45 protein-coding genes (2 of these 45 running past the window's edge) are annotated in these 56,907 nt (G+C 70.8%); 22 read left to right on the top strand and 23 right to left on the bottom strand.

All coding sequences use genetic code 11. The annotated features are described in order from the left end of the window. A protein-coding gene (locus tag ACZ4AA_RS00760; RefSeq protein WP_467593136.1) for a PDR/VanB family oxidoreductase crosses the window boundary here: on the top strand, positions 1-708 show its 3' portion. It extends 345 nt beyond the left edge of the window; only the last 708 of its 1,053 coding nucleotides appear in the window; its start codon lies beyond the left edge, outside the window; the stop codon is at positions 706-708. Between the two features lie 57 nt (positions 709-765). Then, positions 766-1,467 carry a TetR/AcrR family transcriptional regulator gene (locus tag ACZ4AA_RS00765; protein ID WP_467593139.1) on the top strand — a complete coding sequence of 234 codons (702 nt, stop codon included), beginning with the start codon at positions 766-768 and terminating at the stop codon, positions 1,465-1,467. Positions 1,468-1,523: 56 nt separating this feature from the next. On the opposite strand, the gene ACZ4AA_RS00770 is transcribed toward ACZ4AA_RS00765, so the two are convergent. The 3 genes from ACZ4AA_RS00770 to ACZ4AA_RS00780 all read right to left on the bottom strand — a co-directional run bounded on the left by ACZ4AA_RS00770 (position 1,524) and on the right by ACZ4AA_RS00780 (position 8,970). After that, a complete protein-coding gene (locus ACZ4AA_RS00770) occupies positions 1,524-1,886 on the bottom strand; it encodes a 5-carboxymethyl-2-hydroxymuconate Delta-isomerase (RefSeq protein WP_467593141.1) in 363 nt (120 codons plus the stop codon). Between the two features lie 157 nt (positions 1,887-2,043). Beyond that, positions 2,044-7,443: a pullulanase-type alpha-1,6-glucosidase gene (gene pulA, locus ACZ4AA_RS00775; protein WP_467595056.1), complete on the bottom strand. Its 5,400-nt coding sequence runs from the start codon at positions 7,441-7,443 to the stop codon at positions 2,044-2,046. A 144-nt stretch (positions 7,444-7,587) separates the two neighbouring features. Beyond that, entirely contained in the window at positions 7,588-8,970 is a 1,383-nt protein-coding gene (locus ACZ4AA_RS00780) for an alpha-amylase (RefSeq protein ID WP_467593144.1), read from the bottom strand. A gap of 195 nt (positions 8,971-9,165) precedes the next feature. Between ACZ4AA_RS00780 and ACZ4AA_RS00785 the strand changes: the two genes are divergently transcribed. After that, a complete protein-coding gene (locus ACZ4AA_RS00785; RefSeq protein WP_467593147.1) occupies positions 9,166-11,214 on the top strand; it encodes a carbohydrate-binding module family 20 domain-containing protein in 2,049 nt (682 codons plus the stop codon). 106 nt (positions 11,215-11,320) lie between these two features. Here the strand turns inward: ACZ4AA_RS00785 and ACZ4AA_RS00790 are convergent, their stop codons facing one another. The 4 genes from ACZ4AA_RS00790 to ACZ4AA_RS00805 form a co-directional block, all read right to left on the bottom strand. Further along, positions 11,321-13,000, bottom strand: coding sequence for a glycoside hydrolase family 13 protein (locus ACZ4AA_RS00790; protein ID WP_467593149.1), 1,680 nt, complete (start codon positions 12,998-13,000; stop codon positions 11,321-11,323). Positions 13,001-13,236: 236 nt separating this feature from the next. Beyond that, a complete protein-coding gene (locus ACZ4AA_RS00795; RefSeq protein ID WP_467593151.1) occupies positions 13,237-14,157 on the bottom strand; it encodes a sugar ABC transporter permease in 921 nt (306 codons plus the stop codon). A 13-nt stretch (positions 14,158-14,170) separates the two neighbouring features. Then, positions 14,171-15,175 (bottom strand): carbohydrate ABC transporter permease, encoded by a 1,005-nt coding sequence (locus ACZ4AA_RS00800; protein ID WP_467593154.1) that lies wholly within the window; start codon positions 15,173-15,175, stop codon positions 14,171-14,173. A gap of 134 nt (positions 15,176-15,309) precedes the next feature. Next, complete coding sequence (locus tag ACZ4AA_RS00805; protein WP_467593157.1) at positions 15,310-16,587, bottom strand: extracellular solute-binding protein; 1,278 nt, start codon at positions 16,585-16,587, stop codon at positions 15,310-15,312. A gap of 470 nt (positions 16,588-17,057) precedes the next feature. On the opposite strand from ACZ4AA_RS00805, the gene ACZ4AA_RS00810 reads away from it, so the two are divergent. Together ACZ4AA_RS00810 and ACZ4AA_RS00815 are read left to right on the top strand one after the other, a co-directional pair. Further along, positions 17,058-18,092 (top strand): LacI family DNA-binding transcriptional regulator, encoded by a 1,035-nt coding sequence (locus ACZ4AA_RS00810; protein WP_467593159.1) that lies wholly within the window; start codon positions 17,058-17,060, stop codon positions 18,090-18,092. Positions 18,093-18,200: 108 nt separating this feature from the next. Beyond that, the gene (locus ACZ4AA_RS00815; RefSeq protein ID WP_467593162.1) at positions 18,201-19,058 is read left to right on the top strand and encodes a phosphatase PAP2 family protein; all 858 of its coding nucleotides are present in this window, start codon (positions 18,201-18,203) and stop codon (positions 19,056-19,058) included. Positions 19,059-19,077: 19 nt separating this feature from the next. Here the strand turns inward: ACZ4AA_RS00815 and ACZ4AA_RS00820 are convergent, their stop codons facing one another. Further along, complete coding sequence (locus tag ACZ4AA_RS00820; protein WP_467593164.1) at positions 19,078-22,086, bottom strand: bifunctional [glutamine synthetase] adenylyltransferase/[glutamine synthetase]-adenylyl-L-tyrosine phosphorylase; 3,009 nt, start codon at positions 22,084-22,086, stop codon at positions 19,078-19,080. Positions 22,087-22,355: 269 nt separating this feature from the next. Here ACZ4AA_RS00820 and ACZ4AA_RS00825 point away from each other — a divergent pair, with 269 nt between their 5' ends. From ACZ4AA_RS00825 to ACZ4AA_RS00845, 5 genes are all read left to right on the top strand, one after another. Continuing rightward, positions 22,356-23,246 (top strand): alkaline phosphatase family protein, encoded by an 891-nt coding sequence (locus ACZ4AA_RS00825; RefSeq protein WP_467593167.1) that lies wholly within the window; start codon positions 22,356-22,358, stop codon positions 23,244-23,246. A 1-nt stretch (position 23,247) separates the two neighbouring features. Beyond that, entirely contained in the window at positions 23,248-24,903 is a 1,656-nt protein-coding gene (locus ACZ4AA_RS00830; RefSeq protein WP_467593170.1) for an MFS transporter, read from the top strand. Then, positions 24,900-25,943 (top strand): TolB family protein, encoded by a 1,044-nt coding sequence (locus ACZ4AA_RS00835; protein WP_467593173.1) that lies wholly within the window; start codon positions 24,900-24,902, stop codon positions 25,941-25,943. The genes ACZ4AA_RS00830 and ACZ4AA_RS00835 overlap by 4 nt, the downstream gene beginning before the upstream one ends. Positions 25,944-26,316: 373 nt before the next feature. After that, on the top strand, positions 26,317-26,589 hold the full coding sequence (locus ACZ4AA_RS00840) for a hypothetical protein (RefSeq protein WP_467593175.1): 273 nt from the start codon (positions 26,317-26,319) through the stop codon (positions 26,587-26,589). Next, positions 26,496-26,870, top strand: a complete 375-nt coding sequence (locus ACZ4AA_RS00845) for a DUF6251 family protein (RefSeq protein ID WP_467593177.1) — start codon at positions 26,496-26,498, stop codon at positions 26,868-26,870. The genes ACZ4AA_RS00840 and ACZ4AA_RS00845 overlap by 94 nt, the downstream gene beginning before the upstream one ends. Positions 26,871-26,893: 23 nt before the next feature. Here ACZ4AA_RS00845 and ACZ4AA_RS00850 read toward each other — a convergent pair whose 3' ends face one another. Together ACZ4AA_RS00850 and glnA are read right to left on the bottom strand one after the other, a co-directional pair. Then, positions 26,894-27,118 (bottom strand): hypothetical protein, encoded by a 225-nt coding sequence (locus ACZ4AA_RS00850; RefSeq protein ID WP_467593179.1) that lies wholly within the window; start codon positions 27,116-27,118, stop codon positions 26,894-26,896. Positions 27,119-27,475: 357 nt separating this feature from the next. Further along, positions 27,476-28,837 (bottom strand): type I glutamate--ammonia ligase, encoded by a 1,362-nt coding sequence (gene glnA / locus ACZ4AA_RS00855; RefSeq protein WP_392968117.1) that lies wholly within the window; start codon positions 28,835-28,837, stop codon positions 27,476-27,478. Positions 28,838-29,163: 326 nt separating this feature from the next. On the opposite strand from glnA, the gene ACZ4AA_RS00860 reads away from it, so the two are divergent. Beyond that, the gene (locus tag ACZ4AA_RS00860) at positions 29,164-30,378 is read left to right on the top strand and encodes a globin domain-containing protein (protein ID WP_467593182.1); all 1,215 of its coding nucleotides are present in this window, start codon (positions 29,164-29,166) and stop codon (positions 30,376-30,378) included. Between the two features lie 40 nt (positions 30,379-30,418). Here ACZ4AA_RS00860 and ACZ4AA_RS00865 read toward each other — a convergent pair whose 3' ends face one another. Further along, positions 30,419-30,853: an RrF2 family transcriptional regulator gene (locus tag ACZ4AA_RS00865; RefSeq protein ID WP_467593185.1), complete on the bottom strand. Its 435-nt coding sequence runs from the start codon at positions 30,851-30,853 to the stop codon at positions 30,419-30,421. 247 nt (positions 30,854-31,100) lie between these two features. Here ACZ4AA_RS00865 and ACZ4AA_RS00870 point away from each other — a divergent pair, with 247 nt between their 5' ends. Beyond that, positions 31,101-31,772 (top strand): DUF3105 domain-containing protein, encoded by a 672-nt coding sequence (locus ACZ4AA_RS00870; RefSeq protein ID WP_467593188.1) that lies wholly within the window; start codon positions 31,101-31,103, stop codon positions 31,770-31,772. After that, on the top strand, positions 31,769-32,404 hold the full coding sequence (locus tag ACZ4AA_RS00875; RefSeq protein ID WP_467593191.1) for a DUF305 domain-containing protein: 636 nt from the start codon (positions 31,769-31,771) through the stop codon (positions 32,402-32,404). The genes ACZ4AA_RS00870 and ACZ4AA_RS00875 overlap by 4 nt, the downstream gene beginning before the upstream one ends. A 143-nt stretch (positions 32,405-32,547) precedes the next feature. Here the strand turns inward: ACZ4AA_RS00875 and ACZ4AA_RS00880 are convergent, their stop codons facing one another. Then, positions 32,548-33,186: a hypothetical protein gene (locus ACZ4AA_RS00880; RefSeq protein WP_467593194.1), complete on the bottom strand. Its 639-nt coding sequence runs from the start codon at positions 33,184-33,186 to the stop codon at positions 32,548-32,550. Next, positions 33,183-33,683 (bottom strand): sigma-70 family RNA polymerase sigma factor, encoded by a 501-nt coding sequence (locus tag ACZ4AA_RS00885; RefSeq protein WP_467593197.1) that lies wholly within the window; start codon positions 33,681-33,683, stop codon positions 33,183-33,185. Before ACZ4AA_RS00885 ends, ACZ4AA_RS00880 begins: the two co-directional genes overlap by 4 nt. A gap of 302 nt (positions 33,684-33,985) precedes the next feature. Between ACZ4AA_RS00885 and ACZ4AA_RS00890 the strand changes: the two genes are divergently transcribed. Then, positions 33,986-35,938: a S53 family peptidase gene (locus ACZ4AA_RS00890; RefSeq protein WP_467593200.1), complete on the top strand. Its 1,953-nt coding sequence runs from the start codon at positions 33,986-33,988 to the stop codon at positions 35,936-35,938. 254 nt (positions 35,939-36,192) lie between these two features. Next, a complete protein-coding gene (locus tag ACZ4AA_RS00895; protein WP_467595058.1) occupies positions 36,193-38,268 on the top strand; it encodes an NAD(+) synthase in 2,076 nt (691 codons plus the stop codon). Between the two features lie 89 nt (positions 38,269-38,357). Here ACZ4AA_RS00895 and ACZ4AA_RS00900 read toward each other — a convergent pair whose 3' ends face one another. The 4 genes from ACZ4AA_RS00900 to ACZ4AA_RS00915 all read right to left on the bottom strand — a co-directional run bounded on the left by ACZ4AA_RS00900 (position 38,358) and on the right by ACZ4AA_RS00915 (position 43,365). Further along, positions 38,358-39,578: an MFS transporter gene (locus ACZ4AA_RS00900; RefSeq protein ID WP_467593203.1), complete on the bottom strand. Its 1,221-nt coding sequence runs from the start codon at positions 39,576-39,578 to the stop codon at positions 38,358-38,360. A 200-nt stretch (positions 39,579-39,778) separates the two neighbouring features. Further along, positions 39,779-40,816 carry an endonuclease/exonuclease/phosphatase family protein gene (locus ACZ4AA_RS00905; protein ID WP_467593206.1) on the bottom strand — a complete coding sequence of 346 codons (1,038 nt, stop codon included), beginning with the start codon at positions 40,814-40,816 and terminating at the stop codon, positions 39,779-39,781. A gap of 200 nt (positions 40,817-41,016) precedes the next feature. Then, on the bottom strand, positions 41,017-41,637 hold the full coding sequence (locus tag ACZ4AA_RS00910; RefSeq protein ID WP_467593209.1) for a TetR/AcrR family transcriptional regulator: 621 nt from the start codon (positions 41,635-41,637) through the stop codon (positions 41,017-41,019). A 126-nt stretch (positions 41,638-41,763) separates the two neighbouring features. Continuing rightward, complete coding sequence (locus tag ACZ4AA_RS00915; RefSeq protein WP_467593211.1) at positions 41,764-43,365, bottom strand: MFS transporter; 1,602 nt, start codon at positions 43,363-43,365, stop codon at positions 41,764-41,766. Positions 43,366-43,602: 237 nt separating this feature from the next. On the opposite strand from ACZ4AA_RS00915, the gene panB reads away from it, so the two are divergent. The 3 genes from panB (at position 43,603) to ACZ4AA_RS00930 (ending at position 46,704) form a co-directional block, all read left to right on the top strand. Continuing rightward, a complete protein-coding gene (panB, locus tag ACZ4AA_RS00920) occupies positions 43,603-44,490 on the top strand; it encodes a 3-methyl-2-oxobutanoate hydroxymethyltransferase (RefSeq protein WP_467593213.1) in 888 nt (295 codons plus the stop codon). A 358-nt stretch (positions 44,491-44,848) separates the two neighbouring features. Next, positions 44,849-45,883, top strand: coding sequence for an ATP-binding cassette domain-containing protein (locus ACZ4AA_RS00925; protein WP_467593215.1), 1,035 nt, complete (start codon positions 44,849-44,851; stop codon positions 45,881-45,883). Then, entirely contained in the window at positions 45,880-46,704 is an 825-nt protein-coding gene (locus ACZ4AA_RS00930) for an ABC transporter permease (protein ID WP_467593217.1), read from the top strand. Before ACZ4AA_RS00925 ends, ACZ4AA_RS00930 begins: the two co-directional genes overlap by 4 nt. A gap of 63 nt (positions 46,705-46,767) precedes the next feature. Here ACZ4AA_RS00930 and ACZ4AA_RS00935 read toward each other — a convergent pair whose 3' ends face one another. Next, the gene (locus tag ACZ4AA_RS00935; RefSeq protein ID WP_467593220.1) at positions 46,768-50,100 is read right to left on the bottom strand and encodes an AfsR/SARP family transcriptional regulator; all 3,333 of its coding nucleotides are present in this window, start codon (positions 50,098-50,100) and stop codon (positions 46,768-46,770) included. A 180-nt stretch (positions 50,101-50,280) separates the two neighbouring features. Here ACZ4AA_RS00935 and ACZ4AA_RS00940 point away from each other — a divergent pair, with 180 nt between their 5' ends. Then, on the top strand, positions 50,281-51,078 hold the full coding sequence (locus ACZ4AA_RS00940) for a site-2 protease family protein (RefSeq protein WP_467593223.1): 798 nt from the start codon (positions 50,281-50,283) through the stop codon (positions 51,076-51,078). A gap of 22 nt (positions 51,079-51,100) precedes the next feature. Here the strand turns inward: ACZ4AA_RS00940 and ACZ4AA_RS00945 are convergent, their stop codons facing one another. The 3 genes from ACZ4AA_RS00945 to ACZ4AA_RS00955 all read right to left on the bottom strand — a co-directional run bounded on the left by ACZ4AA_RS00945 (position 51,101) and on the right by ACZ4AA_RS00955 (position 53,256). Further along, positions 51,101-51,262, bottom strand: coding sequence for a hypothetical protein (locus ACZ4AA_RS00945; RefSeq protein WP_328668736.1), 162 nt, complete (start codon positions 51,260-51,262; stop codon positions 51,101-51,103). A gap of 96 nt (positions 51,263-51,358) precedes the next feature. After that, on the bottom strand, positions 51,359-52,063 hold the full coding sequence (gene npdG / locus ACZ4AA_RS00950) for an NADPH-dependent F420 reductase (RefSeq protein WP_467593225.1): 705 nt from the start codon (positions 52,061-52,063) through the stop codon (positions 51,359-51,361). Between the two features lie 68 nt (positions 52,064-52,131). After that, a complete protein-coding gene (locus ACZ4AA_RS00955; protein ID WP_467595061.1) occupies positions 52,132-53,256 on the bottom strand; it encodes a sialidase family protein in 1,125 nt (374 codons plus the stop codon). A 154-nt stretch (positions 53,257-53,410) separates the two neighbouring features. On the opposite strand from ACZ4AA_RS00955, the gene ACZ4AA_RS00960 reads away from it, so the two are divergent. Beyond that, entirely contained in the window at positions 53,411-54,013 is a 603-nt protein-coding gene (locus tag ACZ4AA_RS00960) for a hypothetical protein (protein WP_467593227.1), read from the top strand. 214 nt (positions 54,014-54,227) lie between these two features. Here the strand turns inward: ACZ4AA_RS00960 and ACZ4AA_RS00965 are convergent, their stop codons facing one another. Then, a complete protein-coding gene (locus ACZ4AA_RS00965; RefSeq protein ID WP_467593230.1) occupies positions 54,228-54,464 on the bottom strand; it encodes a hypothetical protein in 237 nt (78 codons plus the stop codon). A 58-nt stretch (positions 54,465-54,522) separates the two neighbouring features. Here ACZ4AA_RS00965 and map point away from each other — a divergent pair, with 58 nt between their 5' ends. After that, positions 54,523-55,380, top strand: a complete 858-nt coding sequence (map, locus tag ACZ4AA_RS00970) for a type I methionyl aminopeptidase (RefSeq protein ID WP_467593233.1) — start codon at positions 54,523-54,525, stop codon at positions 55,378-55,380. A 186-nt stretch (positions 55,381-55,566) separates the two neighbouring features. Beyond that, on the top strand, positions 55,567-56,262 hold the full coding sequence (locus tag ACZ4AA_RS00975; protein ID WP_467593235.1) for a biliverdin-producing heme oxygenase: 696 nt from the start codon (positions 55,567-55,569) through the stop codon (positions 56,260-56,262). 234 nt (positions 56,263-56,496) lie between these two features. Here the strand turns inward: ACZ4AA_RS00975 and ACZ4AA_RS00980 are convergent, their stop codons facing one another. Continuing rightward, a protein-coding gene (locus ACZ4AA_RS00980) for a PhzF family phenazine biosynthesis protein (protein WP_467593236.1) crosses the window boundary here: on the bottom strand, positions 56,497-56,907 show its 3' portion. Its footprint extends 234 nt past the window's final position; only the last 411 of its 645 coding nucleotides appear in the window; its start codon lies beyond the right edge, outside the window; its stop codon occupies positions 56,497-56,499.

Below are 56,907 nucleotides of genomic sequence, written 5' to 3' on the forward strand. Positions count from 1 at the left end.
GACGGGCGGGGCGGATCGCGCGAGGTGCACGAGCGGCTCCGCGAGGGGACGCGGGTCGAGGTGCGCGGACCGCGCAACCGCTTCCCGCTCGTGGAGGCGCCCGCCTACGTCTTCGTGGTGGGCGGTATCGGGATCACCCCGGTGCTGCCGATGCTGCGGGCCCTGCCGGAGGGCGCCGACCGGCGGCTGCTGTACGGCGGCCGGACGCGCGCCTCGATGCCGTTCCTCGAGGAGATCGAGAAGCAGGACGGCGCGCAGGTCACCGTCGTCGCCGAGGACGAGGACGGACTGCCGAACCTGGACGCGCTGTTCGCGGACCTCGCCCCGGGGACGGCGGTCTACTGCTGCGGTCCGCAAGGACTCATGGCGGCCGTCGAGGAGCGGATCCCGGCCGGGGTGAGCCTGCACCTGGAGCGGTTCACCGCCTCCGCTCCCGGCGCGGGCGACACCGCCTTCGAGGTCGAACTCCGGCGCAGCGGACGCACGGTGACCGTGCCCGCCGGTTCGACGGTCCTCGCGGCGGTCCGCGAGGCGCTGCCCGGCACGCTCTACTCCTGCGAGCAGGGATTCTGCGGAACCTGCCGGCAGCGCGTCCTGGAGGGGGAGGTCGAGCACCGCGACGAACTGCTCACGGACGCGGAGCGTGACGACTCGATGCTGATCTGCGTCTCGCGCACACGCGGCGAGCGCATCGTGCTGGACATGTGAACGCCCCCCGCCCGGACCGGCCCGTTCCGGGCCGGAGCCGATCGGTAAAGTGTCCGCATGACAACCGGGGTACGCCGCAGGATGGGTGTCGAGGAGCGACGGCAGCAGCTGATCGGCGTCGCCCTCGACCTGTTCAGCCGACGCTCGCCCGACGAGGTCTCCATCGACGAGATAGCCTCGGCCGCGGGCATCTCCCGGCCGCTGGTGTACCACTACTTCCCGGGCAAACTCAGCCTGTACGAAGCGGCGTTGCAGCGGGCCTCCGACGATCTCGCGGGCCGTTTCGTGGAGCCCCCGGACGGGCCGCTGGGCGCGCGGCTGCTGCGGGTGATGCGCCGCTTCTTCGACTTCGTGGACGATCACGGGCCCGGTTTCGCCGCGTTGATGCGGGGTGGTCCGGCCGTGGGCTCGTCGACCACCAACGCGCTCGTGGACGGCGTACGGCAGGCGGCCTACCTCCAGATCCTGTCGCATCTGGACGTCCAGGACCCGCCCGCCCGGCTGGAGCTGGTGATCCGCTCATGGATCTCGCTCGTCGAGTCGACGGCACTGATCTGGCTGGACGGGCGGCGGATCGAGCGCGGTGAGCTGGAGGTGCAGCTCGTGCACGACTTCGCGGCCCTGGCCGCGGTCAGCGCCGCCTACGACCCGGAGGTCGCCGCGCTGCTGCGCAAGGGGCTGCGGAACGAACCGGGCGACGGGCCGTTCACCGACCTCGCCGTCCGGCTCCTCGCCCTCGCCGCGCCACCGGAGGCCTGAGGCGCCGGAAGCTTGAGGCGCCGGAGCCTTGAGGCGCCGATCTCACCGGGCGGGGGTCACTCCTCGAACTTGCGGTAGGACGGGTCGAGGTCGCGCACCTCGGTGGAGACGTGGAGCGTGACCCCGTCGGCGGGCTCGATGTGCTTGCGCAGCAGCTCCAGCGTGGCCTCGGAGAGCTTCGCCTTGGTCGCGTCGCTGCGGCCCGCGAGCAGCGCGAGCGTGACGTGCACGATGGCCGGGCCCGTGCCGCCGCCCACCACGTCGCCCACGATCTCGTCCTCGGTCCGCAGCGTGCGGGTCTTGCACGCCTCCAGCCGTGCGGCGGCCGTCTCGACGACCACGGGGTGCAGCGCGAGCGCGAACGCGGGCCAGTCGACGTGGTCGAGTGCCGGGGAGAACTCGACGGTGATCTGCGGCATGGGTACTCCTGTTCCGGGGGCTCTCAGGGGGTCTCCGGCTCACCCTAGCCGCCCCGCCCGGTCGAGGACGGACGGCGGGAGACGGTGGACGGGGGCGGCCCCGGACACCCGTCGTGCTCAGGGTGTCCGGGGCCGCCCCCGTCGGGTCGGGCCGTGGTCACGGGGTCCGGGTGAACACCGCCACCGTGCGGGCGGGAACGGTGAAGGAGCCCGTTCCCTTCGTGTAGGACGAGGACTTGACGACGGAGTCCGAGCCCTTCGCCTGCACCGGGTGCAGCGTGTACGCGGTCCCGGCCAGGGAGCCGACGGTCTGCTTCTGCTGCTCCGGGGTCGCGTTGAAGACGATCACCAGGTCGCCGAGGCGCGCGGTGATCACTCCGGGGGTCTCGTCCTTGCCCGACAGCGGGAAGGAGAGCCGCGACTGCACCTGGGCGGCCGTGGCGAGCGAGAAGGCCTTCTCGGTCGAACGGATCCGCTGGAGGTCCTGGAAGGCGGCCGAGGTGCCGTCGATCTGGTCGCAGCCCACCTTCACGGAGGTCAGCAGCGGCTTGGCGAAAGGCCACTTCGAGGAGTTGTCCGCGGCCGTCGGCAGGCCGCGCCCGAATCCGTTGCCGTCCTGGCAGTTCCAGTGGATGGCGTTGAACCAGTCGCCGCTGTCGAAGGAGTTGCGGTCGAGGGACTTGGAGCGCAGCAGGTCGGAGCCGGCCTGGGAGAGGGACGGACCCTGCGAGAGGGTGGCCGTCGCCATCGCCAGGACCTGCATGCGGGCCCGGTCGGCGGCGCTCGTCGTCGCGGGCAGCTTGTACGTCAGCGCGTCGTACAGCGACTCGTTGTCGTGCGCGTCGGCGTAGGACAGCGCGTCACCGGGCGCGGCCGCGTAGCCGGCGGGCTGGCCGTTGTAGTCGATCTCGGAGCCCTTGACCTCCTTGCCGTCGGAGTCGGTGAAGTGGAACGAGGCCAGGTTGCCGGTCAGGCCGACCTTGATGAGGTCCTGGTAGTGCAGCAGGCGGGCCTTCTGCTCGGCCGGGGTGCCGTTGGCGGTCGAGGAGTTGGGGTCGGTGTAGAGGCCCGAGGCGAAGCCCTGGACGCCGGGGTCGGAGTCGAAGGGGCTGCCGCCGCGGACGGCGTCACGGGCACGGTCGGAGAAGGTCGCGATGCCCGTACCGGCCATGTTCTTCTGGGTGGCCTGGACGAAGCGGGCGTCGTCGGCGACCTCGCCGAAGTTCCAGCCCTCGCCGTACAGGATGATCTTCTTGCCGTCGACGCCGTCCTTGGCGAGGGTCAGCCCGTCCAGGGCCTTCCTGACCGCGAGGATGTTGGCCTTGGGCTGGTGGCCCATGAGGTCGAAGCGGAAGCCGTCGACCTTGTACTCCTTGGCCCAGGTGACGATCGAGTCGACGACCAGCTTGCCCATCATGGCGTTCTCGGTCGCCGTGTTGGAGCAGCAGGTGGAGTTGGCGACGCTGCCGTCGGCGAGGAGCCGCTGGTAGTAGCCGGGGACGATTCTGTCGAGGACGCTGGTGTCGGCCTGGCCGCTGGCGGCGGTGTGGTTGTAGACCACGTCCATGACGACCCTGAGGCCGTCCTCGTTCAGCGACTTGACCATCTTGCGGAACTCGACCGTGCGGCCGGTGCCGTCGGGGTCGGTGGCGTAGGAGCCCTCGGGGACCGTGTAGTGGTACGGGTCGTAGCCCCAGTTGTAGGCGTCCTTGGCGGCGGTCTTCGCCACGCACTCCTGCTGCTTCTCGGAGTCGGCGGCGTAGGAGGCGAGGTCGCAGTCGGTGCTCTGCTGGTCCGCCTTCTTCTCGGGGATGGTGGCGATGTCGAACGTGGGCAGCAGGTGCACGTACGAAGTGCCGGACTTCGCCAGCTTCTTCAGGTGCTTGGAGCCGTCGCTGTTCTTGTCGGTGAACGCGAGGTAGGTGCCCTGGTCCTTCGCGGGGACGGTCTTGTCCGCCACCGAGAAGTCACGGACGTGCAGTTCCTGGATCTGCGCGTCCCGCAGCGGTACGGCCTTGGGCTTCTTGAGCGCCGACCAGCCGGACGGGGCCGTGGACTTGGCGTCGAGGTCGACGACCAGGCTGCGCTCCGAGTCCGCGGTCAGGGCCACCGAGTAGGGGTCGGTCACCTTGTTGGTGACGATCTTGCGGACGCTCGGCGCCCACACCTTGACGACGTAGCGGTAGGGCTTGTCCGTCCAGGACTTCCTGCCGGTGACGGACCAGACGCCGGTGGCGCCGTCACGCTTCATGGCGACGGTGGAGCCGGCGAGGTCGAGGCTCACCGACTGGGCGGTCGGGGCCCACACCGAGAGGGTGGGGACACCGTGGTGGAAGACCGGTCCGAGGTGCGCCTTCGTCGCGGGGTACAGGTCGTCGAGGACTCCGGCGGTCTGCACGCCGGTCGCCGCGAGCACGGCGCCGTTCGCGGCCCGCTGCGAGGCGACCAGCTGACCGCCGAGCGCGGAGCGCACCCGGGCGCGGTCGCGCGGGTCGACCGACCAGGCGGTGTACGCCTTGAGGTAGGGGAACTTGGCCTTCTGGGCGTCGGTGAGGGTGGTCTTCTCCAGTCGCAGCCAGCGCTCGTCGTCGCTGGTCAGCCCGCCGTCCTTGACGGCGATGGAGCCGTCGTGGGAGGCAAGGAGCTGGGTGGAGACGGCGGCGTCGGAGCCGTTCCAGGCGACCGTGTCGCGGTCGATCCAGACCGCCTTGGAGGTGGTCAGGTCGAGCGCGGCCGCGCTGCCCTTGGGCTGCGGCAGCAGGTACTTCTCCTGGCCGCCGAGCAGCCACACCTCGTGGCCGTTCGCCGTGAGGTCCAGCGACTGGTCGGTGGGCAGGTCCTTGTCGTCGCCCTTGTGCAGGATGTAGCTGAGGCTGGTCGCGCCCTCGGCGAGCGGCACCTCGAAGACGGCTCCGTAGGCGTCGGTGCGCACCGGCTCCAGGGGCTTCGTCCAGTCCGTGGGCGTCGCGGCCCCGGTCCACACGTGCAGGCCCCAGCCGGCGTAGTCGCCGTCGGCGCGGTGGTAGTGGACGACGGCCTTGGTCTTGTCCTGGGCGGGCAGGTCGGGCTGTTCGGTGAGGACGGTGTCCTTGCCCTGCTCGACCCAGACCTCGCCGGTCTTGGTGACGTCGATCGTGCGGTCGCTCGCGACGTCCTTGTTGCCGTCCTTGTCGATGACCAGGAAGCCCACGCTGGAGGCGCCGGGCTTCAGCTTGACGTAGGCGAAGGCGCCGTAGGCGTCGCGGCCGACGAAGTCGTGGCCGGCCGGCCATGTGGTGGCCTCGCCGTCGGCGATGTCGCCCCAGGCGTACAGGCGCCAGTCGGTGTAGTCGCCGTCGGTGCGCTTGTAGTGGACGACCGCGTAGTCGCGCGAGGAGGCCGCCGGGATCTCGGGGGCGGGCGCGGTGCCGGTGGTGGACTCGGCCGTCGCGCCCGCGGTGCGTCCGGCGGAGTCGACGACGACGGCCTTGTAGCGCAGGGCCGTTCCGGCCGGTACGTCCTTGCCGATGGCCTGGGTGACCTTGTACGGGGCGTGGTCGGCGGAGCCGAGGGTGTGCCAGGCGCCGTTGCCGGTCTGGGCGGCGAAGACGACCCGGTCGAGCTGTCCGCCGGTGACGTCCGCCGAGAGTTCGACGGTGCCGGTGGCGCCCGCGGCGGGGGCCTTCAGCGTCAGGGTGGGCTCGGAGGCGGGGGCGGCGAGCCGGCCGGCGGCCTTGAGGACGATCGCCGATCCGGCCGGGACCGTGACGGTGACCTTCTTGTCCGCGTCGCTGGCCGCCGAGGCGGACGTCCCGTACAGGGCACGGAAGGTCATGTTCGCCGAACCGGTCGCGAACGTGGCCGACTTCGCCTCGTCGGCGTTGTTCACGGCGACGACGTACTCGGTGCCGGTCTTCGCGTCGGTGCGGGAGAAGGCGTACACGCCGGCGCCGTCGGCGGCGTAGCGCTCCGTCTGGACGCCGTCGGTGAGGGCCGGGTTGTTCTTGCGCAGCTCGGACAGGGCGCTGATCGTCCTGTAGAGCGGCGCGTTCGTGTCGTAGGCGTCGCTCGCGGCCGTGCGGTCGGTGCCGATCTCGTCGTCGTCGAGGTAGTCGGCGATCTTGGAGGCGAACATCGGCTGGCGGGCGTCCTTGTCACCGCCCGAGCCGGTGAAGCCCTGCTCGTCGCCGTAGTAGACGACGGGGTTGCCGCGGCTGAGGAACATCAGCTCGTTGGCGAGCTTGTCCTTCTTCAGCAGTTCGGCGTCGGTCGCCTTGGGGTTGTCCTGGTCCAGGAAGTACCCGATGCGGCCCATGTCGTGGTTGCCGAGGAAGGTGACCTGCTCGTAGGCGTTGGCCTTGTCGGTCGTGTACTTGTAGTCGTCCGCGAACAGGGACGAGAGCTTCTGCGCGCTGCCGCCCTGCGAGGCGTAGGAGCGGGCCGCGTCCTGGAACGGGAAGTCGAGGGTGGCGTCGAGCCGGCCCTGCGTGACGTACGGCGAGGTGATCGAGGTGTCGGCGGAGTAGACCTCGCCGAACATGAAGAAGTTCTTGCGCCCGTGCTTGGCCGCGTACGCGTCGAGGGCGGTCGCCCACTGCGTCCAGAACTCCATGTCCACGTGCTTGACGGTGTCGATCCGGAAGCCGTCGATGCCGAAGTCCCGGACCCACTTCTCGTAGATCTTCTCCATGCCGCTGACGACCTCGGGACGCTCGGTCCACAGGTCGTCGAGGCCGGAGAAGTCGCCGTAGGTGGTGGACTCGCCCGCGTAGGTGGAGTCACCGCGGTTGGAGTACATCGTCGTGTCGTTGAGCCACGACGGGACCTTCACGTTCTTCTTCGCGGCGGGGACCGTGGGCGTCCGGGGGAAGGAGCCGTTGTCCACCGGGGGGAAGCCCTTGGCGCCGTCCGCGTAGTCCGCGTCGTCGAAGGGCCTGCCGTCCTTGGTCAGGTACGGGAAGGCGCCCTTGGAGAGGTAGTCGTAGGACTTCTCCTTGTAGTCGACGACATCGGCGGTGTGGTTGGTGATGACGTCGAAGAAGACCTTCATGCCCTTGGCGTGGGCCTTGGAGATCAGCGTCTCCAGGTCCTTGTTGGTGCCGAAGTGCGGGTCGACCTTGGTGAAGTCGGTGATCCAGTAGCCGTGGTAGCCGGCCGACGCGTCCTTGCCGGTGCCCTGGACGGGCTGGTTCTTGAAGATCGGCGCCATCCAGATGGCGGTGGTGCCGAGGCCCTTGATGTAGTCGAGCCGCTTGGTCAGACCCTTGAGGTCGCCACCCTGGTAGAAGCCCTTGTCGGTGGGGTCGTAACCGGTCGAGAGCCTCGAACCGGTCAGTCCGCCCTGGTCGTTGGACGTGTCGCCGTTGGCGAAGCGGTCCGGCATCACGAAGTAGAACTGGTCACGGGTGGAGTCGTGCCGGGACGGCTCGGCGGCGAGCTTCGCGTCCGACGGCGGTGCGGGCGGGGTCTGGGCCCGCGCCACAAGGGGTTGCGCAAGCGATACGGCCAGTGCGGCGGCGAGGACGGCTGCACGCAGCCTGGGGCGGCTGAAGCGGCTCGCCAGCCCTCTCGGTATCAGGTCCACAGTCGTGAACTCCTAGCGATTACGGCGTACTCGGGTCCGACCCCGCGCAGCGTTTCGGCCACGATGCCGAACGCCCGCGTGACCGTATCGCTCACGCAAGGTTTACAGCAAGAGTCTTGCAACATGCGGAAAGGGATTTCAGCAGGTGGACTTGCCCGCGTAGATCGCGAGTGCCGTGTTGGCGCCCAGCGTCGCCGTGAACTGGCCCGAACTGTTCACCGTGATGCTCGTGTTGTTCTGGACGTCGCAGTACGTTCCCGCCGCGAGGGAGGTGCTGTAGGTCCGGCTCAGCGACGAGGTCTCGTGGTTGATGGCCACGAAGCCCTTGCTGCCCCGGCCGAAAGCGATGGCGTCGTTGCCGTCGTCCCACCAGTTGGAAAGCGCTTGTCCACGGGTGGCGTTGCGGAAGGCGACCATCGACTTGATCTCCGGCCAGGCGTGCTGGCACTTCCAGCCGTCCTGCCAACAGGCGTTGACAGTACCGCCGTTGGGGGGCCCTGCATCCGCGTCCGACCACTCGTAGCCGGAGTTGATGTCGGGGGCGCCGTAGGGGTAGGCGAGCATGAAGACGTTGGCGAGGGTGTAGTTCGCCCCGTCCTTGTAGTTGAGCGTCGAGCCGTTGCGCTCGGTGTCGTGGTTGTCGACGAAGACGGCCGCGACGGAGCTGCTCATGTAGCCCCAGCCCTCGCCGTAGTTCTTCAGGTAGGCGAGGTTCTCGTTGTTGAAGACCCGCTTGAGGTCGTAGGCGTAGCGGAACTCCTGGACGTCTCCGTTGCCGGTGTACTCGGTGGGCTGGACGGCCTCGCCCGAGCCGTAGATGGCCTCCTGCTTCCAGTAGACGGACGGATTGCTCAGCCGGGACTTGATGTTGGCGAGGTCGGCCGCCGGGATGTGCTTGGCCGCGTCGATGCGGAACCCGTCGACGCCGTAGCCGAGCAGGCTGTTCATGTAGCCGGCGATGGTCGCCCGGACGTACTCCTCGCCGGTGTCCAGGTCGGCGAGCCCGACGAGTTCGCAGTTCTGGACGTTGGCGCGGTTGGTGTAGTCGCTGATGGTGGCCGTGCAGTCGTCCATGTCGGCGGACGAGTAGAGGCCCGGATAGTTGTACTTCGTGTACGAGGAGCCGCCCGTGCCGGTGCCGGAGCCGGCCGCCATGTGGTTGACGACCGTGTCCGCCACGACCTTCACGCCGGCCGCGTGGCAGGTGCTGATCATGTTCTTGAAGGCGGTGGCGTCGCCGAGCCGTCCGGCGATCCTGTAGCTCACGGGCTGGTACGAGGTCCACCACTGCGAGCCCTGTATGTGCTCGGCGGGCGGGGACACCTGGACGTAGCCGTACCCGGCCGGGCCCAGCGTGTTGGTGCATTCCTTGGCGACCGAGTCGAATTTCCACTCGAACAGGACGGCGGTGACGTCCTTGGTTCCGGGCGGCGAGGCCGCGGCCGTACCGGGGGGAACGGTCACCGAGACCGCCAGGCCAGCCACGAGGGCGAACGAGGCGGCGAGCGTCTTCCTTGCCATGTCGTCTACTCCTGCACTACGTCGTGCGGGTGGGGGGATCGGAACGTACCGCTTGCAATCATGTTTCAGCAAGATGTCGAAATAACTTTCAACTTCCTTATTGACGCGCCCCCTTGGGCGGTCCCACGCTCCACACGGGTCAGCTCCGCGTCCCCGCGGCCGCGCTGACCGAACCGGAGAGGAGCCGCATCCCCGATGGCCTTACGACGAAGAAGGGTCTCCCGGCTGCTGGTGACCGTGGCGCTGACGCTCGGCGGCCTGGCCGCGGTGCCGGCCGAGCAGGCAGCGGCGGCGGACACCGGCGTCCCCAACGGCGACGTGATCGCCAACCTGTGGGAGTGGAACTGGAAGTCCGTGGCGTCCGAGTGTACGAACGTGCTCGACCCGGCCGGCTACGGGGCGGTCCAAGTGGCCCCGCCCGCGGAGTCGTTGAAGCAGGCCAACTACTACTGGTGGGACGTCTACCAGCCGTACTCCTACAACCTGAACAGCCGTTTCGGCACGGCGGCGGGCTTCAAGGCCATGGTCGACACGTGTCACGCGGCCGGCATCAAGGTCTACACCGACGCGGTGATCAACCACACCGCCGCCCAGACCGGCACCGGCTACAACGGCACGGTCGTCACCAACAAGTACGACACCCCGGACTACGACCCGGCCGACAGCGACGACTGCACCACGACCATCACCGACTGGACCAACCGCTACCAGGTGCAGCACTGCGAACTGCTCGGCCTGCCCGATCTGGACACCGCCGAGAGCAACGTCCGTTCGAAGATCACCGGCTTTCTCAACGCGCAGATCGACCTGGGCGTCGACGGCTTCCGCGTCGACGCGGCCAAACACATCGACGCGGCCGACATGAGCGCCATCGTCGGCGCACTGCACACCACGACCTCGGGCTCGGCGCCGTTCATCACCCAGGAGGTCTATCCCGGCACCCCGCCCTCCGTCGACGAGTACTACGGCACCGGTGACGTCCTCGACTTCGCCTTCGCCTCCCAGATCAAGGCGCAGTTCCAGGGCGACATCGCCAACCTGTCCAGTTTCGGAAGCAGTTGGGGACTGGTCGCCGAGGCGCACTCCAACACCATGGTCACCAACCACGACACCGAGCGCAACGGCTACTCGCTCGGCTACAAGGACGGCGCCACCGCGGTCCTCGCCAACGTCTACCAGCTGGCGCGTGGTTACGGCCGGCCGTCGGTGTACTCCGGCTGGACCTTCAGCCAGAGCGACCAGGCACCGCCGAACTCGGGCGGCGGATTCGTCACCGACACGGACTGCTCCTCGGGCTGGTACTGCCTGGACCGTGACCCCGCGGTCTCCGGCATGATCGGCTGGCACAACGCGGCCGCCGGGTACGCCGTCTCCAACTGGCAGTCCCCCGCGTCCAACGTGATCGGCTTCGGCCGGGGCGGCGCCGGCTTCGTCGCCCTCAACAACACCTCGGGCGCCACCACGTACACGTATACGACCGGCCTCGCGGACGGCACCTATCCGAACGTCATCGACAGCGGCGCCACCTCGGTCGCCGTCACCGGTGGCAGGGCCTCACTGACCGTGCCCGCCAAGGGCGCCGTCGCGTTCTACGACCCCCACTACGTCTGCACCGTCAACTGCGGCGGCGGGGGCGGCGGCACCGATCCGGGCACCGTCACGGCGACCTTCGACGAGTACGCGTCGACCACCTCCGGCACGGACGTGTACGTGGTGGGTTCGGCCGCCGCGCTCGGCGGCTGGAACACGGCGAACGCGGTCAAGCTGTCCTCCTCCGGCTACCCGGTCTGGAAGGCGGACGTCTCCGTCCCGGCGAACAGCGCGATCACGTACAAGTACATCAAGAAGGACGCCTCGGGGAACGTCACCTGGGAGTCCAACGCCAACCGGACCCTGACCACCGGCACGGCGGCCGTGACGGCCCAGAACTCCTGGAACGTGGCCGACGCCGACGCCACCGACCTGACCTTCGGGGTGACCGCGACGACCGTCTACGGCACCGACGTGTACGTCGTCGGCTCGGTCCCGGCGCTCGGCTCGTGGAACACCGCCGACGCGATCCCGCTGTCCTCGGCCTCGTACCCGTACTGGGGCCGGCTCGCGATCGTGCCCAGGTCGACGGCCTTCACGTACAAGTACATCAAGAAGGACGCCTCGGGCACGGTGACCTGGGAGTCCGGGAGCAACCGCTCCTACACGACGGGCTCGGGCGCCGGGTACACCGTGAGCGACACCTGGCAGTAGCGGCCGCGGAAAGGAGAGACCCGCACGGAAGCGGTGCCCCGGTGGTCAGGACCGGGGTACCGCTTCCGCGCGGGTCGGATCACGCGCGGGTCAGGTCACGCGTGGGTCAGAGGGCCCACCAGACGGTGGTGTCGGCGGGCAGCTGCGCCGTGCCGTCCTGCGAGACGGTCACCTCGCCGCTGGCGACGATCACCCGGCCGTGGGCGGGGACGGTCACGGCCGCGCTCCCCGTGTTGGCGGTGCAGACGAAGTCGCCGCGGCGGAAGGCGAGTACGCCCTCGGGAGCGGTCAGCCAGGTGACGGTGTCGCCCGCGCCGAGGTCGGCCCGCTCCCGCCGGACCGCGAGCGCGTCGCGGTACAGCTCCAGGGTGGAACCGGCCACGCCGGACTGCGCCTCGACGCTCAGCTCGGCCCACTCCGCCGGCTGCGGCAGCCAGCTGCCGCCGTCACCGAAGCCGTACGAGGAGCCGGTGCGGGTCCACGGGATCGGCACCCGGCAGCCGTCGCGGAAGCCGTCCTGGCCCGCGCCCCGGAAGAAGGCCGGGTCCTGGCGCGCCTCGTCCGGCAGGTCGACGACGTCGGGCAGGCCGAGCTCCTCGCCCTGGTAGACGTAGGCCGAGCCGGGCAGCGCCAGCATCAGCAGGCTCGCCGCGCGGGCCCGGCGCAGACCGAGCTCGCGGTCGCCCGCGGTGCGGATCTGGGTGCCGAGGCCGGCCTCGTTGGCGAAGCGGGTGGCGTGCCGGGTCACGTCGTGGTTGGACAGCACCCAGGTGGAGGGCGCGCCGACCGGGCGCATCGCGTCGAGCGTGCGGTCGATCACCGCGCGCAGCTCCTCCGCGTCCCAGTGGGAGCCCAGGTACTGGAAGTTGAAGGCCTGGTGCAGCTCGTCGGGGCGCACGTAGTTCGCGGTGCGCTCGACGGTGGGCGTCCACGCCTCGGCGACGAAGATGCGCTCGCCCGAGTACTCGTCGAGGATCGTGCGCCACTGGCGGTAGATGTCGTGCACGCCGTCCTGGTCGAAGAACGGCATGACATCGTTGCCCAGCAGTTTCAGCTGGTCGTGGTCGCCGAGGTCGGGCAGGCCCTCCTCCTTGACCATGCCGTGCGCGACGTCGATACGGAAGCCGTCGACGCCCATGTCCAGCCAGAACCGCAGGATCGAGCGGAACTCGTCGCCCACGGCCGGGTGTTCCCAGTTGAAGTCGGGCTGCTCGGGCGCGAAGAGGTGCAGGTACCACTCTCCGGCGGTGCCGTCCGGCTCGGTGACCCGGGTCCAGGCCGGGCCGCCGAAGATGGACTCCCAGTCGTTGGGCGGCAGTTCGCCGTTCTCGCCCTTGCCCGGCTTGAAGTGGTAGCGGTCGCGCAGCGAGGAGCCGGGGCCCTCACGCAGCGCGCGCTTGAACCACTCGTGCTGGTCCGAGGAGTGGTTGGGCACGAGGTCGACGATGATCCGCAGGCCAAGACCGTGGGCGTCGCGGATCAGGGCGTCGGCGTCCAGCAGGTTGCCGAACATCGGGTCGACGGCACGGTAGTCCGCCACGTCGTAGCCGGCGTCGGCCTGCGGCGAGGCGTAGAAGGGGCTGAGCCACACGGCGTCCACGCCGAGGTCGCGCAGGTACGGGAGTCGGGAACGTACGCCCTCCAGGTCGCCCATGCCGTCGCCGTTGCTGTCGGCGAAACTGCGCGGATAGACCTGGTAGATCACCGCGTCGCGCCACCAGTCGCGATGCGCGGCGACGGTGGCGAGAACGGAGTTCGGGGCCTGGTCGGCGGGGTGCTGGCTCATGGCGTCCTTGATGCGATGAGGGTCCCCGCGTCCGGGCGCGGCCGGGCAGGGGGAGGAAATCGGCTGTGGGGGCAGACCCCTGCTCGCACGAGGCCGGGAGCACGGGGCGGAAGGCTTCGGGGCGGGGGGAGAGATGAGGCGGCCGCGGTACTGGCGGGGTCGGATGGGCACCGCGGCCGCCACCCGCGCGCGCGAGCGCGCGGGAGACTGGGGGGTCGTGGGGGCGTCCTCGCGGATCAGCCCTTGGTACCGCCCGCGGTGAGACCTGTCACCAGGTTCTTCTGCACGAGGTAGAAGAAGGCGGAGACGGGTATCGCGACCAGGACGGCGGTGGCCGCCATCAGGTTGCGCTGCGCGTCGTGCTCGCTGACGAAGCTCTGGAGGCCGACCGCGAAGGTGTACTTCGAGTCGTCCAGCATGAACGTCGAGGCGAAGGCGACCTCACCGAACGCGGTGATGAAGTTGTAGAACGCCGCCACCGCGAGACCCGGCTTGGCGAGCGGCAGGATCAGCCGGAAGAAGGTGCCGAAGGGGCTCAGTCCGTCGACCCGGCCGGCCTCGTCGATCTCGAACGGGATGGTGTCGAAGTAGCCCTTGAGCAGCCAGGCGCTGTAGGGCACCGCCGTCGAGCAGTAGACGAGGATCAGGCCGAAGTAGTTGTCGATGAGCTGGAGGTCCGAGAGGATCTGGTACATCGGCACGATCAGCACGGCGATCGGGAACATCTGGGTGACCAGCAGGACCCACATGAACTTCTTGTAGCCGGGGAAGCGCATGCGCGAGACCGCGTAGCCGGTGGTGGCCGCGACCATCACGCCGATGACCGTGGTGCCGAGCGACACGATGAGCGAACTCTTCATCCACTCGAAGAAGTTCGTGTGCTGGAGCACGAAGGAGTAGTTGCCGAACGTCATCGTGTGCCAGATGCGTCCGGGGTGCAGGTAGTCGTCCTGCTCCGGGCCGAGGGACAGGAAGACGAGCCACGCGATCGGGAACAGCGCGACCAGGCTCGCGACGGTCAGGATGCCGTGGGAGGCGAGCGAGCCGAGGAGGCTGCGCCGGCCGCGCTCACGCGCCGGGCCGCGAGACAAAGACGCAAATGCAGTCCACGCGACCGGCCGCTTGAGCTTGGAGTCGGGGGGTGTGGTGGCAGTCATGGGGGCTCCCGCCTCAGATCGCGAGCTGCTGGTCATTGCGGTTCAGCCAGCGGCGGTAGAAGGAGGTGAAGACGATCAGGATGGCCAGCAGCAGCATGCCGTAGGCCGCCGACTGAGCGAAGTCACGCGGCTGCTGCCCGAAGCCGAGGTAGTAGGCCCAGGTGACGAGGATCTGCGCGTCCGGCGCGGTGTTGCCGAACAGCAGGAAGATCACGGCGAACTGGTTGAAGGTCCAGATGATGCCGAGGAGCACCACGGTGGAGCTGACCGACCTGAGGCCCGGCAGCGTCACGAACCGGAACTGCTGCCACTTGTTCGCGCCGTCCATCTCGGCGGCCTCGTACAGCGTGGTGTCGATGGACTGGAGTCCGCCGAGCAGCGACACCATCATGAACGGCACACCGCACCAGGTGTTGACCATGATCGCGGCGAACCGCTGCCAGAAGGTGTCCTCCAGCCACGAGGGCGCCGGCAGGTGCACCGCGTGGAGCATGGAGTTGATGATCCCGCCGTCGGCGAGCATGAAGCGCCAGCCGAAGACGGTGACGAAGGTCGGCACGGCCCAGGGAAGCACCAGGATCAGCCGGTAGAGCGTGCGGCCGCGCAGCTTCTGGTTGAGCAGCAGCGCGAGGCCGAGGCCGACGCAGTAGTGCAGCGCGACGCAGATGACGGTCCAGGCGATGGTCCAGATGAAGTGCGACCAGAAGCGGTCGTACGACGTCGGACCCCACAGGATGTCCTTGTAGTTGTCCAGGCCGATGAACTTGTAGGTGGCGTCGATGTGGTTGACGCCGATCGTGCGGGCCGAATTGAGGCTGTTGGCGTCCGTGAGCGTCAGATAGAGGCCCCGAACCAGCGGATAGAGCACCAATCCGCCGAGTACGACGACGACCGGGGCGATCATCGCGTACGCGTACCAGTACTTCTGGTACGAGTGCTTGAGACGCTGCATCCGGCCGGGACGCGGTGCTCGGTCACCGCGGCGCTTGCCGGTCGCGCGGTCGATGGCGACTGTCATGGTTCGACACCTTCTGCAAGATCAGGAGTTGGGCGCACACAGCCGGTGGCCGCCGAGTCCGTGTCCCCGGTCTTCGGGGGTCCCCCCGGCCCGACCGAAGTCGGGCCGGGGAGGGATCCGGCGGCCGCACGGGCCTACTTGCTGAAGTCCGGCACCAGCTTGGCGATGGCCAGCTCGACGTTGCTCAGACCCTTGTCCAGGGACTCCTTGCCACCCGCGATCTTGGGGAGCTCGGTGTCCAGCGGGCCCCACAGGGAGCTGTACTCCGGCAGCGCCGGGCGCGGCTGGGCGGCGGCGAGAACCGTGCCGTAGCCGGCGATGCCCGGGTCGGCCTTGACGGCGTCGGTGTAGGCGTCGTCACGCGTGGGCAGCGTGGAGTTCTTCAGCGCGATGGTGGCCTGGGACTTCGCCGAGGTCATGAAGTTGACGAACTTCAGCGAGGCGGCCTGGTGGGCCTTGTCCGAGCCGGCGTAGACCGAGAGGTTGTGGCCGCCGGTCGGGGCGCCCGCCTTGCCGGTGGAGCCGGCCGGGACGGTGGCGATACCGAGGTTCGTCTTGTCGGAGAACGCCGAACCCTTGTAGAAGTTCGTGATCTCCCACGGGCCCTGGACGATCGCGGCGACCTTGCCGTTGACGAACGCGTCCTGGATGTGGGCGTAGGCGTCGGCGGTGGTGTCCGCCTTGTGCAGGCCCTTGCCGGAGAAGAGGCCCAGCCAGGTGCCGTACGCCTTCTTCGCGGCGGGAGAGGCGACCGTGATCTTCTTCGCGGAGGCGTCGACGGTGTCGGTGCCCTCGCCGTAGAGGAAGTTCATCGCGTAGTAGGCCTGGGTCGAGCCCCAGTAGCCGTCGACGCCGGTCTTGCCCTTGATGGTGGCCGCGTCCTTCTTCAGGTCGCTCCACGTCTTGGGCGCCTCGGTGATGCCGGCCTTCTGGAACAGCGCCTTGTTGTAGACGAGCGCCAGGGTGTCCGTGACGAGCGGCACACCGTAGGTCTTGCCGTCGAACTTGGCCTGCTCGATCAGGTTGGGCTTGAACTTGGCCTGGTCCGCGAGGGCGGCGGTGCCGTCCAGCGGCAGGAAGTAGCCCTTCTTGGCGAAGGCGGGGGTCCAGCCGACCTCGGAGCGCAGGACGTCCGGGGCGCCGGAGGCACCGGCGGCCGTGTCGAACTTGTTCTGCGCCTGGTCGAAGGGCACGTTGACGTACTTGACCTTGACGTTCTTGTTGGCGGCCTCGAACTCCTTGACCAAGGCCTTGTACGTCGGCGCCTCATTGGTGGCGTTGGACGTGTCCCACCACGTGATGGTGACCGGGCCGCTGGCCTTGTCGCTGCTGTCACTGCCGCTGCCGCCGCAGGCCGTCGCCGCGAGGGCGAAAGACGCCACCAGCGCACTGGCCGCTATGCCACGCCGCATGAGTTCTCCTTGAGGGTGAAAGCCCGAGTGGGTGAGGAACCGGTCCCGCCCGGTTCCCCTGCCGACTTGCCGACTGCGCCGTTGCGTCCGCCGGGCGACGTGAACGTAACAGCGATGTAAGCGGCGCGAAAGACCTTGCAGCAAAAAAGTGCAAGAGCTGACGACAGTTATGCCGCCGTGACCTCCCGGCAGCCTTCCCGAAACCCTGCTGCGGCACCGCTCAGCACACATCCCGCGCCCTGTGCAAGACTCTGCAAGCTCTTGCCACGGGTGGCACATACGGGGATCATCGGCCCGTCAGCGTCTTGCAGGAGCCACCCCTTTCCGCGCGACGCACGCACGGGACACCGAGCCGACCAGAATCACGAGGGAGCGCGATGACGCAGCAGCCCGGAGCGGGCCGAGCAACCGCCCGCACACGGCGTCTGGTTGGTGGGCAGGGTGAGATGCGACCGGTACAGTCCAATCCTGTGACCACACGGCTTGCCGACATCGCAGCCCAGGCGGGGGTCAGTGAGGCGACGGTCAGTCGCGTCCTGAACGGGAAGCCGGGCGTCGCCGCGACCACACGTCAGTCCGTCCTCGCGGCGCTCGACGTCCTGGGCTACGAACGCCCGGTACGGCTGCGCCAGCGCAGCGAGGGCCTGGTGGGCCTCATAACCCCCGAGCTGGAGAACCCGATATTCCCTGCCCTCGCGCAGGTGATCGGGCAGGCCCTGACACGCCAGGGCTACACCCCCGTGCTCGCCACCCAGACCCCGGGCGGTTCCACCGAGGACGAGCTGACCGAGATGCTGGTCGACCGCGGGGTCGCCGGCATCATCTTCGTCTCCGGACTGCACGCCGACACCTCGGCGGACATGCAGCGCTACGAGCAACTGCGCGGACGCGGCGTCCCCTTCGTCCTGGTCGACGGCTTCTCGCCGAAGGTGCAGGCGCCGTTCATCTCGCCGGACGACCGCGCGGCGATGGCCCTCGCGGTCACCCACCTCGCCTCGCTCGGGCACACGAGCATCGGACTCGCGCTCGGCCCCAAGCGGTTCGTGCCGGTGCAGCGCAAGATCGAGGGCTTCGTGCGCACCATGCAGGACCAGCTGGGCCTGAACCCCGCGGACATCGAGGAGCGACTGGTCCAGCACTCGCTGTACACGCTGGAGGGCGGGCAGGCCGCCGCGAGCGCCCTGATGGACCGCGGCTGCACGGCGATCGTGTGCGCCAGCGACATGATGGCGCTGGGCGCGATACGGGCGGCACGCCAGCGCGGCCTGGAGGTCCCCACGGACATCTCGGTCGTGGGATTCGACGACTCGCCGCTGATCGCCTTCACCGACCCGCCGCTCACGACGGTCCGCAAGCCGGTCCCCGCGATGGGCCAGGCCGCGGTGCGCACGCTGCTGGAGGAGATCGGCGGGACGCCCGCACCGCACAGCGAGTTCGTGTTCATGCCGGAACTCGTGGTGCGCGGTTCGACCGCTTCCGCCCCTGGTGACCGAAATCGTCCCTGAGCAGGACGACAAAAGGAGCGAAGCACTCCCACAGGTGTAGAAAGTGCGGCCGGGACCCGACCCGGGGATCATCGGTGAGGGAAGCCTTTTCTGGCAGACTCTGTGCCTATGGGTGATTCGACCGTGACGTCACTGGACGGCCGTCAGGCCACTCCACAGCCCGTCGCGGAGGAGAAGGCGGGGAACGCGCTCCTGCGTCGTATGCGTACCCCGCGTCGCCCCCGCCTCTGGTTCGAAGTCCTGCTCATCGCCGTGAGTTACTGGACGTACTCACTGATCCGCAACGCCGTGCCGGAGCAGAGACGCGAAGCGCTCCGCAACGCCGACTGGATCTGGCGGCTGGAGCACCACCTCGGCGTCGCCGTCGAGGAGTCGGTCAACCACGCGGTGAACTCGGTCGAATGGCTGATCATCGGGATGAACTACTACTACGCGACCCTGCACTTCGTGGTGACGCTGAGTGTCCTGGTCTGGCTGTACCGCTGTCATCCCGGCCGCTACGCGGCGGCCCGTCTCGCACTGTTCGCCACCACGGCGGTGGCCCTTCTCGGCTACTACTTCTTCCCGCTCGCGCCACCCCGTCTGATGACCGGCAGCACCTTCGTGGACACGGTCATGGTCCACGAGACCTGGGGGTCCATGGCCTCCGGCGATCTCAAGCACATGTCCAACCAGTACGCCGCGATGCCGTCCATGCACATCGGCTGGTCCGTGTGGTGCGGACTGACCCTGTTCGCGCTGGCCAGGACCCCCTGGGCGCGGATCCTCGGCGTCCTGTACCCGGCGGCCACCCTCGTGGTCATCGTCGCCACCGCCAACCACTTCTGGCTGGACGCGGTGGGCGGCCTGCTCTGCCTCGCCTTCGGCTTCACGGTGACGCGGCTGTGGTACGGCGCGCTGCCCTACGCGCTGCCGCAGTGGGTGCCGGGGACGCGCGGGACACCGGTCCTGCCCGAGAAGACGTGAACGGCGTTCTCCGTCACGTTCAGTGATCGCCCGGTGCTCCGTAGAACAGTTCGTCCACCACGGCGCGGGCCCGCCGGGTGGTGCGCCGGTAGTCGTCGAGCATGTCTCCGACGTGCCCCGGGTCGTAGCCCAGATAGCGGCCGACGGCGGCCAGCTCGCGCCCGTCCGAGGGGAAGGTGTCGCCGGCCCTGCCCCGCACGAGCATCACGGCGTTGCGCACCCGGGTGGCCAGCACCCAGGCCTCGTCCAGCGTCGCCGCGTCCTCCGTCGACAGCAGCTCCGCCGCGCGCGCCGCGGCCAGCGCCTCCCGGGTCCTGGTCGTCCTGAGGCCCGGCTCGGCCCAGCCGTGCCGCAGTTGCATCAGCTGGACCGTCCACTCCACGTCGGAGAGGCCGCCGCGCCCGAGCTTGGTGTGCAGGGTCGGGTCGGCGCCGCGCGGCATCCGCTCCGACTCCATCCGGGCCTTGAGCCGCCGGATCTCGCGTACGGCATCCTCGCCCAGACCCTCCGCGGGGTATCGGAGCGGAGCGACCAGCTCGACGAACCGGCTCCCGAGGTCGGCGTCCCCGGCCACGACCTCCGCCCGCAGCAGCGCCTGCGACTCCCACACCAGCGACCAGCGGCGGTAGTACGCCTCGTACGACTTCAGTGTCCGTACCAGCGGCCCGGACTTCCCCTCGGGCCGCAGGTCCGCGTCGATCAGGAGCGGCGGGTCCGCGCTGGGGAGCTGGAGCAGCCGCCGCATCTCGGACACCACGGAGTTCGCGGCCTGTGCCGCCTCCTGATCGGCCACGCCCTCGCGGGGCTCGTGCACGAACAGCACGTCCGCGTCGGAGCCGTACCCGAGCTCATGGCCGCCGAAGCGGCCCATCCCGATCACCGTGAAGCGGGTGGGCAGGGTGTCGCCCCAGCCGTCGCGCACCACGGCCCGCAGGGTGCCCGCGAGCGTCGCCGCCGTCAGGTCCGAGACCGCTCCGCCGACGAGGTCGACCAGCGCCCCCTGATCGGCGACGGCCGGTGTCTCCTCGGTCCCGTAGCTGGCGACGATGTCCGTCGCGGTGATACGGAACAGCTCGCGCCGCCGGACCCCGCGCGCGACGGTCACGGCCTGCTCGCCGCCGTCGGCCCGGCGCACCGCGGCGAGGATCTCCTGCTCCAGCTGGGCCCGGCCGCGCGGTTCGAGGCCGCCGCCCTCCCCGTCGCCCAGCAGGGCCACCGCCTCGGGGGCGCGCATCAGCAGGTCCGGGGCGAGCCGGCCCGCGGAGAGCACCCGCGCGAGGTTCTCGGCGGCGGCGCCCTCGTCCCTGAGCAGCCGCAGATACCAGGGGGTCTTGCCCAGCGCGTCCGAGACCTTGCGGAAGTTGAGCAGTCCGGCGTCGGGGTCGGCGGAGTCCGCGAACCAGCCGAGCAGCACGGGAAGCAGGGTCCGCTGGATGGCGGCCTTGCGGCTGACCCCGGAGGCCAGCGCCTCCAGATGGCGCCGGGCTCCGGCCGGATCGGCGTACCCGAGCGCGACGAGCCGCTCGCGAGCCGCGTCGGCGCTCAACCGGGTCTCGCCGGGCGCCAGTTGGGCGACGGCGTCGAGGAGCGGTCGGTAGAACAGCTTCTCGTGCAGCCGCCGGACCATGGCCGCGTGCCGCTTCCACTCCCGGTTCAGTTCGCCGGCCGGGTCGGCGCGCAGCCCCAGTGACCGGCCGATCCGGCGCAGATCGGCCTCGTCCTGCGGCACAAGATGGGTGCGCCGCAGTCTGAAGAGCTGGATGCGGTGCTCCATCGAGCGCAGGAAGCGGTAGGCGTCGTCGAGCTGTACGGCGTCGGCGCGGCCGACGTAGCCGCCCGCCGCGAGTGCCTTCAGGGCGTCCAGGGTGGTGCCGCTGCGCAGGGAGGTGTCGGCCCGGCCGTGCACCAGCTGAAGGAGCTGTACGGCGAACTCGACGTCCCTGAGGCCGCCGGGGCCGAGCTTCAGCTCGCGTTCGATCTCGGCGGCCGGGATGTTCTCCACCACCCGGCGCCGCATCTTCTGCACGTCGGCGACGAAGTTCTCGCGCTCGGCGGCGTGCCAGACGAGCGGGGCCAGGGTGGCGACGTACTCCTCGCCGAGCTCCAGGTCCCCGGCCACCGGGCGGGCCTTGAGCAGGGCCTGGAACTCCCAGGTCTTGGCCCACCGCTGGTAGTAGGCGAGATGGCTGCTGAGCGTGCGCACCAGGGGGCCGTTGCGTCCCTCGGGGCGCAGATTGGCGTCGACCGGCCAGATACTGCCCTCGACGGTGGTCTCCGAGCAGATCCGCATCATGTGCGAGGCGAGCCGGGTGGCCGCCTGGAGGGCCTTGCCCTCGTCGGCTCCCTCGACGCTCTCCCCTACGAAGATCACGTCGACGTCGGAGACGTAGTTGAGCTCGTGTCCCCCGCACTTGCCCATCGCGATCACCGCGAGCCGGCACAGGGCGGTGTCGTCGGGCGCGGCGGCCCGGGCGATGGCGAGCGCGGTGCGCAGGGTCGCGGTGGCGAGGTCGGCGAGCTCGGCGGCGGTCTGGGCGAGGTCGGTGGTGCCGCACACGTCGCGCGCGGCGATGGAGAGCAGACAGCGGCGGTAGGCGACGCGCAGCGAGACGGGGTCCGTGGCGCCGGCCAGCCCCCGTTCGAACTCCTCGACGCCGGGATGCAGGTCCCGCGCCTCATAGGTGACGAGGACCTGCCAGTCGTGCGGGTGCCGGGCGAGATGGTCACCGAGCGCGGCGGAGGCTCCGAGGACCCCGAGCAGCCGGTCCCGCAGCGGTTTGGCGGCGATCAGGGTGTCGAGGAGTTCCCGCTGGGCGGAGTGCCCGTCCTGGGCCTCGACGAGCCGGACGAGTCCGAGCAGGGCGAGGTCGGGGTCGGCCGTGGCGCCCAACGCGTCCAGGAGGACCGGGTCGGTCCGTACGGGTGCCAGCTCGGGCCCCTCCAGGAGCCGCTCGGCCGCCGAGGGATCGGTGAAGCCGTGCCGCAGCAGCCGCGTGAAGGTACTGCTTCTGCGCCCCGGCGCCGTCATCCCGGCCTCCTGTCGATCGATGCCGTAGGCCCGGTCCCGTCCCGCACACCGCACCGGTCCGATCAAGGCCGTACGGGCCCGAGCCTAACCCCCGTTCGCACGGTTGCGCCCCGCGCCGACGGCCGTGCGAGGCGGTACAAAGGAGAGAGAGGCAGCAGTTCATCCGATCTTCATCCCGCGGGTTGAGGGATGTGGACCCGGGGAATATTGGCGTGCGCATGCTCTGTCCGCACCGCCACCGTCGCCTCTCCCCCCACCGGAGGTCAGAAGTGTCCGGCAGAAACGTGTACACCCGCAGCCGTGCCGTCGCGGCATCCGCCCTCGCCTTCACCGCGGCCGCGGTGGGACTGTGGGGCGGGCTCTCGGGCTCGGCCCCCGCGCACGCCGCGGCCACGGTCCCGACCCCGGACCACGTCGTCGTCGTGGTCTTCGAGAACCACGCATACAGCCAGGTGATCGGCTCCTCCAGCGCCCCGTACATCAACTCGCTCAAGACCGGCGGGGCCAACCTCACCCAGTCGTACGCCGAGACGCACCCGAGCCAGCCCAACTACTTCGCCCTGTTCTCGGGCTCCACCCAGGGCATCACGGACGACAGCTGCTACACCCCCGGCTTCTCCTCCGCCCCGAACCTCGCCTCCGAGCTGATCGCGGCGGGCAGGAGCTGGGGCAGCTACAACGAGACGCTGCCCAGCCAGGGTTCGACCACGTGCAGCAGCGGCAACTACGCGCGCAAGCACAACCCCTGGTTCGGCTTCAGCAATGTGCCGACGTCCGGCGCGAAGACGTTCGCCCAGTTCCCGACGGACTACACGACGCTCCCCCAGGTCTCCTTCGTGGTCCCGAACCTGTGCAGCGACATGCACGACTGCTCGGTGTCCACCGGTGACACCTGGCTCAAGACCAACCTGAGCGCGTACGCCACCTGGGCCAAGACCCACAACAGCCTGCTCGTCGTCACCTTCGACGAGGACAACCGGCTGGCCGGCAACAAGATCCCGACCGTCCTCTACGGCCAGCAGGTGACCCCGGGGTCGTCGTCCGCCACCACCTACAACCACTACGACCTGCTGCGCACCCTGGAGGACTCGCAGGGCCTCACGTCGCACGCGGGCAACGCGGCATCCGGCAAGGACATCACGGGCATCTGGACGTCCTGACATGTATCTGGCGGACAGCCGCGCCGGGGCACCGAAGGCCGCGGCGGCGTCCGCGGAGAGCGCCGCCCAGCCCCGCGCCGGGCGGCGCCTCACCGCGGTCGGGCCAACCGTGCTGGCCCTCGGCACGGTCAGCCTGATCACCGACGTCTCCTCGGAGATGGTGACGGCCGTCCTGCCCCTGTACCTGGTGGCGGGCCTCGGCCTGTCCCCCCTCGGCTTCGGTCTCCTCGACGGGATCTACAACGGCTTCTCGGCCCTGGTACGCCTGGCCGGAGGGCATCTCGCCGACCGGGGCGGCGGGCGCCACAAGTGGGTGGCGGGTGCCGGATACGCCCTCTCGGCCCTCTGCAAACCGCTGCTCCTGATGGCCAGGACCCTCACCCCCATCGGTCTGGTCCTCGCCGTCGACCGCACCGGCAAGGGCCTGCGCACCGCCCCGCGCGACGCCCTGATCTCCCTGTCGAGCAGCCCCGCGACCCGCGGCCGCGCCTTCGGCGTGCACCGCGCGATGGACACGGCGGGCGCCCTGCTGGGCCCGCTCGTCGCCTTCCTGATCCTCCGCGAGACCGTCGACGGCTACGACGCGGTGTTCACGGTGAGCTTCTGCGTGGCCGTGGTGGGCGTGCTGGTCCTGGTGCTGTTCGTACCGGGGAACGCGGTGACGCGGTCCGTGTCCGAGGCCGGAGCAGGAGCTTTGGCCGAGGCGGGAGTTGGGGCCGGAACCGGGACCGGAGTTGGGCCCGTGGCCGAGTCCGGAGTCGGGGCCGGGGGCGAAGCCCGATCCGTGGCGGGAGTTGAGGCCGTAACCGAAGCCGGAGCCGTGAACGGGACCGGAGTTGAGGCCGCAACCGAAGCTAGGGCCGCGAACGGGACCGGAGTTGAGGCCGGGGGCGAAGCCAGATCCGCGGCGGGAGGTGGGGCCGCAACCGAAGCTAGGGCCGCGAACCGGACCGGAGTTGGGGCCGGGGGCGGAGCCCGAGGCGGGACCGGGGTCCGGGCCGGGGGCGGGGAGGCCGCCGTCCGTGGGGTGGGCGCCGCCGGCTCCCCGCCCCGCCCCACCCTGCGTGCCGCTCTCGCCCTGCTGCGCCGCCGGGAGTTGCGCGGCATCACGCTCTGCGCGCTCCTGCTCGGCCTCGCCACCGTCAGCGACTCCTTCGTGTTCCTGCTGCTCCAGCACAGGCTCGGCGTGCCGGACCGCTGGTTCGCGCTGCTGCCCGTCGGCACCGCCGCCGCGTTCCTGCTGCTGGCCGTCCCGCTCGGCCGGCTCGCGGACCGGGCCGGCCGCTGGCGGGTGTTCCTGGCCGGCCACGCCGCCCTGCTCCTCGCGTACGGCCTGCTGCTGACGTCCTGGCACGGTACGGCGCTGCCGTTCGCCGTCCTCCTCCTGCACGGCGGTTTCTACGCGGCGACGGACGGCGTGCTCATGGCCGCGGCCTCGGACAGCGTGCCCGAGGAACTGCGGTCGTCCGGACTCGCCCTGGTGCAGACGGGTCAGGCACTGGCCCGCTTCGCCTGCTCGCTCGCCTTCGGCGCGGCCTGGACGGCGTGGGGCGACCGTACGGCGCTCATGGCGTCGGCCGTGGCGCTCGCCCTGTGCGCGCTCTTCTCGACGATCCTGCGCCCTGTCCGCCGCACTCCCTCAGAAGGCCTCGCATGACGCTGCGCACCCGCATCCTGGTCCTGGTCTCGGCGCTGGTCGTCCTCGCGGGCGTCGCGACGGCCTCCGTGCTGCACGCCTCGGCGCGCGCGGAGCGCCGGAACCAGGCGCGGCCCGGCGGTCCCCGGATCACCGCGGGGACGGTCTCCCTGACCGACTCCCGGCGGCTGGTGTTCAGGAACATGGCATGGGGCCCGCACCGCGACGAGCTGACGTCCGTGCCGGCCTCCGACCCGTCGGGGCCGCGCACCGCGTCCAAGGTCAAGTGCCTGCGGTTCTCCGCCGCTTCGGGCACCGGGGTGTGCCTCCAGGCGGTGCACGGCACGGTCCAGGACACCTACCGGGCGGTGATCCTCGACTCCGCCCTGCGCGTCAGGGCCCGCTACGACGTGCCCGGCATCCCGTCCCGCGCCCGCGTCTCGCCGAGCGGCCGGTACGCCGCCTGGACGGCGTTCGTGGGCGGCGACTCGTACGCGGGCACGAACTTCTCCACCCGCGCGGCGATCGTCGACACCCGCACGGGGAAGCTGACGCCCTCCCTGGAGGAGTACCGCGTGGTGAAGGACGGCAGGACCTACCGGTCGGCCGACGTCAACTTCTGGGGCGTCACCTTCACGGGCGACGACCGCGGTTTCTACGCCACCATGGCGACGCACGGCACGACCTATCTGATCCACGGCGACCTCGCCGCCCGCACCGTCACCACCGTGCACACCAACGTCGAGTGCCCGTCCCTCTCCCCCGACGGCACCCGCGTCGCCTTCAAGAAGCGCGTCAAGGGCCTTCCCCAGGACGCCCCCTGGCATCTGTACGTCCTCGACCTGCGCACCGGGCACGAGACCGCGCTCGCCGAGCCGCGCAGCGTCGACGACCAGGTGGTCTGGCGCGACGACCACACCCTCGTCTACGCGCTCCCCGGCGACTACGGGGCCGACCTGTGGACCCTCCCGTCCGACGGCACGGGAAAACCGCGACGCCTCAGCACCGCGGCCGTGTCACCCGCCTACCTGGACCGCACAGGCACCTCCGGCACGTCGTAGCGCGGCCACCACCCGCCGACACCGGCCCCGCGTGCGCCGAGGTTCGCACGGGCACACGCCGCCCTGGCCGGAGGCCGGCCTTCCGAACATCCGGGGGCCGTCACCGCTCGGACCCGGGGGCACGCGCCTGACCTCGGCATAGCCAGGTGACGATCAAGGCCGCTTGCCCTATGCTGCGCTCATCCCGGGGGGCGGCTGGCCGGCATGACGACCAGCACCGTGACACGTGTACATCACCCACGCCATCTCAACTCGAGCTTCGGCATGCCTCGAAGCAGCCACGCCCGTGCGCGGCTGCCGCCCAAGGCTGCCCGCGCGGGGCCGGATCGGCGCGCTCCCCGGATTCCACGGTCATCGGAAGGCAGAAAGCGTCATGGCAGAACGGCAGTACCTCGGTCAGGGCTCCACCACCTCGGCGGAGAAGTTCTGGTACATCCTGGGTTGCATCTACTTCGGTGCCGCCTACCTCCAGAAGGTCCCGGTCAAGAAGGCTCTGAGCGAGTACGGGCTGGTCGAGATGACCGGGGCCGAGAAGTTCTGGTACGTCGTCCAGTGCATATTCTTCGGCGCCGGCTACTTCGCGAAGGTCACCATCAAGAAGGCCCTGTCCGAGGTGCGGAACGCCGGCGGATTCCCCACCGTCTGACGGTCCCCGGAACAGACGCACCACCCGCGGGCCCGAACCGCACAAAGCGGTCCGGGCCCGCGGCCGTTCCCCCGCCCGAGAGCGACCGGAACAACCACAGGGCCCCGGTCACGGTTGTCGTCTGTTTCGGCCCGCGGCTCGTCGCCGCCCTGACCTCGATCGCCGCCCACCCGGCCATGCTCGCGTTCATCGTCCTCGGCCGGGCCGCGGTCACCGTCGTCCGCTCAGTAGGTGGCAGCGACGGCAAGGCCACTGCCGAACGCCCGCGCCGCGAACGCTGAGACCGGGTGGCGCCGATGCAGCGTCAACGGCCCTTGCGGATCTCCTCGTACCGCCGCTGAACGTCCGGCCGGAACCAATCGGGCACTTGAGCGGCTGTCCGCAAATGCCGGCGCTCGTCCGGGGAAAGTTTCTCTGCGGAGGCGTCGACAGCGATCGAGTAGTAGGTCATCTTCTCCGACAGCCGTTCGCGTCTCTCGTCCGCGCCGATATCGGCGCCCGCGGCCTGGCGGGTCCAGGTGGCGGGCATCTGATCCACCAAAGGCAGGAGCACATGTCGAGGGCCCGCTGGACGGCTTGGCGATTAGTCGGCGCAGTAGTGCCCGCTCCACGGAGGATCGGCGCCCGGCGTCCCGGCTCGACCCGTCGTTCCGGGTGCAGCACGCTGACGCCTGCGGCTCCGCCAAGCCCTTCCGCCCGCGTACACGGAGTGGACCGGCGCCATCCGGTTCACCGCGCCCAGCGCCGTGGACAGCATGCACGAGGGCGGCGTTTCCGGGCCGGACGGCCCACAGACGGCCCAGGGGCTGTGAGGACGGCCGCGGGGCCCACGGTCACCGACCGAGGGCCCCGCGCACCCCACGCAAAAGGCGCCCCTGACCTGCCCCTACAGCACCGGCAGATTCTTCCGCAGCTCGAAGGCCGTGACCTCGCTGCGGTACTCCTCCCATTCCGCCTTCTTGTTGCGCAGGAAGAAGTCGAAGACGTGTTCGCCGAGGGTCTCGGCCACGAGTTCGCTGCGTTGCATCAGGGCCAGGGCCTCGCCGAGGTTCTGCGGGAGGGGCTCGATGCCCATCGCGCGGCGCTCGCCGTCGGAGAGGGCCCAGACGTCGTCGTCGGCGCCCGGCGGAAGCTCGTAGCCCTCCTCGATGCCCTTCAGGCCCGCGGCCAGCAGCAGCGCGTAGGCGAGGTACGGGTTCGCGCCCGAGTCGATCGAGCGGACCTCGACCCGCGCCGAGCCGGTCTTGCCGGGCTTGTACATCGGCACGCGGACGAGCGCGGAGCGGTTGTTGTGGCCCCAGCAGATGTACGAGGGGGCCTCGCCACCGGCGCCCGCTGTGCGCTCCGAGCCGCCCCAGATGCGCTTGTAGGAGTTGACCCACTGGTTGGTGACGGCGGAGATCTCCGCGGCGTGCTTGAGCAGGCCGGCGATGAACGAGCGGCCCACCTTGGAGAGCTGGTACTCCGAGCCGGACTCGTAGAACGCGTTCCGGTCGCCCTCGAAGAGGGAGAGGTGGGTGTGCATACCGCTGCCCGGGTACTCCGAGAACGGCTTCGGCATGAAGGTGGCCTGCACCCCCTGCTCCAGCGCGACCTGCTTCATGATCAGCCGGAAGGTCATGATGTTGTCGGCCGTGGAGAGCGCGTCGGCGTAGCGCAGGTCGATCTCCTGCTGGCCGGGGGCGCCCTCGTGGTGGCTGAACTCGACCGAGATGCCCATCGACTCCAGCATCGTGATGGCCTGGCGCCTGAAGTCCTGGCCGACGTTCTGCGGGGTGTGGTCGAAGTAGCCGGAATTGTCGGCCGGGGTGGGACGCGAGCCGTCGAGCGGGCGGTCCTTGAGCAGGAAGAACTCGATCTCGGGGTGGGTGTAGAAGGTGAAGCCCAGGTCCGAGGTCTTGGCGAGGGCGCGCTTGAGGACGTAGCGCGGGTCCGCGAAGGACGGGGAGCCGTCCGGCATGAGGATGTCGCAGAACATGCGGGCGGTACCGGGGGCCTCGGCGCGCCAGGGCAGCACCTGGAAGGTGGACGGGTCCGGCTTGGCGATCATGTCGGACTCGTATACGCGGGCGAAGCCCTCGATGGCCGAGCCGTCGAAGCCGATGCCCTCGTCGAAGGCCTGTTCCAGCTCGGCCGGGGCCACGGCCACCGACTTGAGGAAGCCGAGCACGTCCGTGAACCACAGACGTACGAACCGGATGTCACGCTCCTCCAGTGTCCGGAGCACGAACTCCTGCTGCTTGTCCATCTTCCGCTTCCACCCATCCTTGCTGGTCAGGCCGCCTGCTCCCACGCCTCGAAGACGATCGGCGCACCTGAGCATCCCACCACAACACCATTTCGTGCGCGTTGCCGACCATGATCGGCCCGGCGACCACGGCCTGAACGCCTCGCGTACGGCAGGTGTCCTGCTCTGCCGCCCATACTGCCTGCTCACCGACCCACCCGTAAGGGGCGTCCGGTCCTCATCTGCCCCCTCGGTTTTAATTTGCATCTTAGATGCAAGTTTTATTACTGTGCGGCCCGGCAGAAGAGCGCAACCCAGCCCTCCCGCCGCGGCCTTGAGGAGTCCCGATGCTGTCCGAACCATCCGCCGCCACCGTCCGCGCGACTCTCCCCGTCGTCGGCGCCGCCATCGGCGAGATCACCGAGCGCTTCTACGCCGGGCTGTTCACCGCCCACCCCGAACTGCTCCGTGACCTGTTCAACCGCGGCAACCAGGCCGCCGGGACCCAGCGTCAGGCCCTGGCGGGCTCCATCGCCGCCTTCGCCGGCCACCTGGTCGAACGCCCCGGGGAACGGCCCGACGCGATGCTCGGCCGCATCGCCCACAAGCACGCCTCCCTCGGCGTGGCGCCCGAGCAGTACGAGGTCGTGCACGAGCACCTCTTCGCCGCCATCGTCGAGGTGCTCGGCGACGCGGTCACCGCCGAGGTCGCCGCCGCCTGGGACGAGGTGTACTGGCTCATGGCGAACGCCCTGATCGCCATCGAGAAGCGGCTGTACGAGGAGAACGCGGACGACGGGTCCCTGCGCCCCTGGGTCGTCACCGGGCGCGTCGAGGAGACCGAGGACGTCGCCAGCTTCCTCATCCGCCCGGCCGACGGCACCCCCCTGCCCGACTTCCGCGCGGGCCAGTACGTCTCCGTCGGCGTCGAACTCCCGGACGGCGCCCGCCAGATACGCCAGTACAGCCTCTCCGGCGCGCCCGGCTCCCCGGTGCGCCGGATCAGCGTCAAGCGGGTGCGCGCGGACGAGAACGCCGGGGCGCCGGGGCCCGAGGGCGAGGTCTCCAGCCATCTGCACGCGCATGTCCGCGAGGGCAGCGTCCTCGCGGTCTCGGCGCCGTACGGCGATCTGGTCCTCGACGACACGGACGCCCCCCTCCTGCTCGCCTCGGCGGGCATCGGGGTCACGCCGATGATCGCCATGCTGGAGCAGCTGACGCTCTCGGGCCACAAGGCCCCCGTCACCGTGGTGCACGCCGACCGCTCCCCCGCCGGGCACGCGTTGCGCGCCGAGCACACGAGGTTCGCGGACGAACTCCCGGACGCGGAGACCCACTTCTGGTACGAGCGGCCCGAGCCGGGCCACCCCGCCGGGCGGACCGGTCTGGTCGACCTCTCCGGAGTGACGGTACGACCGGGCACGCACGCGTACCTGTGCGGTCCGCTGCCCTTCATGCGGGCGGTACGGACCCAACTCCTCGCCCAGGGCGTACCCGCCCGCGACATCCACTACGAGGTGTTCGGCCCGGACCTGTGGCTGGCCCAGGGCCAGGGCCTGTGACGAGAGGCGTCCCGCTGCCCGCGGGACCGGCGCGGGGCCGCTACGGCCTGCGGGTGATGCCCAGCAGTACGGGCCCGGTCGGGTCGGCGACGACATCGGCGACGGTCAGCGGGTCCAGGGAGGCGTAGAAGGCCTCCTGGGCCCGCCGCAGGGCGCCCCGCAGCCGGCACGCGGAGACGAGCGGGCACGGGGTGTCGCCCTCGCACTCGACGACGTCGCCCTCTCCCTCGAAGGAGCGCACGATCGCGCCGACGGACTCCCCGCGCCCCTTCTCCGTGAGCGTGAGACCGCCTCCCCTGCCGCGCCGGGCGTCGAGCAGGCCGAGGTGCTGGAGCTCGGCGACGACCTTGGCGGCGTGCGTGTACGGGACCCGCATGTCGGCCGCGACCTCGCGCGTGGTGGGCGTCGAGTCGCCGGCGACGGCCAGTCGCATCAGGACGCGAAGGGCCAGGTCGGTGGAGCGCAGCAACCGCATAGCCGCCAGGGTAGGTAATGCGCATCTCCGGTTCAAATTTTCTTCCGGATCCCGTCCGCCCCTGTCCCGGCACCGCCTCCGGAACCGTCTCCGGCACCGCCTCCGGAGCCTTCTTCAGAGTCTTCTTCGGAGCCTTCTTCGGCCGATGTCGCGCACTCCGGGCCAATCACGTGCCCTCCCTGCCGACGCCACTCCCTTTCCGTCTACGATCGGCGGACTCGACCGTCCCGTCCTCATAAGGATCACCATGGGTTCCGCCAAGAACACCAGCACCGGATCGCGCAAGGAGCGCATCGAGGAGCTGCGCCGTGCCGAGCGTGCCCGCGAGCGGCGCAACCGGTTCCTCGTGATCGCGGCCAGTACGGTCGTCGTCGCCGGTCTCGTCGTCGGTGGTGTCGTGCTCGTCCGGTCGCAGTCGGACGACGCGAAGAAGACCACGCCGAGCGACGCCAAGCAGGCGTCGGGGCATTTCGTCACGGGCGCGGACGGGGTGAAGACCTGGAAGGGCACGCTGACGCGCAACCACGTCACGAAGACCGTCACGTACGCGATGGAGCCGCCGGTCGGCGGTGACCACCTCCAGGTCTGGATGAACTGCAACGGTGACGTCTACACCAAGGCCGTGAACAACATGAACGCCGTGCACTCCCTGGAGCACGGCGCGGTCTGGGTGACGTACAACAGCAAGGCGTCCCAGACCGATGTGAAGGCGCTCGCGGCCAAGGTCAGGAAGACCCCGTACACGCTGATGAGCCCGGTCGAGGACCAGAAGGACCCGATCATGATGAGCGCCTGGGGCAAGCAGCGCACGGTGACCGGCGCGAACGACAAGAACGTCGACGCGTTCCTCGCGGAGTTCGTGCAGGGCAAGCAGACCCCCGAGCCGGGCGCCGCGTGCACCAACGGCCTCTCCCAGTGAGGCGCGCCGGGTGGATCGCGGGCGCGGCGGCGGCCGCGCTCGTCGCGGCCGGCGCGATCACCTACGCGGTCGCCGACGGAGACGGGTCCGCTTCCCGGTCCGGGACGCCGGTGCCCGCCGCCGACTCCGCGGACGCGGGCTTCGCCCGGGACATGGCCGTCCACCATCAGCAGGCCGTCGAGATGTCGTACATCGTGCGGGACCGCACCAAGGACGTGGAGGTACGGCGTCTCGCGTACGACATCGCGCAGACGCAGGCCAATCAGCGGGGCATGCTGCTCGGCTGGCTCGATCTGTGGGACCTTCCCAAGGTGTCCTCGGACCCGCCGATGACCTGGATGGGCATGGGTGACATGGCGTCCGGCAAGGACGGCTCGCTGATGCCGGGCATGGCCACGAACGCCGAGATGAAGCGGCTCGGCACGCTCGACGGCAAGCAGGCCGAGGTCTTCTACCTCCAGCTGATGACCGACCACCACAAGGGCGGTATCCACATGGCCGAGGGCTGTGTCGCCAAGTGCACGGTCGGCGTGGAGAAGCGACTGGCGCAGGGCATGGTCGACGCCCAGCAGTCGGAGATCACGATGATGGCCGACCTGCTGAAGGCACGCGGCGCGAAGGCACGCGACTAGGGCCTGTCGTTTGGATCAGTTCGCAGACGCGGCGCAGGACAGCCCCGTGGATGCCCTGCGACCTGATCCAAACGACAGGCCCTAGGTCACCGAACGGGTCCGGGGCGGCCGCCCCGGACCCGTTCGGCCTCGCCGAGGCGTGGTCAGCCGCGCCAGTTGGTGCCGCAGGTGAGGGTGACCCCGGTGGGGACGAGTCGCTCGAGGGAGCCGGGCCGGCCGTGGGTGACGGCGAGCTGGGCCTTGTCCAGGTAGCCGATGAAGAGCTGGGTGCGGGCGGGCATGGCCGCCGGGTCGTACACGAAGACGACGGTGCCGTCGGCGCGCCGTTCCCGCTCGACGACCCGCTCGACCCCCGGTCCCGAGCCGTGCCGGTCGACCTGTGTGCGGTCGTCCGGGCCCTTGCAGAACACCCCGGTCTTCACCAGGACGGGGAATCCGGCCTCGCGCAACGCCTTCTGGAGACCGGCGGGGTCCTTGAAGTACTGCTCCTTGGTCCAGGTCACCGCGACCTTGCCGTCCGCGCGCTTGGCGACGGTGAACGCGACGGCCTCGGTACCGCCTCCCGTGGGCGGCGCGGTGGGCGGGTTGCCGTAGCCGGGCGCGCCGAGCGCGAGGCCCGCGGCCGCGGTGACGCCGACGGCGGCGACGGCCAGGCGCCTGCGCCGCCGGCGGACCGCGCGGCCCTCGGCCACGATCCGTTCGAAGGGCACCGCCATCGTGATGTCGTCGAGGGAGCCCCTGAGGACGTCCAGGACGTCCTGGTCGTCGTGGGTGGCGTTCATGATCCTGCCTCCGGTGTGTCGAGGGTGACGAGGTGGCCGCGGAGTGTCCCGACGGCCCGTGCCAGATGGGCGGTCACGGTCCCGGGAGCGATCCCGAGCGTCCGCGCCGTGGTCGCCGTGTCGAGGTCGAGGAAGACCCGCAGGGCCACGACCTCCCGCTGTCTGCGCGGCAGTTCGCGCAGCAGGGCCAGCAGCCCGGGGTCGATTCCGGTGCTCCCGGACTCCACGGCCGCGGCCTCCCGCCCGTCGTGGTCGCCGTACGCGACCTCGCGGCGGCGCCGACGCCACCACGAGACACGGGTGTTGAGCGCGGTCCGCACGATCCACGCGCGGGGCGCGGGATGGCCGCGGACCCGGGGCCAGGCGGCCCAGGCCCGGGCGAACGCCTCCGCGACGAGGTCCTCGGCCAGCTGACGGTCGCTCACCGCGGCGAGGACCGCCCGCAGGCAGACGTCCCGTCCGCTCCGGTAGAACTCTTCGAACTCCAGCTGCTTCACACCGACTACACGCCCCGGGGACTCGATCCGCTTACAGAAACGGGGGGCCTCTTTACAGGGCCGGTACAGGGATAGAGGGAAAACCCTTGACTATGTGCGAGGGTGCACGTCAAACCGCCCCAAATGATCGCCAATTGCTGCCACTTGGTCTTTCCTTGGGTTTTTCATGCCCCTGGCATGAACGGTTCACCGTAAGAGTTGCCCCCATCTGTGATCCATTCCTCACGCTCCGACAGGATGCGGAGGTTTCGCATGGATCACCGCAACCACTACATGCGGCGAATCGCATCGCAGGGGGTTCTATGAGATCCAACCGCGCCACCGCGCGCGCCGGAGTGAGTCTGGCGGCGACGCTGCCTCTGCTCGCCGGCGCGCTGGCGCTCGGCATACCCGCGGCCCACGCCGCGGACGGCCCGAGCCGGGTCACGCTCGCGGGCACCAAGCCCGCGTGGGCGACCGCCCACGCTGACAAGGGAGCGGCTTCCGACAGCTCCCAGCTCGCGGCCCGGGTGTACTTCGCCGGACGGGACGCCAAGGGCCTGGCGGCGTACGCCAGGGCCGTGTCCGACCCGAACTCGGCCTCGTACGGCAAGTACCTCAGCGCCAAGAAGGCGCAGGCGCGTTTCGGTGCCACCAAGGCCCAGGTCACCGCGGTCACCCAGTGGCTGAGGTCGGCGGGCCTGAAGGTCACCGGAACGACGCGGCACTACGTCACCGTCACCGGTGACGTGGCCGCCGCCGAGAAGGCGTTCAACACGCAGCTGCACAACTACGCCAAGGGCGGCAAGACGTTCCGGGCGCCGTCGAAGACGGCTTCCGCGCCCGCCTCCCTGAACGGCGCCGTCCTGACCGTCACCGGTCTGGACAACGCTCCGCACAAGGCGCAGCACGCCGATCAACTGCCGCCTCCGGACGCGGTGTTCAAGAACTCCGGGCCGTTCTCCTCGTACTACGGCTCGAACACCGCGAGCACCCTGCCGTCCGCGTACGGGACGAAGATCCCGTACGCCGTCCAGGGCTACACCGGCAAGCAGCTGCGTGCGGCCTACGGTGCGGGCAAGCGCACCGGCAAGAACGTGCGCGTCGCCATCACCGACGCGTACGCCTCGCCGACCATCGCCTTCGACGCGGCCACCTACGCCGGCAAGCACGGCGACGCCGCGTACTCCAGCGGTCAGCTCCGTCAGGTGCTGCCCGCCGCGTACACGAAGACCGAGGAGTGCGGGGCGGCCGGCTGGTACGGCGAGGAGACCCTCGACGTCGAGGCCGTGCACGCCGTCGCGCCGGGCGCGAGCATCACGTACGTGGGTGCCGCGTCCTGCTACGACGACGATCTGCTCGCCTCGCTCAACAAGGTCGTCGACGGGCACCTGGCCGACATCGTCTCCAACTCGTGGGGCGACATCGAGGCCAACCAGACCCCGGACCTGGCCGCGGCCTACGACCAGACGTTCCAGTTCGGAGCGGTCGAGGGCATCGGCTTCTACTTCTCCTCCGGTGACAACGGCGACGAGGTCGCCAACACCGGTACGAAGCAGGTCGACACCCCGGCCAACTCGGCCTGGGTGACGGCGGTCGGCGGTACCTCGCTGGCGGTCGGCAAGGGTGACAAGTACCTGTTCGAGACCGGCTGGGGCACCGAGAAGGCCACGCTGTCCACGGACGGCAAGAGCTGGACCGGGTTCCCGGGCGCGTTCACCTCGGGTGCCGGCGGTGGTACCAGCAAGACCGTGGCGGAGCCCTACTACCAGAAGGGCGTCGTCCCGAACGCGCTGGCCAAGGCCAACAACGCGGCGGGCAACCGGGTCGTCCCGGACATCTCGGCGATCGCCGACCCCAACACCGGATTCAAGGTCGGCCAGACGCAGACCTTCCCGGACGGGACCGAGCAGTACAGCGAGTACCGCATCGGCGGCACCTCGCTCGCCGCTCCGGTGATCGCGGCCGTCCAGGCCCTGGCCCAGGAGGCGAAGGGCGGCAAGGCGATCGGTTTCGCCAACCCGTCGATCTACGCCAAGGCCGGTTCGAAGGCGTACCACGACGTCACCGACACGCCGGGCGGCAAGCAGTACGCCGTGGCCCGTATCGACTTCCTCAACGGCTTCGACGCCACGGGCGGCCTGGCCACTTCGGTCCGCAGCCTCGGCCAGGACAGCTCGCTGAAGGCGGTCAAGGGCTACGACGACGTCACCGGTGTGGGTTCGCCCGCCCCGGGTTACGTCGAGTCGTACGTCACCACCAAGCACCACCACTGACGTCCGCTCCACGGCCGTCTGTCGAGCGCGTCCGCTCCTTCGGGAGCGGGCGCGTTCGTGCGTGCGGCTGCGGGTGTGCGGAGGCGGGCGGGCGCGGACGTGCGGAGGCGGAGGCGGGCGCGTGCGGGCGACCGCGGACGACCACGGGCGGGTACGAGGGCACTGCGCACGGGGACGTACGGCGGCCGGGGTGTCCCGCATGGGCCGCCACCCCATCGCGTCGCTCTGACGATTACACTGGCCCGGTGCCTCCTCTGAACTTCCGGTCGCTCTATCAGCACGGCTTCGCACGCGTCGCCGCCTGCACGGGCCACACCGTCATCGCGGACCCGCCCGCCAACGCCGAGGCGGTCCTGCGCCAGGCGCGCAGCTGCGCCGAGGAGGGTGTCGCCGTCGCCGTCTTCCCGGAGATGGGCCTGTGCGGCTACTCGATCGAGGACCTCCTCCTCCAGGACGTGCTGCTCGACCAGGTCGACGAGGCGCTCCGTACGGTGGTGGCGGGGTCGGCGGAACTCCTGCCGGTCCTCGTCGTGGGCGCCCCGCTGCGGCACCGCAACCGGGTCTACAACTGCGCGGTGATCGTGCACCGCGGCCGGATCCTCGGTGTCGTGCCCAAGTCGTACCCGCCGAACTACCGCGAGTTCTACGAGCGCCGGCAGATCGCCGCGGGCGACGACGAGCGCGGCGGCACGATCCTGGCCGGCGGTGAGTCCGTGCCGTTCGGGGTGGACCTGCTGTTCGCCGCCGAGGACGTGCCGGGTCTGGTGCTGCACACGGAGATCTGCGAGGACATGTGGGTGCCGGTGCCGCCGAGCGCCGAGGCGGCCCTGGCGGGTGCCACCGTCCTCGCCAACCTCTCCGGCAGCCCGATCACCGTGGGCCGGGCCGAGGACCGCAAGCTGATGTGCCGTTCGGCGTCCTCACGCGGGATCGCCGCCTACGTCTACGCGGCGGCCGGGCTGGGCGAGTCGACCACGGACCTGTCGTGGGACGGCCAGACCATGATCTACGAGAACGGGACGCTGCTGGCCGAGTCCGGCCGCTTCCCGCTCGACGACCAGTTCGCCGTGGCGGACGTCGACCTCGACCTGCTGCGCCAGGAGCGGCTGCGGACCGGCAGCTTCGACGACAACCGGCGCACCCACGCGGCCCGCACCGCCGACTTCAGGACGGTGGCGTTCCGGCTCGACCCGCCGACCGGCGACCTGGGCCTGCGGCGCCGCGTCGAGCGTTTCCCGTTCGTGCCCGCGGACCCCGACCGGCTGGCCCAGGACTGCTACGAGGCCTACAACATCCAGGTCGCGGGGCTCCAGCAGCGGCTCGCGGCGATCGGCGGCCCCAAGGTGGTCATCGGGGTGTCGGGCGGCCTCGACTCCACGCACGCGCTGATCGTCGCCGCCCGTGCGATGGACCGGGCGGGCCGTCCCCGTAGCGACATCCTCGCCTTCACCCTGCCCGGCTTCGCCACCAGCGACCACACCAAGGGCAACGCGCACGCGCTGATGCGCTCCCTCGGCGTCACCGCGGCCGAGCTGGACATCACGCCGACCGCGCGGCTGATGCTGAAGGAGATGGGCCACCCCTTCGCCTCCGGCGAGCCGGTCTACGACGTCACCTTCGAGAACGTGCAGGCCGGCCTGCGCACCGACTACCTGTTCCGGCTCGCCAACCAGCGCGACGGCATCGTGCTCGGGACCGGCGACCTGTCGGAGCTGGCCCTCGGCTGGTCCACGTACGGCGTCGGCGACCAGATGAGCCACTACAACGTCAACTCGGGCGTGCCGAAGACGCTGATCCAGCATCTGATCCGCTGGGTCATCGGCAGCCACCAGTTCGGCGAGGACACCGACCGGACGCTGTCCGCGATCCTCGACACGGAGATCAGCCCCGAGCTCGTGCCGGGCGAGGAGTTGCAGTCCACCGAGTCGAAGATCGGCCCGTACGCGCTGCACGACTTCACCCTCTTCCATGTGCTGCGCTACGGCTTCCGGCCCTCGAAGATCGCCTTCCTGGCCTGGCACGCCTGGCACGACCCGGACGCGGGCGCCTGGCCGCCGGGCTTCCCCGAGGCCGAGCGGGGCGCGTACGACCTGCCGGAGATCCGGCGCTGGCTGGACGTGTTCTGCCGCCGCTTCTTCGGGTTCGCGCAGTTCAAGCGCTCGGCCATGCCCAACGGGCCGAAGGTCTCGGCCGGCGGTTCGCTCTCGCCGCGCGGCGACTGGCGCGCGCCGTCCGACGGCTCGGCCCGCGCCTGGCTCCGCGACCTGGCCCGCTTCGACTCCCCGGAGCCGCCCGAGGGGGCCGAGGGGGCCGACGGGACCAAGGACTGACGGCCGGGTCCGAGAACTGACGGCTCACGGCTCTCCCGGCTCCCGGCCGACCGTCAACCGCTCGCGGCCGGCGGCCGGTTCCCGTCGGATCAACCGTGCAGCGCTCCCGGCCGTTCGGGGACGTGGGTGGCGACCACCCGTTCGTGTCCGGCGGCCGGGACCGCCCTGCGGCGGTCCACCACGTGGGCCACGGCGGCCACCGCGAGGCCAAGCACCGCAAGTCCCGCTCCGGCGAGGGCCGGAGAGGTCGCGCCGAGGCCCGCCGCCAGCGCGAGGCCGCCGATCCAGGCGCCGCCCGCGTTGGCCAGGTTGAACGCGGCCTGGTTGGCGGAGGACGCCAGGGAGGGCGCGGCGGCGGCCTTCTCCATGACCATCAGCTGGAGGGGCGAGCCGGTGACGAAGGCGGCCGTGCCGAGCAGCACCACCGCGAGGGCGGCGCTCCACTCGGTGCGCATCAGCACCGGGAAGGCCGCCAGCACGACCACCAGCGAGGCCAGACCGCCGAACAGGGTGCGGCGCATCGCCTGGTCCGCGAGCCGCCCGCCGAGCAGGTTGCCCGCCGTGGCGCCGACACCGAACAGCGCGAGCAGCGGCGTGACACTGCCCTCGGTGTAGCCGGCGGCGTCCGTGAGCATGGGCGCGATGTAGCTGTACGCGGAGAACAGGGCCGCGAAGCCGGCGACCGTCGTACCGAGGGCGAGCCAGACGGGCAGCGGGCGCAGGGCGGCGAGTTCACCGCGCAGTCCGCCGCCTGGGGTGTGCGCGAGGGTCCGCGGGATCAGCAGGAACAGCGCGGCGATGGCGGCCACGCCGATCGCGCTCACCCCGAGGAAGGTGGCCCGCCAGCCCAGGTGCTGCCCCACGAGGGTGGCGGCCGGGACACCGGCGATGTTCGCGACGGTCAGGCCGAGGAACATCAGCGAAACGGACCGGGCCTTGCGCTCGGGCGCGACCAGGCCGGTGGCCACGACGGCGCCGACCCCGAAGAAGGCGCCGTGCGGGAGTCCGCTGAGGAAGCGGGCGGCGAGCAGCCAGTTCTGGTCGGGGGCGAGCGCGGAGAGCGCGTTGCCCGCGACGAACAGGCCCATCAGGGCCATGAGGACCGTGCGGCGGGGCATGCGGGCGGTGGCCGCGGCGAGCAGCGGGGCGCCGATGACCACGCCGAGCGCGTAGGCGGAGACGAGGTGCCCGGCGGACGGGATGGATATGCCGAGGTCGCCGGCGACGTCGGGCAGCAGGCCCATCATGGCGAACTCGGTGGTGCCGATGCCGAAGGCGCCCACGGCGAGGGCGAGCAGGGCCAGAGGCATGAGAGGCCTTTCGAGGGAGCTGGGGCGAGCGGGACTCCGTACCGGCGCGGGTTGTCCGCGGGACGCGCTCGGGTACGGGGACGTCCGCGCACGGCGATGTGCGGGACGCGGTCGGTCGGTCACCGGCTATTAAGTTTAGCCGGTGAACAAAGTCTGCCGGGCCCAGTATTCCAGGAGGTTGAAAGGGGGTTACGGGCGGGTCAGGACGCGGTGGCGTCCACCTTGACGCGGGCGGCGATCGGGAGGTGGTCGCTGCCGGTGGCCGGCAGGGTCCAGGAGGTCACCGGCTCGATGCCCTTGACCATGATCTGGTCGATCCGGGCCATCGGGAACGAGGCCGGCCAGCTGAACCCGAAGCCGCTGCCCACCGCGCCCTGGGTGGAACGCATCTGCGCGGTGACCGCGTTCAGCGCCCGGTCGTTCATCGTGCCGTTGAGGTCACCGAGCAGGACGACCTGCTTCAGCGGCTCGTCGGCGATCGCCTCGCCCAGCGCGTTCGCGCTCTTGTCGCGCTGCCGGGCGGTGAACCCGGCCTTCATCTTCACCCGCACCGAGGGCATGTGGGCCACGTACACCGCGACCTGGCCGGCCGGAGCCGACACGGTCGCCCGCATGGCGCGCGTCCAGCCCAGCTTGATGTCCACCGGCCGGACGTCACCGAGCGGGTACTTGCTCCACAGTCCGACGGTGCCCTGGACCGAGTGGTACTTGTACGTCGACGCGAGCGTCTTCTCGTACACCGGCACCGCGGAGGCCGTCAGCTCCTCCAGGGCGAGCACGTCGGCGCCGGAGGCGGCCACGTCCCGGGCGGTACCGGACGGGTCCGGGTTGTCGGCGTTGACGTTGTGCGTGGCGACGGTCAGATCGCCGCCCGATTCTGTCTTGTCGGTCAGCAGTCCGCCGAAGAGGTTCAGCCAGACCGCGCCGGTCAGCACCACGGCGATCAGGGCGCTCGCCGACTTGCGCACGAAGGCGAGGACCAGCAGGACCGGGATGAACACGCCGAGCCACGGCAGGAACGTCTCGGTCAGACTGCCGAGGTTGCCGATCCGGTTCGGGATCCGCCCGTGGGTCAGCATCACCAGGGCGAGCAGCAGCGCGAGGGCGGCGAGGACCAGTCCGCGCCGCCAGATGCCGCGGTCGCCGCGCCAGCCGTCGAGCAGGCGCCGGAGCCGGGAATCTCTGCGCTCCGGCCCCCGGCCGTCGCTGCCCGTCTCCGTCATATACGCCTGCGCCATACCGTCGCCTCACAAACTGCCGTGCGCACCGTCTGCCCCTCGCCTACGACCCTAGGGGATGTCCGGTGTCGTTCTCGCCGTCCGGGACGGCCGTACAGGCAAGGGGACGTACAACTCGGTGCCCGGAGTTCCGCATCCTGGCACGAGGTGCGGCCTCTGTGACGAAACGCGCACATTCATGTCGTCAGAAACGGTTCGTGTCAGGGCCGGACGGGGCGCAGACCCTGAAGCAGCGTGTCGACGATCCGCTCGGCGAGTCCCTCGGGCAGATCGGTGTCGGGGCGCATGACGGAGCGGACGAGCATGGGGCCGACGAACATGTCGTTGAGCAGCTCGATGTCGACGTCGTCGCGGAGTTCGCCGTTCTCCTGGCCGCGGCGCAGCACCTCGTAGCCGAGCTGGCGTCTGGGCGCTATGACCGTGGCGTCGTAGGCGGCCCACAGTTTGGGGCTGGACTTCATCTGCGCGTAGACGTTGTGCAGGATCGCCGACGAGCGGCTGACCAGACCGCGCCTGCGCAGCGACTCCAGCAGGACGACGAGGTCGTCGCGCATGGAGACGCCGGGGAGTTCGGGGTCGGCGGGCTCGGTGCCACGCAGGACGTCGACGAAGAGTTCCTCCTTGCCGGCCCAGCGACGGTAGATCGTCGCCTTGCCGACCCCGGCGGTGCGCGCGAGGCGCTCGATGGAGATGTCCGCGAGCGGGACACCGTCCTCCAGGAGCTTCATCACGCCCTCGATGATGGCGCGTTCCACCGCCTCGCTGCGGGGACGTCCCCGGCCGGGGCACACCTGCCTGTCTCGGCTGTCCGCGAGGCTCACGTCGAACTCCGTTCCCATCGTTGACCAGGTGTCATTCTCCCCCGTTCACGGTGCCCGCGGGCACTCGGCGCGTCGCCCCCGCCGTGGGCACCCCGGTCGGGGGACGCCCACGGCGGTGCGCCGGGGTCAGTCCTGACCGAGGTCGGCCGTGACCAGCTCCGCCTCGTCCTCGCCCTGCTGCGGGGCCGCGGGACGGCCGGGCAGGAACAGCGCGACGACGATCACACCGATGACCGCGACACCCGCGCCGCACAGGGCGGTGACGTGCATCGCGTGCAGGAAGGCGTCGTTGGCCGGGGTGATGAGGGCCTTGCCCTGGGGACCGAGCTTGGCGGCGACACCGAGGGTGGCCTCGATGGACTCGCCCGCGGTGTGCCGCAGCGGGGCCGGGACGAGGCCGAGCTTGCCGTCGATGCCGTTGCGGTAGGCCGTCGAGAGCACGGAGCCGAGCACCGCGATGCCGAGGGCGCCGCCGACCTGGCGGAAGGTGTTGCTCAGCGCGGACGCGGAGCCGGCCTTCTCGCGCGGCAGCGCCTGCATGATGACGACGCTGGTCGGGGTCATGATGTGCGCCATGCCGGTGCCCATCAGGAAGAAGATGACCTCGAGGATCCAGATCGGGGTGTCCGCCTCCAGCGTGGCGAACGCGGCCAGCGTCGCGGCGATGATCACCAGACCGGCGGTGCAGGTGACGCGGTTGCCGAAGCGGTCGACGACCAGCCGGGCACGCGGGGCGAAGATGATCTGGGCCACGGCCAGCGGGAGCATCAGCAGGCCGGTCTGGAGCGGCGAGTACCCGCGCACGCTCTGGGTGTAGAAGACGGAGAAGAAGGTCACGCCCATGAGGGCGAAGAAGACGAGCGCGATGGCCGAGATCGCGGCCGAGAAGACCTTGTTCTTGAAGTAGCTGACGTCGATGGACGGGTGGTCGCTGCGCATCTCGAAGACCACGAAGCCGACGAGGACGAGAAGCCCCGCGCCGATGGTCGCGAGGACCTGCGGGTCGGTGAAGTCGGCGAGCTGACCGCCCTTGATGATGCCGTAGACGAGCAGGACGAGGCCGATGATCGACAGGACCACGCCGACCGGGTCCAGCCGGCCCGGGTTCGGGTCGCGGGAGTCGGGGACCAGCCAGATCATCAGGACGATCGCGAGAATCACGATGGGCACGTTGATCAGGAAGACCGAGCCCCACCAGAAGTGGTCGAGGAGCACGCCGCCGGTGATCGGGCCGATCGCGATGGCGAGGCCGACGCCGCCGGCCCAGATACCGATGGCCTTGGGCTGCTCGTCGCGCTCGAAGACGTTCATCAGGACGGCGAGCGTCGCGGGCATCACGAAGGCGGCGCCGAGGCCCATCAGGGCGCGGAACACGATGAGCTGGACCGGCGAGCCGGACTCGGCGGCCAGCGCGGAGCCGATGCCGAACACGGCGAGACCGGCGAGCAGCACCTTCTTGCGGCCGAGCCGGTCACCGAGCAGGCCGGCGGTGAACAGGAGGCCGGCGAAGACGAGGGTGTAGGCGTTGATCGCCCACTCCAGCTCACCCTGGGTGGCCCCGAGCCCGGTCGGCGCCGGGGTCGAGATCGTCTTGATCGCGACGTTCAGGATGGAGTTGTCGAGCACCACGATCAGCAGGCTGAGCATGAGCACGCCGAGGATCGCCCAGCGGCGCCGGTGCACCGCCTCGGGCACGCGCCGGTCGAGCGGAGGAGCGGAAGTTGTCATGACGACCACCCTAGAGGCGTTTCGATACGGAACCGTCTCGTATCGGAAAGGCTTTACGCAGAACTTACGAACGGACCTAGGCCTGTGGACGAAGGCCGGTGGCGGGGGACATGAAGTGGCGTGATCGACACCGGGTCCGGCGGGTCCGGTCTAGCCGCGCGTACCACGAGGTGCCACCATGGAGGTGATCCGGGGACGCCGTCAGGGTGCCTCGAGATGACATAAGGAGCCGTTGCGATGACGCAGCTTTCGGCTGCCCCGAAGCAGCCTGCGGAGGGTGTCCTCAAGGCCACCGACAGCAGCAAGGCGCTGTACGGGGGCAAGAGCACCCGCCGTATCACGGTGCGCGACATCACCGCCGCCAAGGAGCGCGGCGAGAAGTGGCCCATGCTCACCGCCTACGACGCGATGACCGCGTCCGTCTTCGACGAGGCCGGCATCCCGGTCATGCTCGTCGGCGACTCGGCCGGCAACTGCCACCTCGGGTACGAGACGACCGTCCCGGTGACCATGGACGAGATGACCGTGCTGTCCGCCGCGGTCGTCCGGGGCACCAGCAGGGCCCTCATCGTCGGCGACCTGCCCTTCGGCTCCTACCAGGAAGGCCCGGTGCAGGCGCTGCGCTCGGCGACCCGCCTGGTCAAGGAGGCCGGGGTGGGCGCGGTGAAGCTGGAGGGCGGCGAGCGCTCGCACCGCCAGATCGAGCTCCTGGTCGAGTCCGGCATCCCGGTCATGGCACACATCGGCCTGACCCCGCAGTCCGTGAACTCCATGGGCTACCGCGTCCAGGGCCGGGGCGAGGAGGCCGCGCACCAGCTGCTGCGCGACGCCAAGGCGGTCCAGGACGCGGGCGCCTTCGCCGTCGTCCTCGAACTGGTCCCGGCGGAGCTCGCCGCCGAGGTCACCCGCACCCTGCACATCCCGACCGTCGGCATCGGCGCGGGCCCCGAGACCGACGCACAGGTCCTGGTGTGGACCGACATGATGGGCCTGACGGGCGGCAAGGTGCCGAAGTTCGTCAAGCAGTACGCCGACCTGCGCCGTGTCATGGGCGACGCGGCGAAGGCGTTCGCCGAGGACGTGGTCGGCGGGACGTTCCCGCTGGAGGAGCACTCCGTCCACTGAGCCCCGAAGCCCCCGGGACACCCGGGCCCCGCAGGCGCCCGCAGGCCGCCGCGACCGCCCCCGGACCCCGAGGCACCTGAGCCACTGCGGCACCGTGACAACCCGCCGATCTTCCCCCGTCGGCGGGTTGTCGCCGTTTCCCCACCCTGCCGGCCCGCTGTGGGTCTCCCTGCCGGGTCCGCTGCCGGGTCTGCCCGCCGACCGCCTAACGATCCGCTTACCGGTCTACTTGTCGGTCTGCTTGTCGGTCTGCTATCGGTCTGCCTGTCGGCCGAGTGTCGGCGACCTATCGGTAACGGTCGGGTTCTGTAGGCGGCCTGTCGGTCGTTTGTCGGTGGCGCCTGGCACCTTGACGGACATGACGCGAATCGACAACACGCCCCGGCAAGCTGCGACCGGCCGCAGCGCCGTCACCGTACGGGGGCTGGTCAAGCACTACGGCGAGACCAAGGCGCTGGACGGGATCGACCTGGACGTACGCGAGGGCACCGTCCTCGGAGTCCTCGGCCCCAACGGCGCCGGCAAGACCACCCTCGTCCGCTGCCTGTCCACCCTCATCACCCCCGACGCCGGCACGGCCACGGTCGCCGGCTACGACGTGCTGAGGCAGCCCCGGCAGCTGCGCCGGGTGATAGGCCTCACCGGCCAGTACGCCTCGGTCGACGAGAAGCTCCCCGGCTGGGAGAACCTCTACATGATCGGCCGGCTGCTCGACCTGCCCCGCAAGGAGGCCCGCCGGCGCGCCGACGAGCTCCTGGAGCGCTTCTCCCTCACCGAGGCCGCCAAGCGCCCGGCGTCGACGTACTCCGGCGGTATGCGCCGCCGGCTCGACCTCGCCGCCTCGATGATCGGCAGCCCGGCCGTGCTGTACCTGGACGAGCCGACGACCGGCCTCGACCCGCGCACCCGCAACGAGGTGTGGCAGGAGGTCAAGCGCATGGTCTCCGACGGCGTCACCGTGCTCCTCACCACCCAGTACATGGAGGAGGCCGAGCAGCTCGCCTCCGAACTCACGGTGATCGACCGCGGCAAGGTCATCGCGGGCGGCCGGATCGACGAGCTGAAGGCGCGCGTGGGCGGACGGACGCTGCGGATCCGCCCGGCGGACCCGCTCCAACTGCCCCCGCTGGCCACCATGTTCGACGAACTGGGCCTCACCGGACTCGCCACGACGATCGTGGACAGCGAGACCGGCAGCGTGCTGGTCCCGATCCTCAGCGACGAACAGCTCACCGCCGTGGTCGGCGCGGTCACCGCGCGCGGCATCACGATCGCTTCCATCAGCACCGAACTGCCCAGCCTGGACGAGGTGTTCCTCTCGCTCACCGGCCACAAGGCCAGTGCCCCGCAGGACGAGAACCCCGCCCGCGCCTACGAGGAGGTCTCCGCATGAGCACCGCCACCGTCGAAGCTCCCCTCGCCGTCGAGGGCGACGCCCGTATCTCGCCCCGGGCGCACGCCCGCCACATCGGCGCCCTGATCCGCCGCAATCTGCTGTGGATCCGCCAGGACCCCGAGTCGATGTTCGACGCCGTCCTGATGCCGATCATCTTCACCCTGCTGTTCGTGTACGTCTTCGGCGGCTCCATCGGCCAGTCGCTGGGCGGCGGCCAGGACGCCTACGTGCAGTACGTCATGCCCGGCCTGATGGCGATGACGACGATGAACATGGCGACCGCCGTCGGCACCGGCTTCAACGAGGACTTCCACAAGGGGGTGATGGACCGCTTCCGCACCCTGCCCATCGGCCGGGGTTCCGTGCTCTTCGCCAAGCTCGTGGTGGAGCTCATGCGGATGCTCGTCGCCACCACCGTCCTCATGGTCGTGGGGGTCCTGGTCGGCTTCGACATCACCAACTGGCCCGGACTGCTCGCCTCCGTGGGCCTCGCCACCCTCTTCGCCTCGGCCCTGATGTGGATCTTCCTGGTCCTCGGGGTGACGATGAAGAACGCCCAGTCCGTGCAGGCGATGGGCTTCCTGGTGCTCTTCCCGCTCCAGTTCGGCTCGTCGATCTTCTCGCCGCCCTCGACCATGCCCGGCTGGCTCCAGACCTTCACCGACTACAACCCGCTGTCCAACCTCGCGGACACGGCCCGCGGTCTGATGGTGGGCGGCCCGGTCGCGCACAGCCTGTGGCTGACCCTCGGCTGGACGGCCGCCCTCACCGTGGTGATGGCGCCCATCGCCATCCACAAGTTCCGCACCAAGACCTGACGTCCGGCGTACGGACCCGGCCCCGCCGACCGGGGCCGGGGCGCGCCGGTTCGCGTCCGCGCCTCAGATGAGGGCGGCGGCCTCCTCCAGGGAGAGGCCGCCGCCCTCCGCGTACGCGGCCTCGTACGCGGTGTCGCCCAGCAGCCTCCGCGCGCCCGCCTCGGCCCGCTCGCGCACCTCCACCTCCATGGGACCGGGGAAGTGGCCGGACGGCAGCAGGGCGTCCGCGGCGCCCAGCACCCTGGCCGCGTCCCGGGCACGACGGCCGCCGTCCAGATCGCCCAGGGCGATGGCCGCCGTCATCAGATGGGCGGAGGGCATGTGCGGCGCGATCATCCGCGACAGCCGGTCGCGGGACCGCTCCAGCGCCACGCGCACCTTGTCCAGGGCGCTCTCGCTCCGCCCGTCGATCGCGTCCAGCCACGCCTCGGCACCGAGCATGAACCCATCGAACAGAACGAAGGAACCGGCCCCGAAGTCCTGCCGCAGCAGCCGTATCTGCTCGCGCGCCTCCCCGGTCCTGCCTTTGCGGCCGAGCCAGATCGCGAGGAAGAGATGGGCCGCCGGCATGGCCTCGTTGTGGGCGCCCTGCCCGGTCGCGAGGACCTCGCGGATCATCCGCTCACCCCGCTCGGGCTCCCCCAGCTCCAGGTACATGCTGCCGAGCCGGACGTTGAGCACCGCCGTCTGGGCCCGCGCGCCCAGCCGCTCGGCGTACTTCGCCGCCTCCGCGTAGTCCGTGGCGGCGGCCCTGAAGTCGCCTTTTCGCTCATGGGCCTCGCCGCGCGCGGAGAGCGATTCGGCCGCGCCCCAGGCATCGCCGATACGGCCGAAGAGCTCCAGTGCCTCGTCGGCGTCCACGGTGGCGTCGCCCGCCATCTCGGCGCGGTTGGCGAGGATGTTGGCGCGCATCTGGAGGGCGGTGGCCAGCTCCCAGTCGTAGCCGAGTTCCCGGCAGGTGCTCACCGTCTTGTTGATCACCTCGGTGAACCGCTCCATCGTGCCGGTGAGCAGGACGGCGTAGAACCAGAGGTAGCCGGGGGTCCGGCAGGTCTGCGGCATGCCGGGTTCGTAGGTCTCGCCGATGACGCGGAGCTTCTCCTGGGCCTGCGGGGTCTGCCAGGCGCCCATGTCCATGTCCATGTAGGCGAGATGGATGAGGTGGACGCCGCGGCGGGCCTCCTCGAGGACCTCCTCGCGCATCGGCGGCGGGAAGTCCGTGCAGCGCTCGTACAGCGCTGCGGCCGGTCGGGCCGGCGGGGCGAAGGGGTCGGGGCCCAGGCCCATCACCTCCAGGGACCAGGCGCGGGCGTCGATGCGCTGGTCCCGGATCTGCCAGTACCAGGCCAGTGAGTGGACCATGCACAGCGCCTCCTGCTCGTCGCGTTCGGCGACGGCGTGCCGCAGAGCGGTGCGCAGGTTCTCGTACTCGCGCTCGATCAGGTCGATCGCGGCCCGCTGTTCGGGTCCGCGCAGCAACGGGTCTGTGGTGCGGGCGAGTTCGCGGTAGTACGTGAGGTGGGCGCGCTCGGTGGTCTTGCGGGCGCCCGACTCGTCGAGGCGTTCGCGCGCGTACTCGGCGACGGTCTCCAGCAGCCGGTAGCGCATCTGGGTGTCCCCCTCGCCCGAAGGGGCCGCGACGACAAGGGACTTGTCGACGAGCGAGCCGAGGACGTCCAGCGCGGCCGGACCGCAGACGGCCTCGGCCGCGGAGAGGTCGCAGCCGCCCGCGAACACGGACAGCCGCCCCAGGGTGTCGCGTTCGGCCTCGTCGAGCAGGTCCCAGGACCAGTCGACGACCGCGCGCAGGGTCTGCTGGCGGGGCAGGACCGTGCGGCTGCCGGAGGTCAGCAGCCGGAAGCGGTCGTCGAGCCGGTCGGCGATCTGGCGCGGGGTGAGCATCCGCAGCCGGGCGGCGGCGAGTTCGATGGCGAGCGGGAGGCCGTCGAGGCGCCGGCAGATCTCGGCGGCCGCCTCGGGATCGTCCCCGACCCGGAAGCCCGGCCGGGCGGCGGCGCCCCGGTCGGCGAGCAGCCGCAGCGCGACGGGTTCCGGCAGCGGTTCCACCGGGCGCAGCAACTCCCCGGGGACGCCGAGGGGTTCACGGCTGGTGGCGAGCACGGTCACACCGGGACAGCGCTCCAGCAGTGCCTCGGCGAGATGGGCGGCGGCGTCGACGACATGTTCGCAGTTGTCGAGGACGATCAGCATCCGGCGCTTGGCGCAGTGTTCGGTGAGCCGGGTGAGCGGGTCGTCGTGCCGGTCGGCCACGGCGCGCATCTCCTCGGCGCCGGCTCCGCGCAGCACGGTCTCGCGGGCGCCGACGGCGGTCAGCACGGCCTCGGGCACGGCCTTCGGGTCGTCCACCGGGGCCAGTTCGGCCAGCCACACCCCGTCCCGCGGCGCGGGAGAGAGGGCCTCGGCCGCCTCCTGCGACAGCCGGGTCTTGCCCGCCCCGCCGGGCCCGAGCAGGGTCACGAGCCGGGCCGTCGCGAGATCGCCCCGGATGGCATCGATGTCGTACTCCCGCCCCACGAAGGACGTGAGCCGGGCGCGGAGGTTGCCGGGCCGCGGGGCGGCGGGACGGCCGCCGTCGGCCGCCGCGCGATGACCGTCCCTCTCCGCGGAGCGGGCCTCAGGGTGCCTCGTGCGGGCGCCGCCGGTCTCGGCCGGGCGGAGCAACTCGGCGTGCAGGGAGCGCAGTTCGGTCCCGGGATCGGAGCCGAGGCGATCGGCCAGCAACCGCCGTACGTCCTCGTACGCGGCCAGGGCCTCCGCCGTGCGGCCCACGTCCCGCAGGGCACGGAGCCGCAGTGCCTGGAGGGGCTCGTCCAGGGGGTGGGAATCGCACAGCGCGGTCAGCTCGGGGAGGACCGACGCGGCGTGGCCGAGGGCCAGGGCGGCGGTGAGGCGCGCGCAGCGGGCGTGCCGGCGACGGGTCTCCCAGTGGGCCGCCTCGGCGCTGCGGTCGGGGAGGTCCGCGAGGGCGGGACCGCTCCACAGGGCCAGGGCGTCGTCGAGGAGGACGGCGGCCTCGGCCGGGTTTCCGTCGGCGACGGCCCGGGTGCCCTCACCGGCGAGCCGCTCGAAGCGGTGCAGGTCGACGTCGTCGGGCACGGCCTCCAGCCGGTAGCCGCCCTCCACCGAGGCGACCGCGTCCGCGCCCACGGCCCGGCGCAACCGCCCGACCAGCGCCTGGAGCGCTCCGGGCGCGTCCGCGGGCGGGTCGCCGTCCCACACCTCGGCGACCAGCACGGCCGCCGGAACGGTCCGTCCGGGCCGCAGCGCGAGAACGGTCAGCAGGGCACGCAGCCGCGCCCCGCCGACCGGGACGGGCGTGCCGTCGGGGCGGAGTACCTGGGTGGTGCCGAGGATGCGGTAGCGCACGGGGTCCATTGTCTCTGTCGGCGTCGGGTGCGGGAGCCGGGTACGTGGAGTTCTGCCAGGGCCCCGACGGCGCGCTCCCCCACCCTCGCGGGAACCGATGTCCGATGGCGAGACGTTTTCGGCATGAGCCCGGTACGGTCGGGCAGGCCCGAACACGTCATCGTCAGCGCAGCCAGTCCAGGGAGCACCATGACCACCGCCGCGACCCGCCACAGCGACCGGAGGATCAGCCCCGTCTTCGTCGGCATCGCCGCCGTCACGGGGGTGGCCGGCTGGGCCACCTGGACCGGCTTCGCCGAGAAGCCCGGTGTGGCCGTGTTCCTCTTCGTGACGGCCGCCTGGGTCGTCTCGCTCTGTCTGCACGAGTACGCGCACGCCCGTACCGCGCTGCACAGCGGCGACATCTCGATCGGGGCCAAGGGGTATCTGACCCTGAACCCTCTCAAGTACACCCATGCCCTGCTGAGCATCGTGCTTCCGGTGCTGTTCGTGATCATGGGTGGGATCGGGCTGCCCGGCGGTGCGGTCTTCATCGAGCGGAACCGGATCCAGGGCCGCTGGAAGCACAGCCTGATCTCGGCGGCGGGCCCGCTGACGAACGTGCTGTTCGCCGTCGTGTGCACGGCGCCGTTCTGGCTGCACGCGCTGGACGGCGTCCCGGCCGCCTTCCGTTACGCGCTGGCGTTCCTGGCGCTGCTCCAGGTCACGGCCGCGATCCTGAACTTCCTGCCGGTCCCGGGCCTGGACGGCTACGGCGTGATCGAGCCCTGGCTGTCGTACGGCGTCCGCCGCCAGGTCGAGCCCTTCGCGCCGTTCGGACTGCTCGCGGTGTTCGGGCTGCTGTGGATCCCGTCGGTCAACCAGGAGTTCTTCCACCTGATCGACACGCTCCTGGGCGGCCTCGGCATCGACGGCCGGGACACCGACTGCGGACAGTGGCTCTACCGCTTCTGGGAAGCGAACAGCGACATCTGCGTACGGTCCTGACCTGACGGGCGCCGGTCGGCGGTCACGCCCTGCCGCGCCGCGCGTAGTACCAGGTCATGTTCGACGACAGGCCCGCCAGCAGTACCCACACGATGCCCAGCCAGCTGCCCTGGACGAACGAGACGACGGCTGCCGCCACGGACAGCAGACAGACGGCGAGGGCGTAGAGAGCGAGGCGGGGCATGGGGTCGGCTCCTGTCGGGGGGACACTGCTTGGCACCAGTGTCCCCCACGCGGCCCGTACGTCCTTCACCCGCGGCCCGTGTGTGCCGCGCGCGGTCTATACGTCCGTGACTCGCAGGCCGGCGTGTGCCTTGTAGCGGCGGTTCACCGAGATCAGGTTGGCGACGAGGGCCTCGACCTGGTGGGCGTTGCGCAGGCGGCCGGAGAAGACGCCCCGCATGCCGGGGATGCGGCCCGCGAGGGCCTGGACGATCTCGACGTCGGCCCGCTCCTCGCCGAGGACCATCACATCGGTGTCGATCTCCTCGATCCGCGGGTCGGCGAGGAGCACGGCGGAGAGGTGGTGGAAGGCGGCGGTGACCCGGGAGCCGGGCAGCAGGGCGGCGGCCTGTTCGGCGGCGCTGCCCTCCTCCGGCTTCAGCGCGTAGGCGCCCTGCTTGTCGAAGCCGAGCGGGTTGACGCAGTCGACGACCAGCTTCCCGGCCAGTTCCTCGCGCAGCGATTCCAGGGTCTTGCCGTGGCCCTCCCAGGGCACGGCGACGATCACGATGTCGCTGCGCCGGGCGGTCTCCGCGTTGTCGGCTCCCTCCACACCGTTGCCGAGTTCCTCGGCGGCGGCCCGCGCGCGGTCGGCGGCGCGGGAGCCGATGATCACCTTCTGGCCCGCCTTGGCGAGGCGGTAGGCGAGGCCCTTGCCCTGGGGACCGGTGCCGCCGAGCACGCCGACTACGAGCCCGGACACGTCGGGCAGGTCCCAGGGGTCCTTGGCGGGGGCCTTCTGTGCACTGTCAGTAGAGGTCATGGGCCGACTTTACGTGCGCGGGCCCCGGCGGGGTGCCCGGGACGGCCGGGCGTCCCGGGTGAGCACGGTCACCCGAGGGCGGTGACCGGGATGCGTCGGAAGGTGATCGTCTCGTAGGCGCCGAAGTCGCCCGTCTCGTAGAGGAGTCCGACGGCCGCGGTGTCGGCGCGGACCAGGTCGGAGTACGCGGCGGGCAGTCCGTCCACGGTGTGCGCCGAGCGCCAGGTGGTGCCTCCGTCGGCCGAGGCGCGGAGCGTCATCAGGGCGCGGAAGTCCGGGTCCGCGGGCCCGGAGTACAGCAGCAGGTCCGGGTCGCGGAGCTGGAGCAGGCTGCCCTGGACGACCGGGGTGACCAGGCCGGCCTGGGGACGGAACGGCCAGACCAGGGTTCTGCCGCCGTCCAGGGAGTGGGCGTCGGCGCGGTTGCCGGGCGAGGGGGAGTCGTTGCGGGTGTTGAAGTAGACGCGTCCGTCGGGGAGTTCGGCGGCGGTGGTCTCGTTGACGTTGATGTACCCATTGGTGTTCTCGTCGAGGTAGCCGAGGTACCAGCTCGCCCCGCGGTCGTCGCTGAGCAGGCAGTGTCCGCTGTTGTACTTCGCCTCGGTGCCGTTGTCGGTGCCGGTGGGCGGCACGGTGTGGTTGCCGGGGACCACGACCCGGCCGGAGCGGAGCTGGAGGGCGTGGCCCGGTGTCGTGGCGTACCACCGCCAGCCCGCCTTCTTCACCTGGGCGGTGATCTCCTTGGGCGTCGACCAGGTGAGTCCGTCGTCGTCGCTGTGCTGCACCCATGCCCGCCGTCCGTCGGCCGACTTCACCCTGCCGCGGAGCAGGGCGTCCTCGGAGGCGCTCGCGGCGCTGCGGACGTGGACGAGCAGGACGCGGCCGGTGTCGAGGGTGACGGGCGCGGGGTTGCCCGCGAGGTCGGTCCCGTTGTTCGCGGCGACCTGGAGCGGGCCCCAGGTCCGGCCGCCGTCCAGGGACCGTTTGAGCACGATGTCGATGTTCCCGTGGTCCTGCGCGGAGCCGACCCGGCCCTCGCAGAAGGCCAGCAGGGTGCCGGTGCGGGTGGCGACGACGGCGGGGATCCGGAAGCTCGCGTAGCCCTCGCGCCCGGCACGGAAGGGGACGCTCACCGCGGGGTCCGCGCCCGCCCCGGTGCCTGTGGTCCCGGTGCCCGTCGTCCCGGTGCCCATCGTCCCGTCGGTCCCGGTCGCTGCGCTCGGCTGTGTCATGGCCGGCTCCCTGCTGCGGTCGCTTATGGGGTCGTCGGTGCGTACTTCTGCCCAACTTGGGCGAATTCGTGGTGAACTCCGGGTCACGAGTGGTCCGTTGCGGCAGGATGCAGCCATGGATGCCGTACGGGTCGCGTTGCTGCGCGAGGTGCTTGCCGGGACCGAATGGCTGGGTGCGACACGGCGGTTCGGGGGAACCCTGCGGGGGGCCGTGGTGGCGCACGGAGGCGGGTTGCTGCTGGTCGGCTCCGAGGCGTACGAACCCTGGCACCTCGCGGCGCATCTGGTGGACGAGGCCGCCTGGTCGGGAACCCCGGAGCTGTCGCCGACGCTGGTGCGGCACGGGGCTCGGGAGTCCGATCCCGCTCACCTCGCGGTGGGGCTCGGCCGGATCGAGGCGGCCAGGCGCGGGGAGACGCTGCTCGTGGTGGCCGCGGAGGCGCCCGGGGGCGCGCTGCTGGAGCGGGTGCACGACGCCCGGCGGGCGGGGGCGACGGTGATGGCCCTGTCCCATGGGGAGGGCGAGCTGCCGGCGCTGGCGCACGAGTCGCTCGCGGTGCCGCCGGACCCCGAGCTCGACCTCGACACCGTGCAGCATCTGGTCAGCGCGGCGGCCGGGGAGAACGCGCTGCCCTCGCCCCGGGGCCGCCACCGCTTCCGCGACCGTCTCTCCCGCCTCGCGGACCAGCTGACGGCCCCGCCGTCGTACCGGTGGTAGCGGGCAGCCGCCGCCCCGGTGGTCGCGGGCGCGGTCCCGTGGGTGCGGGCGCGGTCCCGTGGGTGCGGGCGCGGTCCCGTGGGTGCGGGCGCGGTCCCGTGGGTGCGGGCGCGGTCCCGTGGGTGCCGGCTCCGGGGGCGGAAGCCGCCCCCGGCGGTGCCGCCGTCACCCGTCCCGGAGTCCGGCGTCATCGCCCGCGCGGGGGACGGCCGCCTCAGTCGTCCTCGGTGCCCGGCTCCTTGCCCGACGCGTCGTGCCACTTCGGGTCCGTCTCCCATTCGAGGTTCCGCTCCCGCGCGAGCTCCATCGCGCGCGTGGCCTCCTCACGGGTGGCGTACGGGCCGAAGCGGTCCTTGCCCGGGCAGTCGGGGCCCTCCTCGACCTTCTTGTGCTCCAGGCAGTAGAACCACTCGCCGGGCTTGCCGACCGTCCGCTTCTTGAACAGGGCCATCATCAGCTCCTTTCGCCAGAGACATGTTCCCCCATGCCCGCTGGTTAGACTCGCTGTCATGTCTGGCCAGTCGCTGCTCGTACCAGGGGAGCTCTCTCCCACCCGTCCCGTGCCGGGAAACATCAGGCGCCCCGAGTACGTGGGAAAGCCCGCCCCCACGCCGTACACCGGACCGGAGGTGCAGACGCCCGAGACGATCGAGGCGATGCGGGTCGCCGGGCGGATCGCCGCGCGGGCGATGGCCGAGGCCGCGAAGCTCATCGCGCCGGGCGTGACGACGGACGAGCTGGACCGGGTGGCGCACGCGTACATGTGCGACCACGGCGCCTATCCGTCGACCCTCGGTTACCGCGGTTTCCCCAAGTCGCTGTGCACCTCGGTCAACGAGGTCATCTGCCACGGCATCCCCGACTCCACGGTGCTGCGCGACGGCGACATCGTGAACCTCGACGTGACGGCGTACATCGGCGGCGTGCACGGCGACAACAACGCGACGTACCTGGTCGGTGACGTCGACGAGGAGTCGCGGCTCCTCGTGGAGCGGACCCGGGAGGCGCTCGACCGGGCGATCAAGGCGGTCAGGCCGGGGCGCCAGATCAACATCATCGGGCGCGTCATCGAGTCGTACGCCAAGCGCTTCGGGTACGGGGTCGTGCGTGACTTCACCGGGCACGGGATCAACTCCTCGTTCCACTCCGGGCTGATCGTCCCGCACTACGACAACCCGCACGCGACCACCGTGATGCAGCCCGGGATGACCTTCACCATCGAGCCCATGCTCACGCTCGGCACGCACGACTACGACATGTGGGACGACGGCTGGACCGTCGTGACGAAGGACCGCAAGCGCACGGCCCAGTTCGAGCACACCCTCGTCGTCACCGGCGACGGTGCGGAGATCCTCACCCTGCCGTAGCCGCCCGGACCCATGGAACCCGCCCTGTCCACAGGGCGGGTTTTCTCATGTGGGCGCGGTCGGTGATCGGGGTACGGTTTTACCGACAGAACGTCGGGAAGGTCATTGACTTAGGTAAGCCTAACTATACAAACTGTGATCGTTCCCGCAACGGCTCGCGCCCTTCCCCTCGGCCCCGGAGGCTCCATGAACGCGCCGGACACCCTGAGCACGCCGGACCCCACGGACCCGGCGGCCGTCCCCTTCTCGACGCTCATCCGCACCGCGTCGCACGAACAGCACACCGAGGCGGAGACCTCGACGTTCATGAGCGACCTGCTCGGCGGCCGGCTCGGCGTCGAGGCGTACGCGCGCTACACCGAGCAGCTGTGGTTCGTGTACGAGGCACTGGAGGCGGAGACGGAGCGGCTGGCCGCCGATCCGGTGGCCGGGCCCTTCCTGCGGCCCGAGCTGCTGCGCCGCGCGGCGCTGGAGCGCGACCTCGCCCATCTGCGCGGCCCGGACTGGCGGGACTCGCTCACCGCGCTGCCCGCGACCCGCGCGTACGCGGACCGGGTCACGGAGTGTGCCCGCACCTGGCCGGGAGGCTATGTGGCCCACCACTACACGCGCTATCTGGGGGACCTCTCCGGGGGCCAGATCATCCGTGGCAGGGCGGAGCGGACCTGGGGGTTCAGCCGCAAGGGCGACGGGGTCCGGTTCTACGTCTTCGAGGACATCGCCAACCCGGCCGCGTTCAAGCGGGGCTATCGCGAGCTGCTGGACGGGGTCCGGGCCGACGATCTGGAGAAGCAGCGGATCGTGGCGGAGTGCAAGCGGGCTTTCGCCCTGAACACCGGGGTGTTCGGGGCGCTGGGGGCGGAGTTCCCGCTGACCGCGTGAAGGTTCGCCCCGGGCGCGGGGTTCGGGGTGGGCTCCGGGTGCTCCGGGTCCGCGTCCCCTGCCCCGCCCTCAGGGGGCTTGCTCGGGCTCCGCGTCCGCGGGACGGTGGGGGCTGGGCGCGCAGTTCCCCGCGCCCCTGAGGGGCGCCCCCGGACCCTGCGTCCGCGGGACAGTGGGGGCTAGCGCGCGGTTCCCCGTGCCCCTGACGGGCGCCCTGCGGGGGCCTGTCAGGGGTCAGCGTTCCAGGTGGACCCGGCCGCCCATTTCGACCCAGTCGCCCGGCTGCGGCGCGGTGAGGATCTGTGAACCGACGCCCTGGGTGATGTTGAGGGCCCGGCCGAGCTGCTGGGTCAGCAGCAGCGCCGCCGCCCCGGTGGCCTCGTCCTCCTCGATGCCGTCGTTGCGGCCGGGGAACCCGCGGGCCCGTACCCGGCCGGCGGCCTCGTCCTCCCAGGCCCAGGCGTAGATCCACTCGCCCGACGGCGGCACGGCCAGCGCGTCGACCTCGGCCGCGCTCCCGTGCCTGCGCAGCGTCCTCGGCGGCGCCCAGTCGGCGCGCGCCTCGATCCAGCTGAACTCGCCGTCCAGCCTGACCCCCACCACACCTGCGGGTGTGACCAGTTCGGGCACATCGAGCAGCCAGCC

Source organism: Streptomyces sp. NPDC024698, from assembly GCF_055559015.1.

What these genes read in the sequence shown, in the direction of transcription:
- ACZ4AA_RS00955 (WP_467595061.1), bottom strand. Translation starts at nt 53,256, where the DNA reads ATGGGCACCGGGACGACGGGCACCGGGACCACAGGCACCGGGGCGGGC.
- ACZ4AA_RS00925 (WP_467593215.1), top strand. Translation starts at nt 44,849, where the DNA reads ATGACGCGAATCGACAACACGCCCCGGCAAGCTGCGACCGGCCGCAGC.
- ACZ4AA_RS00815 (WP_467593162.1), top strand. Translation starts at nt 18,201, where the DNA reads ATGGGTGATTCGACCGTGACGTCACTGGACGGCCGTCAGGCCACTCCA.
- ACZ4AA_RS00945 (WP_328668736.1), bottom strand. Translation starts at nt 51,262, where the DNA reads ATGCCCCGCCTCGCTCTCTACGCCCTCGCCGTCTGTCTGCTGTCCGTG.
- ACZ4AA_RS00965 (WP_467593230.1), bottom strand. Translation starts at nt 54,464, where the DNA reads ATGGCCCTGTTCAAGAAGCGGACGGTCGGCAAGCCCGGCGAGTGGTTC.
- ACZ4AA_RS00765 (WP_467593139.1), top strand. Translation starts at nt 766, where the DNA reads ATGACAACCGGGGTACGCCGCAGGATGGGTGTCGAGGAGCGACGGCAG.
- ACZ4AA_RS00865 (WP_467593185.1), bottom strand. Translation starts at nt 30,853, where the DNA reads ATGCGGTTGCTGCGCTCCACCGACCTGGCCCTTCGCGTCCTGATGCGA.
- ACZ4AA_RS00975 (WP_467593235.1), top strand. Translation starts at nt 55,567, where the DNA reads ATGAACGCGCCGGACACCCTGAGCACGCCGGACCCCACGGACCCGGCG.
- ACZ4AA_RS00805 (WP_467593157.1), bottom strand. Translation starts at nt 16,587, where the DNA reads ATGCGGCGTGGCATAGCGGCCAGTGCGCTGGTGGCGTCTTTCGCCCTC.
- ACZ4AA_RS00830 (WP_467593170.1), top strand. Translation starts at nt 23,248, where the DNA reads ATGTATCTGGCGGACAGCCGCGCCGGGGCACCGAAGGCCGCGGCGGCG.
- npdG (WP_467593225.1), bottom strand. Translation starts at nt 52,063, where the DNA reads ATGACCTCTACTGACAGTGCACAGAAGGCCCCCGCCAAGGACCCCTGG.
- ACZ4AA_RS00850 (WP_467593179.1), bottom strand. Translation starts at nt 27,118, where the DNA reads ATGCCCGCCACCTGGACCCGCCAGGCCGCGGGCGCCGATATCGGCGCG.
- map (WP_467593233.1), top strand. Translation starts at nt 54,523, where the DNA reads ATGTCTGGCCAGTCGCTGCTCGTACCAGGGGAGCTCTCTCCCACCCGT.
- ACZ4AA_RS00835 (WP_467593173.1), top strand. Translation starts at nt 24,900, where the DNA reads ATGACGCTGCGCACCCGCATCCTGGTCCTGGTCTCGGCGCTGGTCGTC.
- ACZ4AA_RS00880 (WP_467593194.1), bottom strand. Translation starts at nt 33,186, where the DNA reads ATGAACGCCACCCACGACGACCAGGACGTCCTGGACGTCCTCAGGGGC.
- ACZ4AA_RS00870 (WP_467593188.1), top strand. Translation starts at nt 31,101, where the DNA reads ATGGGTTCCGCCAAGAACACCAGCACCGGATCGCGCAAGGAGCGCATC.
- ACZ4AA_RS00790 (WP_467593149.1), bottom strand. Translation starts at nt 13,000, where the DNA reads ATGAGCCAGCACCCCGCCGACCAGGCCCCGAACTCCGTTCTCGCCACC.
- ACZ4AA_RS00930 (WP_467593217.1), top strand. Translation starts at nt 45,880, where the DNA reads ATGAGCACCGCCACCGTCGAAGCTCCCCTCGCCGTCGAGGGCGACGCC.
- ACZ4AA_RS00795 (WP_467593151.1), bottom strand. Translation starts at nt 14,157, where the DNA reads ATGACTGCCACCACACCCCCCGACTCCAAGCTCAAGCGGCCGGTCGCG.
- ACZ4AA_RS00900 (WP_467593203.1), bottom strand. Translation starts at nt 39,578, where the DNA reads ATGCCTCTGGCCCTGCTCGCCCTCGCCGTGGGCGCCTTCGGCATCGGC.
- ACZ4AA_RS00905 (WP_467593206.1), bottom strand. Translation starts at nt 40,816, where the DNA reads ATGGCGCAGGCGTATATGACGGAGACGGGCAGCGACGGCCGGGGGCCG.
- ACZ4AA_RS00820 (WP_467593164.1), bottom strand. Translation starts at nt 22,086, where the DNA reads ATGACGGCGCCGGGGCGCAGAAGCAGTACCTTCACGCGGCTGCTGCGG.
- ACZ4AA_RS00960 (WP_467593227.1), top strand. Translation starts at nt 53,411, where the DNA reads ATGGATGCCGTACGGGTCGCGTTGCTGCGCGAGGTGCTTGCCGGGACC.
- glnA (WP_392968117.1), bottom strand. Translation starts at nt 28,837, where the DNA reads ATGGACAAGCAGCAGGAGTTCGTGCTCCGGACACTGGAGGAGCGTGAC.
- panB (WP_467593213.1), top strand. Translation starts at nt 43,603, where the DNA reads ATGACGCAGCTTTCGGCTGCCCCGAAGCAGCCTGCGGAGGGTGTCCTC.
- ACZ4AA_RS00800 (WP_467593154.1), bottom strand. Translation starts at nt 15,175, where the DNA reads ATGACAGTCGCCATCGACCGCGCGACCGGCAAGCGCCGCGGTGACCGA.
- ACZ4AA_RS00860 (WP_467593182.1), top strand. Translation starts at nt 29,164, where the DNA reads ATGCTGTCCGAACCATCCGCCGCCACCGTCCGCGCGACTCTCCCCGTC.
- ACZ4AA_RS00780 (WP_467593144.1), bottom strand. Translation starts at nt 8,970, where the DNA reads ATGGCAAGGAAGACGCTCGCCGCCTCGTTCGCCCTCGTGGCTGGCCTG.
- ACZ4AA_RS00935 (WP_467593220.1), bottom strand. Translation starts at nt 50,100, where the DNA reads ATGGACCCCGTGCGCTACCGCATCCTCGGCACCACCCAGGTACTCCGC.
- ACZ4AA_RS00890 (WP_467593200.1), top strand. Translation starts at nt 33,986, where the DNA reads ATGAGATCCAACCGCGCCACCGCGCGCGCCGGAGTGAGTCTGGCGGCG.
- ACZ4AA_RS00940 (WP_467593223.1), top strand. Translation starts at nt 50,281, where the DNA reads ATGACCACCGCCGCGACCCGCCACAGCGACCGGAGGATCAGCCCCGTC.
- ACZ4AA_RS00915 (WP_467593211.1), bottom strand. Translation starts at nt 43,365, where the DNA reads ATGACAACTTCCGCTCCTCCGCTCGACCGGCGCGTGCCCGAGGCGGTG.
- ACZ4AA_RS00840 (WP_467593175.1), top strand. Translation starts at nt 26,317, where the DNA reads ATGGCAGAACGGCAGTACCTCGGTCAGGGCTCCACCACCTCGGCGGAG.
- ACZ4AA_RS00785 (WP_467593147.1), top strand. Translation starts at nt 9,166, where the DNA reads ATGGCCTTACGACGAAGAAGGGTCTCCCGGCTGCTGGTGACCGTGGCG.
- ACZ4AA_RS00770 (WP_467593141.1), bottom strand. Translation starts at nt 1,886, where the DNA reads ATGCCGCAGATCACCGTCGAGTTCTCCCCGGCACTCGACCACGTCGAC.